Source organism: Cellulosimicrobium cellulans (assembly GCF_042723955.1).
Lineage (GTDB): Bacteria > Actinomycetota > Actinomycetes > Actinomycetales > Cellulomonadaceae > Cellulosimicrobium > Cellulosimicrobium cellulans_H.
In genome coordinates, this window is sequence record NZ_JBHXIC010000013.1 from 1 (window position 1) to 54,442 (window position 54,442).

General features: G+C 74.2%; 42 protein-coding genes. 20 read left to right on the forward strand and 22 right to left on the reverse strand.

Annotated features, from left to right (window positions below; translation table 11 throughout):
* Positions 1 to 31: 31 nt before the first annotated feature.
* The gene (locus ACFWH7_RS05570) at positions 32 to 1,366 is read right to left on the reverse strand and encodes an ABC transporter substrate-binding protein (RefSeq protein WP_378215475.1); all 1,335 of its coding nucleotides are present in this window, start codon (positions 1,364 to 1,366) and stop codon (positions 32 to 34) included.
* A 262-nt stretch (positions 1,367 to 1,628) separates the two neighbouring features.
* Positions 1,629 to 2,129 (reverse strand): DUF2505 domain-containing protein, encoded by a 501-nt coding sequence (locus ACFWH7_RS05575; RefSeq protein ID WP_378215476.1) that lies wholly within the window; start codon positions 2,127 to 2,129, stop codon positions 1,629 to 1,631.
* A 145-nt stretch (positions 2,130 to 2,274) separates the two neighbouring features.
* Between ACFWH7_RS05575 and ACFWH7_RS05580 the strand changes: the two genes are divergently transcribed.
* Entirely contained in the window at positions 2,275 to 3,756 is a 1,482-nt protein-coding gene (locus tag ACFWH7_RS05580; protein WP_378215523.1) for a sensor histidine kinase, read from the forward strand.
* Between the two features lie 147 nt (positions 3,757 to 3,903).
* Here the strand turns inward: ACFWH7_RS05580 and ACFWH7_RS05585 are convergent, their stop codons facing one another.
* Positions 3,904 to 4,152: a WhiB family transcriptional regulator gene (locus ACFWH7_RS05585; RefSeq protein ID WP_021481972.1), complete on the reverse strand. Its 249-nt coding sequence runs from the start codon at positions 4,150 to 4,152 to the stop codon at positions 3,904 to 3,906.
* A gap of 236 nt (positions 4,153 to 4,388) precedes the next feature.
* Between ACFWH7_RS05585 and ACFWH7_RS05590 the strand changes: the two genes are divergently transcribed.
* Positions 4,389 to 4,862, forward strand: a complete 474-nt coding sequence (locus ACFWH7_RS05590; protein WP_378215477.1) for a hypothetical protein — start codon at positions 4,389 to 4,391, stop codon at positions 4,860 to 4,862.
* A 57-nt stretch (positions 4,863 to 4,919) separates the two neighbouring features.
* On the opposite strand, the gene ACFWH7_RS05595 is transcribed toward ACFWH7_RS05590, so the two are convergent.
* The 5 genes from ACFWH7_RS05595 to ACFWH7_RS05615 all read right to left on the reverse strand — a co-directional run bounded on the left by ACFWH7_RS05595 (position 4,920) and on the right by ACFWH7_RS05615 (position 15,336).
* Positions 4,920 to 9,224 carry an FtsK/SpoIIIE domain-containing protein gene (locus ACFWH7_RS05595; protein WP_378215478.1) on the reverse strand — a complete coding sequence of 1,435 codons (4,305 nt, stop codon included), beginning with the start codon at positions 9,222 to 9,224 and terminating at the stop codon, positions 4,920 to 4,922.
* Between the two features lie 172 nt (positions 9,225 to 9,396).
* Positions 9,397 to 11,955 carry an ABC transporter permease gene (locus tag ACFWH7_RS05600; RefSeq protein ID WP_378215479.1) on the reverse strand — a complete coding sequence of 853 codons (2,559 nt, stop codon included), beginning with the start codon at positions 11,953 to 11,955 and terminating at the stop codon, positions 9,397 to 9,399.
* Positions 11,955 to 12,779 carry an ABC transporter ATP-binding protein gene (locus ACFWH7_RS05605; protein ID WP_378215480.1) on the reverse strand — a complete coding sequence of 275 codons (825 nt, stop codon included), beginning with the start codon at positions 12,777 to 12,779 and terminating at the stop codon, positions 11,955 to 11,957. Before ACFWH7_RS05605 ends, ACFWH7_RS05600 begins: the two co-directional genes overlap by 1 nt.
* Before the next feature lie 248 nt (positions 12,780 to 13,027).
* Positions 13,028 to 13,771, reverse strand: a complete 744-nt coding sequence (locus ACFWH7_RS05610; RefSeq protein ID WP_378215481.1) for a response regulator — start codon at positions 13,769 to 13,771, stop codon at positions 13,028 to 13,030.
* Positions 13,768 to 15,336 carry a sensor histidine kinase gene (locus tag ACFWH7_RS05615; protein ID WP_378215483.1) on the reverse strand — a complete coding sequence of 523 codons (1,569 nt, stop codon included), beginning with the start codon at positions 15,334 to 15,336 and terminating at the stop codon, positions 13,768 to 13,770. Before ACFWH7_RS05615 ends, ACFWH7_RS05610 begins: the two co-directional genes overlap by 4 nt.
* Before the next feature lie 105 nt (positions 15,337 to 15,441).
* On the opposite strand from ACFWH7_RS05615, the gene ACFWH7_RS05620 reads away from it, so the two are divergent.
* Positions 15,442 to 16,125: a response regulator transcription factor gene (locus tag ACFWH7_RS05620; protein WP_031316534.1), complete on the forward strand. Its 684-nt coding sequence runs from the start codon at positions 15,442 to 15,444 to the stop codon at positions 16,123 to 16,125.
* Positions 16,126 to 16,168: 43 nt separating this feature from the next.
* A complete protein-coding gene (locus ACFWH7_RS05625) occupies positions 16,169 to 17,503 on the forward strand; it encodes an ATP-binding protein (protein ID WP_378215484.1) in 1,335 nt (444 codons plus the stop codon).
* A gap of 30 nt (positions 17,504 to 17,533) precedes the next feature.
* Here the strand turns inward: ACFWH7_RS05625 and ACFWH7_RS05630 are convergent, their stop codons facing one another.
* Positions 17,534 to 18,058 carry a GtrA family protein gene (locus tag ACFWH7_RS05630; protein WP_378215485.1) on the reverse strand — a complete coding sequence of 175 codons (525 nt, stop codon included), beginning with the start codon at positions 18,056 to 18,058 and terminating at the stop codon, positions 17,534 to 17,536.
* A gap of 137 nt (positions 18,059 to 18,195) precedes the next feature.
* On the opposite strand from ACFWH7_RS05630, the gene ACFWH7_RS05635 reads away from it, so the two are divergent.
* A complete protein-coding gene (locus ACFWH7_RS05635) occupies positions 18,196 to 19,437 on the forward strand; it encodes a 5-(carboxyamino)imidazole ribonucleotide synthase (protein WP_378215486.1) in 1,242 nt (413 codons plus the stop codon).
* Positions 19,434 to 19,952, forward strand: coding sequence for a 5-(carboxyamino)imidazole ribonucleotide mutase (purE, locus tag ACFWH7_RS05640; RefSeq protein ID WP_378215487.1), 519 nt, complete (start codon positions 19,434 to 19,436; stop codon positions 19,950 to 19,952). The genes ACFWH7_RS05635 and purE overlap by 4 nt, the downstream gene beginning before the upstream one ends.
* Positions 19,953 to 20,041: 89 nt before the next feature.
* Here the strand turns inward: purE and ACFWH7_RS05645 are convergent, their stop codons facing one another.
* Both ACFWH7_RS05645 and ACFWH7_RS05650 read right to left on the reverse strand, forming a co-directional pair.
* A complete protein-coding gene (locus ACFWH7_RS05645; protein WP_378215488.1) occupies positions 20,042 to 21,490 on the reverse strand; it encodes an LCP family protein in 1,449 nt (482 codons plus the stop codon).
* Between the two features lie 4 nt (positions 21,491 to 21,494).
* Complete coding sequence (locus tag ACFWH7_RS05650) at positions 21,495 to 22,778, reverse strand: LCP family protein (RefSeq protein WP_378215489.1); 1,284 nt, start codon at positions 22,776 to 22,778, stop codon at positions 21,495 to 21,497.
* Positions 22,779 to 23,034: 256 nt separating this feature from the next.
* Here ACFWH7_RS05650 and ACFWH7_RS05655 point away from each other — a divergent pair, with 256 nt between their 5' ends.
* Genes ACFWH7_RS05655 through ACFWH7_RS05665 form a run of 3 tightly spaced genes read left to right on the forward strand, consistent with a single transcriptional unit; the run spans position 23,035 to position 26,265 of the window.
* A complete protein-coding gene (locus ACFWH7_RS05655; protein WP_378215490.1) occupies positions 23,035 to 24,444 on the forward strand; it encodes a glycosyltransferase family protein in 1,410 nt (469 codons plus the stop codon).
* A gap of 10 nt (positions 24,445 to 24,454) precedes the next feature.
* The gene (locus ACFWH7_RS05660; protein ID WP_378215492.1) at positions 24,455 to 25,438 is read left to right on the forward strand and encodes a glycosyltransferase; all 984 of its coding nucleotides are present in this window, start codon (positions 24,455 to 24,457) and stop codon (positions 25,436 to 25,438) included.
* Positions 25,435 to 26,265 (forward strand): glycosyltransferase, encoded by an 831-nt coding sequence (locus tag ACFWH7_RS05665; protein ID WP_378215493.1) that lies wholly within the window; start codon positions 25,435 to 25,437, stop codon positions 26,263 to 26,265. Before ACFWH7_RS05660 ends, ACFWH7_RS05665 begins: the two co-directional genes overlap by 4 nt.
* A 16-nt stretch (positions 26,266 to 26,281) precedes the next feature.
* On the opposite strand, the gene ACFWH7_RS05670 is transcribed toward ACFWH7_RS05665, so the two are convergent.
* Entirely contained in the window at positions 26,282 to 26,677 is a 396-nt protein-coding gene (locus ACFWH7_RS05670; RefSeq protein ID WP_378215494.1) for a DUF2304 domain-containing protein, read from the reverse strand.
* Positions 26,678 to 26,693: 16 nt separating this feature from the next.
* The gene (locus ACFWH7_RS05675) at positions 26,694 to 27,425 is read right to left on the reverse strand and encodes a glycosyltransferase family 2 protein (RefSeq protein ID WP_378215495.1); all 732 of its coding nucleotides are present in this window, start codon (positions 27,423 to 27,425) and stop codon (positions 26,694 to 26,696) included.
* A 139-nt stretch (positions 27,426 to 27,564) separates the two neighbouring features.
* On the opposite strand from ACFWH7_RS05675, the gene ACFWH7_RS05680 reads away from it, so the two are divergent.
* Positions 27,565 to 30,471 carry an FG-GAP-like repeat-containing protein gene (locus ACFWH7_RS05680; protein WP_378215496.1) on the forward strand — a complete coding sequence of 969 codons (2,907 nt, stop codon included), beginning with the start codon at positions 27,565 to 27,567 and terminating at the stop codon, positions 30,469 to 30,471.
* Positions 30,472 to 30,477: 6 nt separating this feature from the next.
* Here ACFWH7_RS05680 and ACFWH7_RS05685 read toward each other — a convergent pair whose 3' ends face one another.
* The 7 genes from ACFWH7_RS05685 to ACFWH7_RS05715 form a co-directional block, all read right to left on the reverse strand.
* On the reverse strand, positions 30,478 to 32,478 hold the full coding sequence (locus ACFWH7_RS05685; RefSeq protein ID WP_378215497.1) for a SpoIID/LytB domain-containing protein: 2,001 nt from the start codon (positions 32,476 to 32,478) through the stop codon (positions 30,478 to 30,480).
* Positions 32,479 to 32,575: 97 nt separating this feature from the next.
* Complete coding sequence (locus tag ACFWH7_RS05690; protein WP_378215498.1) at positions 32,576 to 33,730, reverse strand: DegT/DnrJ/EryC1/StrS family aminotransferase; 1,155 nt, start codon at positions 33,728 to 33,730, stop codon at positions 32,576 to 32,578.
* Positions 33,727 to 34,722 carry an SDR family NAD(P)-dependent oxidoreductase gene (locus ACFWH7_RS05695; protein WP_378215499.1) on the reverse strand — a complete coding sequence of 332 codons (996 nt, stop codon included), beginning with the start codon at positions 34,720 to 34,722 and terminating at the stop codon, positions 33,727 to 33,729. The genes ACFWH7_RS05690 and ACFWH7_RS05695 overlap by 4 nt, the downstream gene beginning before the upstream one ends.
* The gene (locus tag ACFWH7_RS05700) at positions 34,719 to 35,777 is read right to left on the reverse strand and encodes a sugar phosphate nucleotidyltransferase (RefSeq protein WP_378215501.1); all 1,059 of its coding nucleotides are present in this window, start codon (positions 35,775 to 35,777) and stop codon (positions 34,719 to 34,721) included. Before ACFWH7_RS05700 ends, ACFWH7_RS05695 begins: the two co-directional genes overlap by 4 nt.
* Complete coding sequence (gene neuC / locus ACFWH7_RS05705; RefSeq protein ID WP_378215502.1) at positions 35,774 to 36,931, reverse strand: UDP-N-acetylglucosamine 2-epimerase; 1,158 nt, start codon at positions 36,929 to 36,931, stop codon at positions 35,774 to 35,776. The genes ACFWH7_RS05700 and neuC overlap by 4 nt, the downstream gene beginning before the upstream one ends.
* Positions 36,928 to 37,950: an N-acetylneuraminate synthase family protein gene (locus ACFWH7_RS05710; RefSeq protein ID WP_378215503.1), complete on the reverse strand. Its 1,023-nt coding sequence runs from the start codon at positions 37,948 to 37,950 to the stop codon at positions 36,928 to 36,930. Before ACFWH7_RS05710 ends, neuC begins: the two co-directional genes overlap by 4 nt.
* A 48-nt stretch (positions 37,951 to 37,998) precedes the next feature.
* Positions 37,999 to 38,598, reverse strand: coding sequence for a NeuD/PglB/VioB family sugar acetyltransferase (locus ACFWH7_RS05715; protein WP_378215504.1), 600 nt, complete (start codon positions 38,596 to 38,598; stop codon positions 37,999 to 38,001).
* Between the two features lie 102 nt (positions 38,599 to 38,700).
* On the opposite strand from ACFWH7_RS05715, the gene ACFWH7_RS05720 reads away from it, so the two are divergent.
* The 7 genes from ACFWH7_RS05720 (at position 38,701) to glf (ending at position 47,420) form a co-directional block, all read left to right on the forward strand.
* Positions 38,701 to 39,660 (forward strand): Gfo/Idh/MocA family protein, encoded by a 960-nt coding sequence (locus ACFWH7_RS05720; protein ID WP_378215524.1) that lies wholly within the window; start codon positions 38,701 to 38,703, stop codon positions 39,658 to 39,660.
* 2 nt (positions 39,661 to 39,662) lie between these two features.
* A complete protein-coding gene (locus tag ACFWH7_RS05725) occupies positions 39,663 to 40,400 on the forward strand; it encodes an acylneuraminate cytidylyltransferase family protein (protein ID WP_378215525.1) in 738 nt (245 codons plus the stop codon).
* On the forward strand, positions 40,397 to 41,209 hold the full coding sequence (locus ACFWH7_RS05730) for an SDR family oxidoreductase (protein WP_378215505.1): 813 nt from the start codon (positions 40,397 to 40,399) through the stop codon (positions 41,207 to 41,209). The genes ACFWH7_RS05725 and ACFWH7_RS05730 overlap by 4 nt, the downstream gene beginning before the upstream one ends.
* Before the next feature lie 49 nt (positions 41,210 to 41,258).
* Positions 41,259 to 42,638 (forward strand): lipopolysaccharide biosynthesis protein, encoded by a 1,380-nt coding sequence (locus tag ACFWH7_RS05735; RefSeq protein ID WP_378215506.1) that lies wholly within the window; start codon positions 41,259 to 41,261, stop codon positions 42,636 to 42,638.
* A gap of 18 nt (positions 42,639 to 42,656) precedes the next feature.
* Positions 42,657 to 44,096, forward strand: a complete 1,440-nt coding sequence (locus ACFWH7_RS05740; RefSeq protein WP_378215507.1) for a hypothetical protein — start codon at positions 42,657 to 42,659, stop codon at positions 44,094 to 44,096.
* A gap of 76 nt (positions 44,097 to 44,172) precedes the next feature.
* Positions 44,173 to 46,161 (forward strand): DUF6541 family protein, encoded by a 1,989-nt coding sequence (locus ACFWH7_RS05745; protein WP_378215508.1) that lies wholly within the window; start codon positions 44,173 to 44,175, stop codon positions 46,159 to 46,161.
* Positions 46,162 to 46,232: 71 nt separating this feature from the next.
* Positions 46,233 to 47,420, forward strand: coding sequence for a UDP-galactopyranose mutase (gene glf / locus ACFWH7_RS05750; protein WP_378215509.1), 1,188 nt, complete (start codon positions 46,233 to 46,235; stop codon positions 47,418 to 47,420).
* 78 nt (positions 47,421 to 47,498) lie between these two features.
* Here glf and ACFWH7_RS05755 read toward each other — a convergent pair whose 3' ends face one another.
* Positions 47,499 to 48,296, reverse strand: coding sequence for a TIGR03089 family protein (locus ACFWH7_RS05755; RefSeq protein WP_378215510.1), 798 nt, complete (start codon positions 48,294 to 48,296; stop codon positions 47,499 to 47,501).
* A 179-nt stretch (positions 48,297 to 48,475) separates the two neighbouring features.
* Between ACFWH7_RS05755 and ACFWH7_RS05760 the strand changes: the two genes are divergently transcribed.
* The 3 genes from ACFWH7_RS05760 to ACFWH7_RS05770 all read left to right on the forward strand — a co-directional run bounded on the left by ACFWH7_RS05760 (position 48,476) and on the right by ACFWH7_RS05770 (position 54,071).
* On the forward strand, positions 48,476 to 48,805 hold the full coding sequence (locus ACFWH7_RS05760; RefSeq protein ID WP_082141085.1) for a WhiB family transcriptional regulator: 330 nt from the start codon (positions 48,476 to 48,478) through the stop codon (positions 48,803 to 48,805).
* 129 nt (positions 48,806 to 48,934) lie between these two features.
* Positions 48,935 to 52,300, forward strand: a complete 3,366-nt coding sequence (locus ACFWH7_RS05765; protein WP_378215511.1) for a glycosyltransferase — start codon at positions 48,935 to 48,937, stop codon at positions 52,298 to 52,300.
* 4 nt (positions 52,301 to 52,304) lie between these two features.
* On the forward strand, positions 52,305 to 54,071 hold the full coding sequence (locus ACFWH7_RS05770) for a DUF5719 family protein (protein ID WP_378215512.1): 1,767 nt from the start codon (positions 52,305 to 52,307) through the stop codon (positions 54,069 to 54,071).
* Between the two features lie 14 nt (positions 54,072 to 54,085).
* On the opposite strand, the gene ACFWH7_RS05775 is transcribed toward ACFWH7_RS05770, so the two are convergent.
* Positions 54,086 to 54,388, reverse strand: coding sequence for a metallopeptidase family protein (locus ACFWH7_RS05775; protein WP_378215526.1), 303 nt, complete (start codon positions 54,386 to 54,388; stop codon positions 54,086 to 54,088).
* Positions 54,389 to 54,442: the final 54 nt, after the last annotated feature.

Sequence of the window (54,442 nt, forward strand, 5' to 3'; positions counted from 1 at the left end):
GGCACCGTGGTGCCGCCCCGGCCCCGTCAGGTCACAGGCCCAGGTCCTGGAAGGACTGGATCGTCTTCTGCCACGAGGCCGCGGCGTCGTCGGTCTTCTCGACGTCCACGCGCTTGATGCCGTCCTGGACGGTCGTGTGGATCGAGAAGTAGTTGGCGCCCTTGAACGGGGCGCTGTCGATCGCGAGCGCACGGTTCACGAAGATCGTGCCGACCGGGGCGTTGTTGAAGAAGTCGTTCGTGAACGACTGCACGGCGTCGGACTCCTGCGCCTCGATCTGCGACGGGAACGTGCCCGCGTTCTCGAAGGCCGTCGTCTGCTGCGCCGGGTCGGTGAGCCAGGCAGCGAGCTCCTTGGCCGCCTCGGCGTTCGGGCCGGAGGCCGGGACCGTGAGGAACGAGCCGCCCCAGTTGAGGCCGCCGCCGGGGAAGACGTCCGCGACGTTCCAGCCGGTGACGCCACCCGAGCGCTCCTCGACCGGGCCGGTCATCCACGCGGGGCAGATCATCGTCGCGAAGCCGTTGTTCTGGAACGCGGCGTCCCAGTCGGGCGACCACTGCTCGAGGCCCGCCGACAGCTCGTTCGTCGTCGACTGCTCGAGGACGGTGTTGTAGATGTCGATGATCGGCTGGTTCGTCGCGAGGTCCTTGGGCGTGCCGTCGGACTCCTCGTAGGCGTTGTCGATCTGGTTGACCATGCCCTGCGAGATCGACATGGCCGAGTCGTACCAGGCCGCGTCGCTCGCGGCGACGAAGGTCTTGCCCGCGGCGAAGTAGTCGTCCCACGTCGCGTCCTCGCCACCGAGGAGCTCCGCCACCTCGGCGGGGTCGGTCGGCAGGCCGGCGGCCTCGAAGAGGTCCTGGCGGTAGCAGATCGCGCTCGGGCCGATGTCGGTCCCGTAGCCGATGAGCTTGCCGTCCGGCGTCGTGGCCTGCTGGACCTTCCAGTCCACCCAGCGGCCGTCGAGCGCCGAGTCGGTGAGGTCGGTGAAGAGGTCGGGGAACTGCATGAGCTCCGGGAGCCAGTCGACCTCGATGGCCTCGATGTCCGCCAGGCCCTCGCCGCCGGCGGCGAGCTTGGTCGTGAGGTTGGTGCGCGCGTCCTCGGACTTGGCGGCCTTGGTCTGCTTGACCGTGACGTTCGGGTGCTCCTCGGTGTACGCGGCGAGGAGCTCGTCCGTGTAGCCGAAGTCGTTGAACGTGGCCACGGTGAGGGTGATCTTCTCGCCGTCGCCGGAGCCCGTCTCGTCGTCGTTCGAGCCGGAGCCGCTCGAGCACGCGGTCAGGGTGATGGTGATGGCCGCGAGGCCTGCGACGGCGGTGATCGCCTTGCGGGGCCGGCGGGTCGTACGGGTGCTGCTCAGCACGGTGACTCCCTTGTCGGTGGGGCGGGGTCGTGGCAGCGCTCCCACCTCCAATGTGGTAGCGCTTCCACACAACGGGGTGATCGTGCTTTCCCGGCCGAACCCCTGTCAAGCCACCGTCGCGACGGCAACGGTGTGGTCGCGCTCCCACTCCGACGTTCCCGCAGGTCAGGACGTTTCCACGGCCAACCGACCGGTAGGGTTTTGTGGAAATCGTTACCGGTTCGAGACCGGCTCTCCGGGGCTGACCGCGTGCCCGACGGCGTCAGCGCGCGAGCCACTCCCGGCCCGCGGACTCCTCCGCTGCGAGCGCTGCACGGACGGCTTCCGCGGCCGCCTGCTCGATCGCGCCCCCGAACAGCGGCACCGAGGCCTTCACCTCGCCGGCGTAACGCTCGACGGTCCCGTCGCCGTCGGGGGCGAGCGTCACCGTCCCGGTGAGCCGTACGGGGGCGCCGGTGATCTCGAGCGACACGGTCCCCGACCGTTCGCCGCCGCGCTCGGGCTCCCACGCCTCGGCCTGACGGATCTCGAGCTGGCCCCCGACGAAGGACCGGACGTGGGCCGGGATCTGGTCGGTGGGCAGGGTGCGGCGGACCGTCACCGTGAACCCCTCGACGGCGCCGCCGGTGACGTCGACCTGCTCGACGCGGGCCCCGGCGCCGCCGGAGCGTGCGGCGCGCCAGCGGACGAACTCCTCGTCGGCGAGCATCGCGCCGACCACGGGGACGGCGGCGGGGTAGCGGAGCTCGACGCTCAGGTGCACGGGACCTCCTCGGGCCACGGGCCGACCTGCCGCCGACCCGTGCGGGTCGGCCGCCGGGCCGGTCGGCGGGTTCGGGCGACCGCGCGCGCGGGCGCTGAGGGGACTCTACCGGTCCGGCCCCCTTACGCTGGGGTCCGTGTCTGCCATGAGTGACCTCATCTCCCGCCACGCCGACCTCAGCCCGGCGGACAACGAGTGGTTGCACCTGCTCGTGGGCGACTGGCAGGTGATCTCCGACCTCGCGTTCGCCGACCTCGTGCTGTGGCTGCCCACGAGCGACGGCAACTTCGTCGCCGTCTCCCAGTGCCGGCCGTCGACGGGCGCGACCGTCCACTACGACGACATCGTCGGATCGTTCGCCCCCGAGGGGCAGCGCCCGCAGCTCGAGCGCGCGCTCACCGAGGTGCGGTCGCAGCGCTCGCGCGAGCCGCGCTGGTTCGGCGCGTACGCCGTGCGCGAGGAGGCGATCCCGGTGCTGCACTCCGGGAAGGCGATCGCCGTCGTCGCGCGGCAGACCAACCTCGGGAGCGGGCGCACGCCCAGCCGCCTCGAGCTCAACTACGTCGAGGCTGCCGACGACCTCATCGCGATGATCTCGCGCGGGGAGTTCCCCTTCCCGAACGCCGCGACCGGGCCGCGGCGCGGCGCGCCGCGCGTCGGTGACGGCCTCATCCGGCTGAACTCCGAGGGCGAGGTCCTCTACGCGAGCCCCAACGCGCTGAGCTGCTTCCACCGCCTCGGCGTCATCGGTCCGCTCGTCGGGCGGTCGCTCGCCGAGGTCACGGCCGACCTCATCGAGCACCAGACCCCGGTCGACGAGTCGCTCCCGCTCGTGGTCATGGGCCGGGCGCCGTGGCGCACGGAGATCGAGGCGCAGCGCGTCGCGCTGTCGCTGCGAGCGCTTCCGCTCACCGAGTCGGGTCAGCGCATCGGCGCCGTCCTGCTGTGCCGCGACGTGTCGGAGCTGCGGCGGCGCGAGCGCGAGCTCATCACCAAGGACGCGACGATCCGCGAGATCCACCACCGCGTGAAGAACAACCTCCAGACCGTCGCCGCGCTCCTGCGCCTCCAGGCCCGACGGATGGACGTGCCCGAGGCGCGCGCGGCCCTCGAGGAGGCCATGCGCCGCGTCGCGACGATCGCGCTCGTGCACGAGAGCCTGTCGCAGACGCTCGACGAGGAGGTCGAGTTCGACGACATGGTCGGCCGCGCGCTGCGCCTCGCCGCCGACGTCGCGTCCGCGGACACGAGCGTGCGCACCGTCCGCACCGGGAGCTTCGGCCTCGTGCCGGCGGAGGACGCGACCCCGCTCGCGCTCATCCTCACGGAGCTCGTCACCAACGCGGTCGAGCACGGCCTCGCGAAGCAGGACACCGGGACCGTCGAGGTCGCGGTGGAGCGCGAGGGCTCCGCGCTGCGCATCGTGGTCGCGGACGACGGCGTCGGCATGCCCGACGGCGACGTCGCCCGGGCGGGCAAGGCCGCGAAGAGCGGCCTGGGGACGCAGATCGTGCGCACGCTCGTCACGAACGAGCTCGGCGGCACCATCGAGTGGTCGCCGCGACCCGGCGGGGGCACCCAGGTCGTGCTCGCGCTCGTCCTGCGCGACGGCAACCGGCAGGGCTGAACCCTCGGGTCCCGGCAGGACCGCCTGGGACGACTGGCCGGGAGGACCGCCCGGTGCGACTGCCTGGTACGACGACGGGCCGCCACCCCGGAGGGTGACGGCCCGTCGTCGACGTGCTGCTCGACGCCCGTGGCGGGCGGAGCGTGGTCAGCCGGCGCGGCGCGCGCGGGCGGTGCGGCGCTTGAGGGCGCGCCGCTCGTCCTCGGAGAGGCCGCCCCAGACGCCCGCGTCCTGCCCGGACTCGATGGCCCACTTGAGGCACGTGTCGACGACGTCGCAGCGACGGCACACGGCCTTCGCCTCCTCGATCTGGAGGAGCGCGGGTCCGGTGTTGCCGATGGGGAAGAAGAGCTCGGGGTCTTCGTCGAGGCAGGCTGCGCGGTGGCGCCAGTCCATGATCGTCGTCTCCTTGGCAGAGGGGAGCCTGGTCGCGAGGTGATGACTCGTCGCGGTGATGCCCGGCAGGGGGCTACCTGGACCAGGGCTCGAGGCGGGGGTGATTGATGCTTGAACCAGGTTCACACCTCGTGAAGCGCAGCACAAGGGGTTACGAGAAAGTTTCCGTCGCATGAATCGTGAGGTCTTCGTCACACGGGTGTGAAGCCGCAGGTCGGCGCGTACGCTGGGTGATCGTGCCTCCCCGCAAGCCCTCCGGACAGCCGCCCGAGCAGCCCCCGACGACGCCCGTCCCGACGCCTGATCCGGCGCCCGACGGCGCGTCGCGACCCCCGGCGCTGACCGCGCTCCTCGTCGGGGTCGGGATCGAGGTCGCGGTCCTCGTCGTCGGCGCGGTCCTCCTCCTCGTCGAGCTCGTGCGCGGCGGGTCGCAGTCGTTCGGGGTCAGCGTGTTCCTCGTCGTCTTCGCGCTGGGCGTCGCCGCGGTGCTCGCCGCGAGCCTGCGCGGCCTGCTGCGCGGGCAGCGCTGGGCGCGGTCGCCGGTCGCGACGTGGCAGATCCTCCAGGCCGTCGTGGCGATCAGCTCGCTCCAGGTGGGCGTCACGCCGTGGGTCGTCGCCGCGCTCGTGCTCGCCGTGGTGGTCTTCGTCCTCCTCATGCTGCGTCCGGTCGTCGAGGCCACGACCCGTGACTCCCGGGCCGCGGCCTGACGCTCGGGCAGCGGCCTAACTCCCGGGCCGCGGCCTGGCACCCGGGCGCCTGATGCGTCACGCCTGACGCCCTGGCTGCGCGTGCCCGGACGCCCCTGAGCGTCGACCGCCCGCCGAAGGAAGCGCGAGCTGCACCGGGGTGAGCCGGGCGCCCTGGACGAGCGCCCCGCGGCCGGGCCGCGGCCGCCCCGGCTCGGCGAGCCACTCGAGGCCACGACCGAACACCTCGGTGCTGCCGCGCTCGCCCGGCGCGAGGACGATGCCGGCGCGCACGCCGCGCAGGTCTGCGAGCGGGCCGCGCAGCGCCGACGCGGCGCCGCCGGTCGTCGCGGACGCGAGGAGCACGAGGCCGTCCCGGCACGCTGCCGCGAGCCGTTCGCCCTCGACCACGCAGAGCTGGACGAGGACGTCCAGGTCGTCGACCACGACCACGCCAGGCAGTCCCCGTGGACCGTTCTCGCGCGTGCCGGCGGCGAGGGCGTCGAGGAGCGTGCCGACGTCGGCCGGCGCGTACCGCCGGACCACTCGCGTCCCGGGCCCGGCGGCTCCGGCGAGCGCGTCGTCGCGGGCGATGACCGCACGCAGGGTGCCCGCGCGCGCGACGTGCCGCGCGAGGAGGGTCAGCGCGCTCGTGCGACCCGAGCCGGGCGGGCCGACCACGAGCGCTCCGCCCGACACGTCCAGCGCGACCGTGACGGCCGTGTCGCCGCCCCGACCCACCGGGACGTGGAGCGCGGCCGACGCGAGCCGCGAACCTGCCGGTTCGGGGCCCGGACCGGCCGACGCGAGGCCCGGACCGGCCGACGTGAGGCGCGGGTCCGGGGTGGCGAGGTCGGCGGGGACGACCCGCGCGGGCAGCGCCTGGAGCCGGAACGCGCCGGGCCGGGCGTCTCGGTCCGGTGCGCCCGACCCGGCGGCGGCCGGGGGCGCCTGCCTCCCAGGAGCGCGCTCCGGCGGTCGCTGCGCGGGGAGGGCGACCTGGCACAGGAACGGCTCGCCGGGACCGAGCCACACGGCCCGCCCTGCCGGGCCTCCCCGTCCGGCGAGCGCGGAGGGCACGCCCAGCGCCACGTCGTCGTGACGGTCGCGCGACACCATGACCGCGCGCACTCCGACCAGCGACGACAGCCCCGCCACCGTCGGGCTGGCGCACCCCACGGCGACCGCGGCGGGGCCGGCGAGCACGTCAGCGAGCGCGTCGGCGCCGGCACCGCCCGCCACGCCCGCGAGGGCCGACCGGACGGCGCCGACGTCGTCCACGAGCAGGAGGACCCGGTCGGCGGCGTCGGTCCCCGCGGGGCGCCCCTGGCCGTCGTCGTGACCGGCGAGCAGCCGCAGGAGGCGGACGAGGCGACGCGGGTCGTCGCGGTCGACGACCGTCCCCGCCCCGGGACGGGACGCGAGGTCGGCGAGACCCGACCCGACGGCGTGGACCACCCACCCGCGCGCGAGCGCGGCCCGTCCCACGGTCAGCAGCGCCGTCGTCCGGCCCGAGCGGGCGCGGCCCAGCACGGCGAGGTGCCCGTCCCGGGGGTCCCACCGGACGACCGTCCGGCGTTGCAGGTCGGGGACGTCGCCGAGCGCGACGGGCAGCGTCGCGACCTCGGCGAGCACCCCGCCACCCCCGGCGCCGACCCCGGAGCCGGCCCGACCGTCGCCGGGGTAGGCGGCGTCGCCCGGGAGGCCGTCTGTCCCCGGGTCGCCGTCGTACGCCGCCGCTCCGGTCGCGCGCGCGAGGTCCGCGAGGTCGTCCTGCCCGACCCGGTCGGGCAGGGCGGGTAGCCACGGCGGCGGCGCCGGGCGCAGTCCGGCGCGCTCCGCGACGTCGCGAGCGGCGGCCACGATCCGGTGCAGCCGGTCGTCAGCGGGCCGGCCCGTTCCCTCTCCGGGCGCGTGTCCGTCGTCGCGCGCGGGTGAGTCTTCGCGGGGGAGCCCTCGTGCGACGCCCCACGGGGGAGCGCCGCGCGCGCCCGAAGCCGAGCCGTGCGCCGGCGCCCCGGCCCGGGCGCACTGCACGGCGAGCGGAGGTTCGGCGCCCCGGCGCAGGACGAGCCGCCCCGGCGCGGAGGCCGGGACGAGCGCCGCGAGCGGTGACTCGACGACGTCGCGCGAGTCGGCGGCGTCGACCACCCGCAGGGCGAGGCGCAGGGTGATGTTGGCCCGCACGTCGGCGCTCACCGCCCCGGCGGGCCGCTGCGTCGCCAGCACGAGGTGCACGCCGAGGGAGCGTCCCTGGGCGGCGACGCGCAGCAGGCCGGGCAGCAGGTCCGGCAGGTCGTCGACGAGCGCACGGAACTCGTCCACCACGACGACGAGCCGCGGCAGGCGTCCTCGGGGGAGCTCGTCGACGCTGGTCGCGCCCACCGCGGCGAGCACGCGCTCGCGCCGGCGCAGCTCGGACCGCAGCCCGGCGAGCGCGCGGCCGGCGAGACCCGGGTCGAGGTCGGTCACCGTGCCCACGACGTGGGGCAGGAGCCCGCACGCCCCGAAGCTCGCGCCGCCCTTGAAGTCGATGAGCGCGATCGACAGCTCCGCGGGCGAGCGCCCGAGCGCGAGCCCCGTGACGAGGGTCTGGAGGAGCTCCGACTTGCCCGCCCCCGTGGTCCCGGCGACGAGCACGTGCGGGCCGTCGCGGACGAGGTCCACGGTCACCGGTGCGCCCCCGGCCCCGACGCCCAGCGCGGCCCGCAGGCCGGTCCCGTCGCGCTGCGCCGCGTCCTGCCAGCGGGCGTCGACCCACGCCGTGAGGTCGTCCGGCTCGCCCGGCAGTCCGAGGAGGTCGCCGAGCGCGACGTCCGCCGGCAGCGAGGTCGAGGTCGGGTCGCCGGGGTCGTGCCCGGCCGGGCCGGTGCCGTCCAGCCGGCCGAGGTGGTCCGCCGCGGCGAGCCGACGGGCGAGCGCGACGGCCCACTCCTCGCTCGCCCCGACGTGCTCGCGCACGGTGCGTGCGTCGTCCGGGCCGGTGACCACGACGGTCGGGCCTGCCACGTCCACGACCGTCCGGCACCACGCCGGGACGCGGGCCACGTCGTCGAGCACGAGGAGCAGGTCGGTCCCCGCGGCCCCGAGCCGCTCCCACGCCCGGGCGAGCTCGCCCGCGGGCGGGGCCCCGTCGACGACGAGGACGGCGGCCGGGCCGGTCGGCGGTCGTGCGGCGTCCAGCGAGCCGACGACGCTCGCCCGAGGGAGCCAGCGGCACCAGGCCCAGTCGGCCGCGGCGTGCGGCGGGTGCCGGAACGTCGGGACGGCACCCGTCGACAGGAGCTCCCCGAGCACGGCCCGCGCGGCGGCGAGCGCGAGGGCACGGGGGCCGACGACGGCGACGCAGCCGTCGGGGAGCCGCACGGGCGCGACCACGGCGGCGCCCCGGTCGGCGCCCGGGCCCCGCGGAGGCCCACCGGGCGGCGTGGCGACCGGCGCGAGCCGGGCGAGCGTCGCCCAGGTGAGCGCGTCTGCGGGCCGAGGGCGGAGCGGGTCGACGGGCGCCGTCGCCCGCGCGTCGTCGTCACCGGGCGATCGCCTCGCGTCGGACCCCGGGCCCGGACCTCGACCGCCCCGGCGGGCCACGCGGCGTCGGCGGGCCTCGACGAGCGCGGGGACGAGGAGCGCTAGCGGCCCGGCGAGGGCGAGCAGCGCGTACAGCGGCTGGCGGAACGTCACGGCGAGGGCGAGCGACGCGACCGCGGGCACGGCCGCGGTCGCGAGGTGGGCGGCGCTCGGCCGACCGGGCGACGCGTCGACGGAGGCCGGGTCGACGGGGCCGGTGCGGGGTCCGTGCACGAGGACGGGGCGCGGTCGCAGGGCGTAGACGCCGTGGGGGGTCGCGAGGGCGTCGCCCGTGCGCCACCGGACCGTGCGCCACGAGGCGACCCGGCGGCCGGCCCGGGCCGGTCGTGCGACGAGGACCGCGGCGTCGTCGGGCACGCGCCGGGTGCCGCGCGGTGCGCGGACGCGGACCCGCGTGCCGCGGCGCGTGCTGCGGCGGCGGACGTCGAGCGCGTCGACCCGCGTACGTCCCGCGCCCTCCGGGATGGCGACGAGCCGCCCCGCGTCCCCGCCGGCGAGGACGGCGACGTGGAGCGGCGCGGCGAGCATGGCGTCCGGGCGGGCCGCCCCGGCGACCGGCCTCCCGCCTGCGGGCACGACGGCGACCGTCGCCCCGGGGAGCAGGGGGCGGGTCCCGCAGCGCTGGTCGTCGTCGACCGGGACGCCGTCCACGAGCAGGGCGGCGGTGCGCAGCTCCGGGCGGCACACGAGCTCGGCGAGACCGGCGCGCAGGTCGCCCAGGCGCGCCCCGGGCGGGAGCAGGACGTCCGTGGCCGGGTGCACCGTGACGCGCAGCCACGCCTCGTCCCGGGTCACGGCGCGCTCGGACGCGGGCGGCGCGGGGGCGGTGACGGGGGAGTCGGGGCGGGCTGCACGTGGCGATGGTGCCGGACAGGGCGACCTCCCCGCCCGGGAACGCGCGCGCCCCTGTGGACGGAGGTCCGTCCACAGGGGCGCGCGTCGACCGTCAGGCCCGACGAGCCGCGGCTCAGTCCACGGCGAGCGCCGCGACGGGCGACGTGCGGGCGGCCGTCCGGCCGGGCACGACGGACGCGACGAGCCCCGCCACGAGCGCGACGACCAGCACGAGCGCGACGTCCCGCCACGGCACCGCGAGCGACACGTCGCCCATGATGCTGAGCGCCGTCGCCGCACCGGCCCACCCGTACAGGACGCCCAGCACGATGCCGAGGACCGCTCCCACGCCCGCGATGAGCATGCCCTCGATCGCGAGCATCCACCGCAGCTGCGCACGGCTGAGCCCGATCGCCCGGAGCGTCGCGGACTCCCGGCGCCGCTCGATGACGGAGAGCGAGAGGGTGTTCGCCACGCCGATGAGGGCGATGACGACCGCGACGGCGAGGAGCCCCACGATGACCCCGAGGACCGTGTCGATCATGCTCTCCATGACCGCCCGCTCGACCGCCGCACCCGCGACCTCGACCGGGGCGTCCACCTCGACGATCGAGTCTTGGATCGCCGGGACGACCTGCGAAGCGTCGGCGGTGGGGTCGAGCCCGACCCACAGGCGCGACGCGACCGCGCCCGGGTCGACCGTCCGTGCGTCGTCCGTGGTGAGCAGCCACGACCCCCCGACCGCCCCCACGCGCGCCACCACGTCGAGCGTCGCGCCCTCCGGGCCGGTGAGCTCGAGGTCGTCGCCGTCCGCGATGCCCCACGTCTCGGCGCTCTGCTCGGGGACCATGAGCGTGCCCTCGGCGAACGGCGCGAGCGGCTCGGGCGAGCGGACCACGCTGCGCGCCTGCTCCGGGTCGACGCCGTGCACGGTCTGCTCCGAGCCGTCGGGCAGCGTCACGGTCGCCGCCACGAGCTCGACGACTCGCGAGACGCCGTCGGTCCCGGAGACGGCTCGCACGACGTCGTTCGGCACGGCGTCGCCCGTCGAGCCGTACGTGTCCGTCGCGACGAGGACGTCGACCGGGTACTGGTCGTCGAGCGCCGCGTCGAGGGACGTGCGGGCGCTGGCGGCCCCGGTCGACATCATCGCGACGAGCGTGACGCCGATGAGCAGCGCGGTGCTCGTCGCCGTGGTGCGGCGCGGGTTGCGCAGGGTGTTCGCCGTGGCGAGCCGCGCCGTCGACCCGGTGCCGGCGAGCAGCCGGCCCACGAACGACACGACGCCCGGCAGCCAGTACACGGCGCCGACGAGGACGCCGACGAACGACAGGGCGCCGCCCGCGACCCCGGCGAGGAGGCCGATCTCGGGGCTGCCGGTGCTGCCGAGCCAGATCCCGCCGCCGAGGACGGCGAGGCCCCCGAGGGTGAGCAGGGTCGCGATCACGAGGCGCACGCGGCCCCCGCCGCGCGTCAGGCTCGGCGCGTCGGCGGGGCGCAGCGCCTCGAGCGGCGCGACGCGCGTGGCGGCCCGCGCCGGGGCGAACGACGCGACGACCGTCACGAGGGTTCCCACGAGCAGAGGCACGAGCACGACCGCGGGCGTCACCGTGATGGTCGACGGGATCGGCACGCCCAGGTCGGCACCGCGAGCCACGAGGAGCGCGACCTGGGTGAGCAGGCAGCCGAGCAGGATGCCGCCCACGGAGGCCAGGACGCCCAGGATCGTCGCCTCGGACAGGACCGACCGGGCGAGCTGCGAGCGGTTCGCGCCGACGGCGCGCAGGAGGGCCAGGGTGCGCGTGCGCTGCGCGACGAGCACCTGGAACGTGTTCGCGATGACGAGCGCCGCGACGAGCAGCGCGACGGCGGCGAAGCCGAGGATGACGTACGTGAAGACGTCCTGGCCACCCGTCATCTTCTGGGCCTGGGCCTGGGCGTGCTCGTCGGGGGTGACGGCCTCGGCCTCGTCCGGCGACGCGGCGACGAGGGCCGCGCGGGCGGTCTCGAGGTCGGTGCCCGGGGCGAGCCCCACCATCGCGGCGGAGTAGGTGCGCTCCGGCTCGTCGGGCATCGCCTGCGCGGCCTGCCACGCGGCCACGTCCTCGGCCGTCACGACGACGGCCCCGCCCATCTGGGCGTACGCGCCGTACGGGTCGTCGGTCGTCCCGACGACGGTCAGGTCGTCGCGGACCTCCTCGAACGTGCCGCCCTCGGGCGCGGACCCGTCCCACACGTTGCGCGAGCCCGTGACCGTGTCGCCGATCCCGACGCCGAGGCGCTCGGCGACGGCGGTGGGGAGGGAGACCTGGCCGGGCGCGGTCGGCAGGGAGCCCTCCACGACCTCGAGCGCCTCGAAGCGCGGGTCGGACGGCGCCGGGACGCCGAGCTGGAACACGCGCTTCGCGCCGTGCGACAGGTCGAGGTAGATGAACTGCACCGCGTCGACCGCGTCGACGCCCTGCACGGAGCGCAGCGCGTCGACGTCGGACGCCGTGAGGTCGCTCGGCGCGGACACGACGAGGTCCGCGTCCGCGAACTGTGCGGCGATGGAGTCGTTCGTGGTCTGGGTCATGACGTTGCCCGCGATGAGCGTCGCCGTGACGAAGGCCGTCCCGATGACGATCGCGACGCCGGCCGCGACGAGGCGGCCGATGCTGCGGCGCATCTGCGCCAGGGTGAGGCGGAACATCAGGCGCGCACCGCCTGCGACGTCGTCGGGGCGGAGCCGTCGGCGCCGGGCGCCTCGAGCGTGCGCAGCGCGTCGAGCCCCGCGAGCACCGACTCGGGCGTCGGATCGGTGATGTCGCCCGCGATGCGACCGTCGGCGATGAGCACGACGCGGTCCGCGTAGGCGGCGGCCGTCGGGTCGTGCGTGACCATGATGATCGTGCGTCCGAGCTCGCGGACCGACCGGCGCAGGAAGCTCAGCACCTCCGCACCCGAGCGCGAGTCGAGGTTGCCCGTCGGCTCGTCGGCGAAGACGACCTCCGGGCCGGCGATGAGGGCGCGCGCGATGGCGACGCGCTGCTGCTGCCCGCCGGACAGCTCGCTCGGCCGGTGGCTGAGGCGCGCCTCGAGGCCGAGCGTGCGCACCAGGGTGTCGAACCATGCGCGGTCGACCTTGCCGTTCGCGAGCTCGACGGGCAGCGTGATGTTCTGCTCCGCGGTGAACATGGGCAGGAGGTTGAACGACTGGAACACGAAGCCCACCCGGTCGCGGCGCAGCTGCGTGAGCGCGTTGTCGTTCAGGCCCGTGACCTCGGTGTCGCCGATGAAGGCGTGGCCGCTCGTCGCGGTGTCGAGCCCTGCGAGCAGGTGCATGAGCGTCGACTTGCCCGAGCCCGACGGTCCCATGATCGCCGTGAAGTGGCCGCGCTCGAAGTCCACGTCCACGCCGTCGAGCGCGTGCACCGCCGCCTCGCCCGTGCCGTAGGTCTTGCGCAGCGAGCGGGCCCGGACCGCGGGCGGGCCGGCGGGGGCGGGGTCGGTGGGGCGGTACACGGTCGTGTCCACGTCATCTCCTGAGTACGTCGTCGAGGGTCGTCGTCGGTCCGTCGCGCGCTCGCGCCGACCAGGTCGGAGGCGTGCGCGGGGATCGTGGACGACGCTACGGACCGGGCCCGCCCCGCCGCGTCCGGCGAGGGTCGGGTCCTGCGCGGGAGGCGGGTCATCCCGTGGTCGTAGAGGCCCGGTGCCGAGGGCTGACACGACGACGCCCCACGGGTCCGGGGACCGGTGGGGCGTCGTCGGGACGGGCGGGGTCAGGCGCCCGGGCGGACCAGGCCCGTCTCGTAGGCCGTGACGACGGCCTGGACGCGGTCGCGCGCGCCGAGCTTGGCGAGGATGCGGCCCACGTGCGTCTTGACCGTCGCCTCGGCGACGAACAGGTCGCCCGCGATCTCGGTGTTGGACCGGCCGCGCGCCATGAGGACGAGGACCTCGCGCTCGCGCTCGGTGAGGCCCTCGACGGCGGCGTGCGCAGGGGAGTCCTCGACCTGCTCGGCGGGCAGCGCGGTCACCAGGTGCTCGAGCAGGCGTCGCGTGGACGACGGTGCGATGACGGCGTCGCCGCGGTGCACCGTGCGGATCGCCGCGAGCATCTCCTCGGGCGGCGCGTCCTTGAGGAGGAACCCGCTCGCGCCGGAGCGGATGGCCTCGAGCACGTACTCGTCGAGGTCGAACGTGGTCAGGACGATGACCTTGGGCGCGTGCGCGCCGTCGGCCGCGGCGGCGGTGAGCCGGGCGGTCGTCTGGAGCCCGTCGAGGTGGGGCATGCGGACGTCCATGAGCACGACGTCGACCGGGTGGTCCGCGAGGAGGCGCAGCGCCTGGAGCCCGTCCCCCGCCTCCACCGCGACGGTGAGGTCCGGCTGCGAGTCGATGACCATGCGGAAGCCCGCGCGCACGAGCTGCTGGTCGTCGACGAGCGCGATGCGCACCGGCTCGAGGGGCTCGAGCGGGTCTGCGGCGTACGCCCCGTCGGGGACGGGGAAGGCGTCGGTCATGGTGTCCTGTCGGTCGGTCGGTCGAGGGCCGGGTGCGAGGAGTCGGGCCCGACCGGCGGTGGCGGTGGCAGCGGGGTCGTCGCGGCGGACGGGCGGCCCGGAGCCATCCTGCCCGACGGCGCGGGCGGCCGTGCGGGGCCGGGCTGTCCCGAGGCCCGGGGGAGCGCGCCGGGCCCGGGCGGGGCGCCCGGCAGGGCGGGCACGGGGATGCGCAGGTGCACGCGGAAGCCGCCTCCGGGACGCGGACCCACCTGTACGGACCCGCCGAAGAGCGCGGCACGCTCGCGCATGCCGAGCACGCCGTAGCCGCCGGGCCGGGCGTCCTGGCGCGCCGCGGCGGACGTCGACGCGCCCCGCCCGTCGTCCTCGACCTCGAGGTCCAGGGTGGCGACGCCCCACCGCACGACGACGGTGACCTCCGGGTCGGGACCGGCGTGCTTGAGCACGTTGGTCAGCGCCTCCTGGCACACGCGGTAGACCGTGAGCCCGGCCCCGGGCGGCAGCGGACGCGCCTGGCCGACGCGGACGAACGACACGCGCATCCCGCTGTCGCGGACCTGCGCGACGAGCGTCTCGAGGTCCGCCGTGTCCGGCTGGGGCGCTCGCTCGAGCGCCGCCGTCGCGGCGCTCGCGGGCGCCGGGTGCCCGGGTGCGGCGGGCCCGTAGGGCGAGCCGTCGGGCGGTGTCCCGGCCGCGCCGCGTCCCGACGGCAGCGCGAGCGTCCCGGACGGCCCGACGGCGGCGCCCGGGGGCACGACGACGCGCGGCGGCTCCGACCGGAGGACGCCGAGGAGCCGGCGCATGTCCGCCAGCGCCGTGCGGCCGGTCTCGGACACGGTCGCGAGCGCGCGCGTCGCGGCCTCGGGGTCGTGGGCGGCGGCGTACCGGCCGCCGTCGGCCTGGGCGATGACGACGGAGAGCGAGTGGGCGACGATGTCGTGCATCTCGCGCGCGATACGGGCCCGCTCGGCGGCGGTCGCGATCTGCGCCTGCTGGTCGCGCTCGATCTCGAGCCGTTCCGCGCGGTCGACGAGCGCGGCGATCGTCTCGCGCCGGGAGCGGCGCACGAGGCCGAACGCCCACACCGCGAGGAAGGTCATGCCGCCGAACGCAGACGTGAAGAAGACCATCGTCGCGAGGTCGGTGAGACGACCGGACAGCAGGCCGAGCGCGATCCCGAGGACGACCGCCCCGACGAGGGAGGACACGATGGCCGTCCGGTGCGCCCAGCGGGGACCGTAGACCGTGACGGAGTAGAGCGCGACGAGCACCGCGAAGTCGGCGGGGAAGATGAGGAGGTAGCCCGCGAGCAGGTGGACGAGCGCGACGGAGTACACCGTGATCGCGGACGCCAGCGGGCGCGAACGGCGCCAGGGGAGCGGAGCGAGCAGGAGCGTGGCCCAGAACGCGGCCCAGCCGCCGCTCGTGCCGACGCCGCTCGCCCCGGACGCGGAGAACGCCGCCGACGCGGGCACGAACACGACCGCGAGGACGAGCGTGACGGTGAGGTCCACACCGAACCGGTGCTCGTCGGACCACTGCCCGAGGCGCTCGTACCATCCCATGCGTTCCAGCCTAGGCAGAGGGCGGCGACGGGGCGTCCGACCAGGGTCGCAGAGTTCACGAGACACGATGGGACCGAAGTCGTACTGATGCCCTAGCATGAGCGAATGACCCACGTACTGCTAGCGGAGGACGACCCGGCGATTGCCGAACCTTTGGCGCGCGCACTGACACGTGAGGGTTACAACGTCGTCGTCCAAGGAACTGGTCAAGGGGCGATCGACTCCGCGAGCGGTGCGGACATCGTGGTGCTCGATCTGGGCCTTCCGGACATGGACGGCCTCGACGTCGCGCGCGAGATCCGTCACAAGGGCCTCACCACCCCGGTGCTCGTGCTCACCGCCCGGGCCGACGAGGTGGACCTCGTCGTGGGCCTGGACGCCGGTGCCGACGACTACGTCACGAAGCCGTTCCGCCTCGCCGAGCTGCTCGCCCGCGTGCGGGCGCTCCTGCGCCGCTCGCACGGCGAGCAGGTGGACGAGGAGGAGCTCGCCGCGCAGGACGTGCGCATCGACGTCTCCGCGCACCGCGCGTTCCAGGGCGAGCGCGAGCTGCACCTGACCACCAAGGAGTTCGAGCTGCTGCGCGTGCTCGTCGCGAGCGCGGGCTCGGTCGTCGTGCGCGACGCCCTCATGCGCGACGTGTGGGGCTCCGAGCCGGTCGGCTCGACCAAGACGCTCGACATGCACGTGTCGTGGCTGCGCCGCAAGCTCGGTGACGACGCGAACGCGCCGCGCTACATCTCGACCGTCCGCGGTCTCGGCTTCCGTTTCGAGACCGGCGAGAGCTGACCGACCCCGGCCACGGGACCAGGACACGGGAGCGAGGAGCAGCGTGCGGCGTCGGATGCTGCAGGCGACGGTGGCGGCCGTGGCCGTCGCCGTCATCCTCCTCGGGTTCCCGCTGGCCTTCTACGGCGCGCGGTTCGTGCTCCAGGGGGAGGTCGACGACGTCACGTCGCGCGTCGAGCGCCTCGCCCGGTCGATCGACGCCCGGCTCGCCGCCGGCGACGAGATCCCGGACTACGTCATCGAGGACGCGGTCCAACCCCGCGCGAGCGACCCGGCGGCCCAGGTCTACGTCACGCTGCCCGACGGCACCGTGCTCACCGCCGGCCCGGAGGTCACCGGACGCGGGATCGAGCAACCCCTGCACTCCGAGTCGGGCGCGCTCGTCACGCTCACCGTCTCGTACTGGGACGCCTATCTCCGGGCCGCGCAGGTCGTGCTCCTCGTCGTGGCCGCCGCCATCGTCGCGTTCGCGGCGGGCATCGGCATGGCGGTGTGGCAGGCCAACCGCATCGCCGCACCGCTCGTCTACCTCGCGGCCTCCGCCGAGCAGCTCGGCTCGGGACAGGTGCGCCCGCGGCTCGAGCCGTCGGGCGTCGAGGAGATCGACCTCGTCGCCGCCGAGCTCGCCCGCAGCTCCGACCGGCTCGCGGGGCGCCTCGCCGCGGAGCGCCAGTTCGCCGCCGACGCCTCCCACCAGCTCCGCACGCCGCTCACCGCGCTCAGCATGCGCCTCGAGGAGATCTCGATGGCCTCGGACGACCCGGCCGTGCAGGAGGAGGCCCGGATCTCGCTCGAGCAGGTCGAGCGCCTGGTCGGCGTCGTCGACGACCTCCTGGCGTCCTCGCGTCGCGCCCAGGGCGGCACGACGGAGGCCGTGAACCTGCTCGACGTCGTGCACCAGCAGGAGGAGGAGTGGGTCCCGACGTTCGCCAAGGCGGGGCGCGAGCTCGTCGTCGACGTCCCCGCGGAGTACCAGGTGCTCGCGACGCCGGGGGCGCTCGCGCAGGTCCTGGCGACGCTCATCGAGAACTCGCTCAAGCACGGCGGCGGGACGACGACGGTCCGCGCGCGCCCGTCCGGCACGAGCGGCGCGATCGTCACGGAAGTCTCGGACGAGGGCGCCGGCGTCCCCGACGACCTGGCGCCACGCATCTTCGAGCGCGAGGTGACCTCCGGTGCCGGGACGGGGCTGGGGCTCGCGCTCGCGCGCGACCTCGCGGCGTCCGACGGCGGCCGTCTCGAGCTCGCGCAGCGCCGTCCTGCCGTGTTCGCGCTCTTCCTCGCGGGTGTGCCACGGCGCCTGGACCCCCGCGTGGTCCTGCCGACGGGGGTCGCGGTCTCCGCGCACGGTCGGCGTCGGCGCCGCCGCCGCGGCTGACGTCCCGCTGCGCGGGCTGCGACGCGCCCGTCAGCGTGCCGCGACGTCCTGGGGTTCGGCGGGGGCGTCCTCCGCACGGTCGCCCGTGAACACGAGTCGTCGGTAGGCGACGTAGCGGAACGCCGTGCCGAGCGCGAGCCCGACGACGTTCGCCGAGACGTTCTTGGCGAGCGGGGACGTGAGGCCGAGCGCGTACGTAGAGATCGCGAGGCAGCCCACCGCGATGAGCATCCCGCCGACGTTGACGACGACGAAGGCCGCGAGCTCGCGACCGCGCGCCTGGGTGCGGCGTGCGGAGAAGGTCCAGTACCGGTTGCCGACCCACGCGACGAGCGTCGCGACCGCGACCGACACGATCTTGGCGGTGAGCGGCTTGTGCCCGAGGAGCTCGCCCGGTCCGAAGCTGAGCAGGTTGAACAGGCCCAGGTCGACCACGTAGGCGACCGCGCCGACGGACCCGAACTTCGCGAGCTCCCGCAGCCGGGCGAGGACGCGCTCGCGGCGCGGCAGGGCCGCCGCGTCCGCCTCCGCTCGGCGGTCCAGGTCGCTCGTCACCCCACGAGGCTACCGGGCGCTCCTGAGCGTCGCCCGCGTGCCGCCGTCCGCCACGGGGTGGGCCGGCCGACGGCCGAGGCGTCCGGCACGCGGTCCCCGCGTGGACCCGTGACGCCCAGGCACTAGGGTGGGTGCACGTGGCAGCCCCAGTGATCGCCGTGGTCGGCGGAGGACAGCTCGCACGCATGATGGCCCCCGCGGCCGGAGAGCTCGGCGTGCACCTGCGTGTGCTCGTGGAGGCCCCGGACTCGTCCGCGGCCCAGGTCGTGGTCGACGCGCCCGTGGGCGTCGCGTCCGACGAGGCCGCGATCCGGTCCCTCATCGCCCCCGCCGGTGCGACCCCGGCAGACGTGCTGACCTTCGAGCACGAGCACGTCCCGAACGCGCTGCTCACCGACCTCCTCGAGCACGGCACGCCCGTGCGCCCCGGACCGGACGCGCTCGTGCACGCCCAGGACAAGATCGTCATGCGCCGGCGGCTCACCGAGCTCGGCGTGCCGTGCCCGCGCTGGGCCGCCCTCCCCACCGCGCCCGACGCCGCCCGCACGGCTCTCGCGGACTTCCTCGCCGAGGTCGGGGGCGAGGCCGTGGTGAAGACGGCGCGCGGCGGGTACGACGGCAAGGGTGTGCGCGTCGTGTCGGTCGCCGAGGGCGGCGCCGAGCAGGTCGCAGAGTGGATCGAGGCGGCCGCCACGGACGGCCCCGAGCTGCTCGTCGAGGAGAAGGTGCCCTTCACGCGCGAGCTGGCCGTCCTCGTGGCGCGCCGCCCTTCCGGGGGGATCGACGGTCGGGGCGAGGTCCGGACCTGGCCCGTGGTCGAGTCGATCCAGCGCGACGGCGTGTGCGCCGAGGTGATCGCGCCCGCGCCCGGGCTCACCGACGCCGAGGCGGAGCGCGCACGCGACGCGGCGGTCCGGATCGCCGAGGGTCTCGGCGTCACGGGCGTGCTCGCGGTCGAGATGTTCGAGGTCGCGGGCGAGGACGGGCCGCGCGTGCTCGTCAACGAGCTCGCGATGCGCCCGCACAACTCCGGCCACTGGACCATCGACGGCGCGGTGACGAGCCAGTTCGAGCAGCACCTGCGCGCCGTCCTGGACCTGCCGCTCGGCGACACAGCCCCGACGGCACGCTGGACCGTGATGGCGAACGTGCTCGGCTCGACGCTCGCCGAGCTCACCGACGCCCTGCCCGCCGTCCTCGCCGCCTTCCCCGACGCGAAGGTCAACCTGTACGGCAAGGGCGTGCGCCCCGGGCGCAAGCTCGGGCACGTGAACGTGAGCGGCGACGACCTGGACGCGGTCCGGCGACGGGCCCTGGCCGCGGCCGCGATCCTGCGGGGCGAGGACTCCGAGGGCACCCCGAACGAGGAGCGAGCATGAGCGAGAACCCTGTCGTCGGCATCGTCATGGGGTCGGACTCCGACTGGCCCGTCATGGAGGCCGCGGCCGACGCGCTCGCCGAGTTCGGCGTGCCCGTCGAGGTCGACGTCGTCTCGGCGCACCGCATGCCCGTCGAGATGATCGACTACGGCCGCACCGCCGCCGAGCGCGGCCTGCGCGTGATCGTCGCGGGCGCCGGGGGAGCGGCGCACCTGCCGGGCATGCTCGCCGCCGTGACGCCGCTGCCGGTGATCGGCGTCCCCGTGCCCCTGCGTCACCTCGACGGCATGGACTCGCTCCTGTCGATCGTCCAGATGCCCGCGGGCGTCCCCGTCGCGACGGTCTCCGTCGGTGGGGCGCGCAACGCGGGGCTGCTCGCCGCGCGCATCCTCGCGGCCGGCACGGACGACGACGCCGCGCGCCTGCGGGACCAGATGGTCGCCTTCCAGGCGGACCTGGGCGACCAGGCGCGCGCCAAGGGCGCCCGCCTGCGCGCGTCGCGGTCGGAGGCCTAGACCCGCCCGTCCCGCGAGATCGGCCCGTACGTCCCGGATCGACCCCTGAAGGTCGATGTGACGACCCGCGGGCCGATCTCGCCGGAGGACTACTGCGGGAGCCCGCCGACCTGACCCGGGGGCAGGTTGCCGTCGCGGACGTCGACCCAGAACTGGCCCACGGTCTCGGGGTCCAGCTGCACGGTCGACCCGACGTTCCCGCCCGGGCGGAAGTCGGGGTTCGAGATCGGCGGCGTGCCGGTGATGCCGTCGGGGCCGTTGGCCTTGCGGAACGCGAGGGCGAGCTTGCCCAGGTCGATGATGCCGGTGCTCTGGTCGACCGTGAGCGACCCGAGGCCGGAGTCCAGGAGCGAGACCTGGTCGCCGGGGCGGAACAGGATGCTCGGGTTCGCCGCCTTCGAGCTGATCGCGCCGATCACCTGGCGCTGGCGCTCGGCGCGGCCGATGTCGCCCTTGGGGTCCGAGTAGCGCATCCGCGAGAACGCGAGCGCGGTGTGGCCGTCGGCGACGTGGCACCCGGCCGTCCAGACGAGCTCGCTCTTCGGGTCGTCGACGTCGTAGTCGAGGCACAGCTCGACGCCGCCGACCGCGTCGACGATGCCCTCGACCCCGCCGAACCCGACCTCGACGTAGTGGTCGACCGTGAGCCCGGTGAGCTGTTCGACGGTCTGCACGAGCAGCGGCGGGCCGCCCCACGAGTACGCCGAGTTGAGCTTGCTCGCGCCGTTGCCGGGGATCTCCGCGTACGTGTCGCGCGGCAGGCTGATGAGCGCGACCGGACCGCTGGACGGAGCGTGCAGGACCATGATCGTGTCCGTGCGCGCGCCCTCGGTGCCGTCCTCGCTGATGCCCTCGCCCCGCGCGTCCGAGCCGGCGAGGAGGTAGGTGTTCCCCGGCGTGCCGGGAGCGCCGGAGAGAGCCTCGACGTGCTGGATCTTGCCGTTGGCCCAGATGAGCAGGCCCACCGGCCAGGCGAGGAGCGCGACGATCACGACGCACGCGACGAGCCCGACGACGCGCCCCTTGCGGACACGGAAGCCGCTCCCACCGGTCCGCGGTGCACCCGTGCCCGACGGCGGTCGGCCGCTCCCGCCCCCGGACCGGCCGCTGCTCGGCCGGGGAGCGGCGCCCGGACGGCTCCGCGTCGTCGCCGGCACGGCCTGAGCACCCCCGTGGGGCGACGACGAGACGCGCGGGGGCGTCGCCGTCGCCTGGCGGGGCTGGCGGGACGGGGCGACCGACGGCGGGAGCGCCGACGCCTCGGCGCTCGCCCGCGGGCGGGTGGCGCGCGCGGGAGGTGCTGGCGGGGGAGTGCCCTTGCGCGCGGGGGTCACGGGGATCTCGCGGGACGACTGCCGCTTGATGCGCGGCTCGAGGCGCACCGCGTCGTCGGGCACGGCGGGGCGGGGTCGCGCCTGGGCGCGTCCGCTGTTGCCCACCGCGATCGCGTCGTCGACGGACGACGGCCGGGGGGCGCGGCCGCCCTGGGGCGTGAAGCTGGGGGGGAGCGACCGGGGGTCGCGCGACGGGTCGGTCATGGCGTCACCCGCACTGCGCGGTCTCGTCGGCGGCGGAGAACGCCTCCTTGCCGGCTTCCTTCGTCTGCACCGGGGCGGGCTCCGAGGACGCGTCGTCCGGCGGCGCGTCCGCGCCGGCCCGGGACGGTGGCTCGGTAGCCTCCACGGCGTCGCCGGTCCCGTCTGCGGTCCCGTCGGCGGCGGGTGCGGGCGCGACGATCGGCTCGTCGGCGCGCACCTTCGCCCAGAGCTCGTCGGCCTCTGACGTCCAGACGACCTTCGCGTCGGGGTCCTGCGGGTCCGGCGCGTTCGGAACGGTCATGAAGGTGATGTTGCCACTGGTCGCGCCCTTGAGGCTGAAGGCGAGCCCGGCGAGGCTCGGGATCGACGAGAGGTTGTCGCTCATGGTGAGCGACTTGGTGCCCGCGTCGACGAATCCGTAGACCTGGCCGAGGTCCGAGAGCAGGTTCTTCGAGAGCACCTGGTTCACCGTCGCGGCGAGGAGCTGCTGCTGACGGCCGATGCGGCTGAGGTCCGACCCGTCGCCCACGCCGTAGCGGGCCCGCGCGAACCCGAGCGCCTGGGCCCCGTCGAGCGTCTGCATCCCCGCCTCGAGCCTGAGGTCCGCCTTGGGTGAGTCGATCGCCTCGGGGATGCAGAGAGGGACGCCGCCGATCGCCGTGACCATGTTCTGGAAGCCGGCGAAGTCGACGACGACGAACCCGTCGACGTAGACGTCGGTCAGGCTCTCGACGGTCGTGATGGTGCACGCGGCTGCCGAGTCGACGTCGCCGCCGACGGTCGCTCCGTTGGCGAACGCGGCGTTGAAGCGGGTGTTCGCGGGTGCGGTCGTCCTGCCGCTCGTCGTGTTGCACGCCGGGACGTCGACGCGCGAGTCGCGCGGGATCGAGACCATCTCGACGCGCGAGCGGTCCGCGGAGACGTGCACGAGGATCGTCGTGTCCGAGCGCATGCCCTCGACGCCCTCGACCTCGTGCCCGTTCTCGCCGCCCCGCTCGTCCGAGCCCATCACGAGGATGTTGAGCGGCTTGCCCGCGTTGGGGTCCGTGGGGTCGGGCTGCTCGGGGCGGTCGGTGAGCAGACCGTCGATGTTCGAGCTCGTGATGTTGCCCTGGATGTTCGACAGTGCCGACGCGCCGCCCACCGCGCCGAACGCGAGCACCGCGGTCGCCACGAGGCCGACCGTCCGGGCGGCGCCGTGCGTGCGGAGCGCCCGCGCGTGCGACGGCCCGCGCGGCTGCCGGTCGGCAGCCGCGGCGCTGGCCTGGGCACGGGAACGAGACGTCACGGGCATCGAGCATAAGCGGCGCGTGCGAGGCCACGGCGCGGGGGGCGGGCCGACCGCGTGGAGGTGTTGTGTGAGAGGCCGCCCGGACCGGTGACCGGCGGGCACGGCGCGCGCGCCGTGTCGACTATCCTTCGCTTCGCGGGGGCAAGGAAGCCCCTCGTTCGTCCGCCCGACGCTGGAGATACCGGTGCGCAGTGCTCGTCAGTTCCTGACTACCGTCCGGTCGCTCGCGCACCGGCTCGTCCACGTCGACGAGGTGACCCAGAGGGTGGAGTCGTCCCTCACGACGTTGAGCCGCACGACGGACGCCTTGCGTGTCGAGCACGCAGCGCTGCAGCGCCGGCTGGACTCGATGGAGCGGGCGACTCAGGAACGTGACCGGCAGGGCGCACGTGCGGTCTCCGCGCTGAACGACACGGTCAACCTCGTCGCCCGCCGGGGCACACTCACGCACGAGGTGACGCGCGCCCTGTTCCTCGTGCACCACGTCGAGGCGTGGGACAGCCTCGACGACCTGGTCCGGCTGATGGAGATGTCGGACGACTTCGACCCGGTGGTGGTCACGATTCCGCGGCACTTCGGGGGCCAGGGGGAGCTGCGGGACGAGGAGCTGGTGCACGAGGGTCTCGCCGCGCGCGGGATCCCGCACCTGCGCGCGACGGCGGACCGCGTCGACGACGTGCTGCGGCTCGTCAAGATCCTCGAGCCGGACGTCGTCGTGCGCCAGTCGCAGTGGGACCAGGACGTCGACCCGTCCCTGTCGACCGCGCTGCTCGACTTCGCTCGCCTGTGCGTCGTGCCGTACGAGACCATGAACCTCGTCGTCAACGTTCCCGGCGCCCGTACCCCCGCGGTCAACACCGCCGTGGACGCGGACCTGCACCGAGCGGCGTGGCTGGTGTTCTGCACGAACGCGCAGACGCTCGCGGCGGCCGAACGGGACGGTGCGCGGGGGGCACGGCACTTCCGGGTCACCGGGCATCCCAAGCTGGACGTGCTGCGGGCCGCAGAACCCTCGTGGCCCGTCATCGCACGAGAGTCGCGGCGTCCTCGCGTCGTCTGGTCGTCGCACCACTCGATCGGCGCGGGCTGGACGCGGTTCGGGCTCTTCCCCGAGCTGGCCGAGGAGATGCTCGAGTGGGCGCGCGAGGGCGAGGTGGAGATCGTCTGGATGCCCCACCCCGCCCTCGTCCCGTACATGGCGCGCGAGGGCTCGCGCTACACGACGTCGCAGTACGAGGACTGGCTCATCCGTTGGTCCGCGCTCGGGAACACCGCGGTCGTGCAGGGCGGCGGGTACGCGCCCTTGCTCGCCGCAGCAGACGTCATGGTGACGGACGGGTTGAGCATGCTCGCGGAGTTCCAGGTCCTGCGCAAGCCGGTCGTCTTCGTCGAGCGTGCCGGGCACCGGCCCTTCACCGACCTGGGCGTGCGGATCGTCGCGGGTACGCACGTCGTGGGAGACACGGCGGGCGCCCGCTCGGTGGTGGAGCGCGTGCTGCGCGACGGTGACGAGCTGGCGGCCGTCCAGGAGCGCAACGTCGCAGACCTGTTCGGGCCGCCCGGCGCCGCCGGTCGGATCCTCGACGCGATGCGGACCGAGATCGTCGCCGAGCGACGCGGGCCGGTGCTGCCGGAAGCGGCCCGTGCACCGCGGCTCGGGTAGCCTGCTCGCCGTGCCAGCAGATCCGAGAACCGCGTCCGAAGCCCCCCGCGTCGTCGCGGTCGTCGTGGCGTACAACCGTCGTGACCTGCTGGTCGAGGCGCTCGACGCCCTGGCCGCGCAGACCCGGCCGGTCGACCAGGTGGTCGTCGTCGACAACCGCAGCGACGACGACTCCGCCGTCGTCGCTGCGGAGCACCCGGTCGGCGCCGACGTCGTCGAGCTGAGTCGGAACACGGGGGGCGCCGGCGGCTTCGCCGTCGGCCTCGCGCACGCCGTCGACACGCTCGACGCGGACCTCGTCTGGCTCATGGACGACGACACGATCCCCACCCCGGACGCGCTGCGCGCGCTCCTCGAGGCGAGGGACGATTACCCCGGTCCCGTCGCCCTGCTGGGCAGCCGGGTGGTCTGGCACGACGGGCGCGACCACCCGATGAACACCCCCCGGGTCCGGCCCGGGGCGTCCGGTGCCGAGATCGCCGCCGCGCGGGCAGCGCGAGCCGTCCCGGTGCGCTCCTCCTCGTTCGTGTCGATGCTCGTCGACGCGCGTGCCGTACGGCACCACGGCCTGCCGGTCGCGGACTACTTCATCTGGAACGACGACTTCGAGTACTCGGCCCGGCTGCTGCGGCGCGGGACCGGACTGTCCGTGCCGGCCTCGGTCGTCGAGCACCGGACCAAGGCGTTCGGCTCGACCGACGCGGACCCCGGCGAGCGCTTCTACTACGAGGTGCGGAACAAGATCTGGATGATCACCCGGTCGTCGTCGCTCGACCCCGTCGAGCGGGTGCTGTACAGCGGGGCGAGCGCACGCCGCTGGGCCCGCACGTTCCTCCGGAGCGAGCGCCGTGACGTGCTGCTGCGCGCCGGCGCGCGCGGGCTGCGCGACGGTGTCCTGCGCGGCCCCCGCCCGTCGGCGAAGGTCCTCGACGGCGCCGGCCCCGAGGCCGACTCCGTCGCCGTGGTCGACGCCGGCGCGGCGGGGGCACGGTGACCGCCTTCTCGGTTCTCCTGCCGGTCTACCACCGGGACGACGTGGCGTTCCTGCGCCGGTCGTTCGCGTCGGTCACGGCAGAGCAGGAGCTCGCCCCGGCCGAGGTCGTCGTCGTCGAGGACGGGCCGCTGGGCGACGCGCTCGACCGTGAGCTCGACACGATCGAGAGGGAGTCGCCGGTCCCGGTGCGGCGTGTCCGGCTCCCGCGGAACCGCGGGCTCGCCGTCGCGCTCGAGGAGGGCCTGGCCCGGTGCGCGCACGAGATCGTCGCGCGTCAGGACGCGGACGACGTCAGCCGCCCCGAGCGGTTCGCGGTCCAGGTGCCGCTCGTCGACGGGGGTCTCGACATCGTCGGGTCGGCCATCGAGGAGTTCGACACCGACGAGCCGGCACCCGGGAGCGGTGCCGGACTCGTGCGCGTACCGCCGCTGAGCGCCGAGGAGATCGACCGTGCCGCGCGGTTCCGCTCGCCGTTCAACCATCCGTCGGTGGTGTACCGCCGGTCGGCCGTCGCCGCCGTCGGCGGGTACGAGGACCTGCCGCTCATGGAGGACTACTGGTTGTTCGCGCGGATGCTCGCGAACGGGGCCCGGGCCCGCAACGTCCCCGAGCCGCTGGTGCTGTACCGCGTCGGCGCCGGCGCGTACGCACGGCGGGGCGGGTCGCAGCTCCTGCGGTCCGAGCTGGAGCTCCAGCGTCGACTGCACGGCATCGGGTTCACCACGACGCTCCAGGAGATCCGCAACTCCGTCCTGCGCGGCGGCTACCGCCTCGTGCCGGAGGTGCTGCGCCGCGGCGCGTACCGCGCCGACGCCCGCCGTCGCTGACGGGCGTCGGCTCAGGTCACGGCTGCTCGGCGCGCGCTTCCGCCACGGTCGTCTCCTCGAGCCGGTCGACCGACTCGTCGACGGCCGCGAGCCGTGCCTCGGCAAGGCTCAGCTCGCGGGTGAGGAGCGTGATCTTACGGCTGAGCTGGTTCGAGCGCCGGTGGCTCGTGGCGATGTAGCTGACGAACGCGATGACGAGCGCATACAGCAGGAGGTCGGTGCCACGACCCACGCCGACCGCGTTCGCCAGGACCGACAACGCGTCGGGGAAGATGATCGCGAGCACGGCGGCGACCACGAACCCCGCGAGCAGGAGCCGTCGGATGGCCTGGTGCCGGGCGTTCGCCGTCGACCGGGTGAGCATGACGGTCACGACGACGACCGCCAGGATGAGGATGACCTGGATCAGCACTGTTCTGGCTCCCCGCTCACTTGAAGATGAGGTCGACGAGGATGTTGACCGAGTTCCACACGGACTGGCCCTTCCCTCGCGAGTAGTCCGTGTACAGGACGTGGACCGGGGCCTCGCGCCACGGCAGACCGCTCTTGGCGAGCTGGTCGACGATCTCGCTCGCGTGCGCCATGCGGTCCTGCGTCATGTCGACCGCCAGCGCGGCGTCGCGACGCAGCACACGGAGCCCGTTGTGCGCGTCCGAGAGCTTGAGGCCGGTCGTCGCGTTGGTGAACCATACGGCCGCGCGCAGCACCATCCGCTTGATGAGGCCTGGCTTGGTCCGCTCGTCGAGGAAGCGCGACCCGAAGACGATCGCGACGTCCTCCGAGCGTGCGAGCTCGACCATCGCGACGGCGTCCGAGACCTGGTGCTGGCCGTCCGCGTCGAAGGTCACGAGATAGGTCGCGCCGGGTTGCTCGCGCGCGTACTCGATTCCGGTCTGCAGGGCCGCGCCCTGACCGAGGTTGACCGCGTGACGGAGCACGACTGCCCCCGCCGCGCGAGCCTGCTCGATCGAGTCGTCCGAGCTGCCGTCGTCGACACAGACGATGTGGGGGAACGTCGGCAACGCGCCGCGGACGACGTCGCCGATCACGGACCCCTCGTTGTACAGGGGGATGACGAGCCAGGCGTCGTCGATCGGAGCCGGAGCCGCGGTCTCCGGGGCGTGGGCAGGCGCGTGCCCACGCGTCTGTGGCGGATGCATGGCCCCCATTGTGACAGTTGCGCCGCGCTGTGGGTGACACGCGCGGACGTGCGCAAGTCGCGCGGATCGGACGAAGCCGTGCACATACTGGCAGCCGTGGGCGAGCATCGGGGCCTCGCTCGGTCGGAGGTGGCACGGGGTGTTCGAGGTACGCAGGGCGAAGTCGTTCGTCGCAGGGGTGTCGGCCGGTGTCATGGCGGTCGTAGGATCGGTGGTCCTGCCTGTGCTCGGGACCGAGGCGGACGCCGCGGCGTCCCCGGTCGTGAGCAGTGCGCCGGTGCAGGGGACCACCGGGGCGCTCATCGTCGGCGCCACTGAGGACAGCGAAGGACAGCCGGTCCTGGAGGAGGTCCCGCTCGATCCGGATCCGTCGCTCTCGGGACAGGAGGAGGGAGCGGACGGGCCCGACGAGGCGACCCCGTTCGGGAGGACGACGGACGAGCAGGGCCGTCTGGGCACGAGCGGTGCGGGGGACGTCGTCCTCAGCGCCGAGACCGCCGCCGCCGGCGTGGTTGTCGTCGGTGTGACGTGGGATCCTGGCACGGCGCCTGCCGACCTCGCCGTCGAGATCCGCACCCGGACCGGGTCAGACTGGTCGCCGTGGTCCGCGCTCGAGCAGGACCTGGCGGGCGCAGCGGAGAGCGACGGCGAACCCGTGCCCGACGCTCGGGACGGGACCGAGCCGTTTCTCGCCGGCGAGGTCGACGCGGTCGAGGTCGCGCTCCGCCACGAGCCCGGGGACGGGCCTATCGACCCTCGCCTCGCGGTCGTCGGGACCGCCACGACGTCCACGGACGCTGCGGACCAGGGCCAGGTCGCCCCCGAAGACAGGGGCTCCGCGCCGGGCACCGAGCCGTCTGAACGGACGACGAGCGACCTGGACCTGGACCTGGACCTGGGTGAGGTGAGCACCGTCGCCTTCACATCACCCGTCGCGTCGACGGCAGCCGCCGTCGTGCCGCAGGCTCCGCTCGCCGCCGCAGCGACGCCCCGGCCAACCGTCTACTCGCGCGCACAGTGGGGTGCGAACGAGGCCATCTCGACGTGGACGCCACAGCTGGGGCGGGTCGTCGGCGCGACGGTGCACCACACGGCGGGGACCAACAGCTACACAGCGGCACAGGTGCCGGCGCTGATCCGGGGCATCTACGTCTACCACGCGCAGTCTCGCGGCTGGGGAGACATCGGCTACAACTTCCTCGTCGACAAGTACGGTCGCGTGTGGGAGGGGCGCAAGGGCGGTATCGACCGCGCGATCATCGCTGCGCACGCGTCCGGAGTGAACTCGGTGGCCTTCGGGGTGTCGTTCCTGGGCAACTACGACACCGCGACCGTCCCGAGCGGGGCCCTCAGTGCCGCCGCTCGTGTCATCGCGTGGAAGTTCTCGTTGCACGGGGTGACCGCCGGAGTCACCACGACGATCAACGGGCAGCGCCTCCAGACGGTCTTCGGACATCGCGACGTCGGGCAGACGACGTGCCCCGGGCAGTACCTGTACTCGAGACTTCCCGAGCTCAGGAACCTTGTCCGAGGGCTCCAGGGCGATGCCGCCGCGCGGGTCTACCAGCGCGACCTCAACAGGGACGGGTTCCCCGACCTGGTCTCGCGGACGTCGACCTCCCTCGCTCTCGCCACGGCTACGAGCGCCGGGTGGCGAGCGCCGACACAGATCGGCGGCGGCTGGGCCGGGTCTCGCACCATCGGCCCCGGGGACTGGAACGGTGACGGCACACCAGACTTGCTCCGCATCGACTCCGGCGGCTCGATGTGGCTATATCCGGGTCGTCCGGACGGCACCTTCCAGGCTCCCCGTGTCATCTCCCGCGGGTGGTCCGGTCTCGACGGTGTGACGGGCGGTCACGACTGGGACGGGGACGGTCGTGCGGACCTGCTGGCCCGGCGCAAGGCCGACGGTGCGCTGATGCTCTACCCGTCGAACGGCAACGGTGGGTTCGGACCGGTGCGGAAGATCGGCGGTGGGTGGGGCGGCATGACAGCTCTCTCCACCATCGGCAAGCTCGGCGACGGGCGTCCCGCCCTCGTCGCACGCCGGGCGGACGGGACCCTTCTCGTGTATCGCGGGGACGGCCGTGGTTCGTTCACCGGGTCGGCGCGCGTCGTCGGCGGGGGATGGCAGGGTATGACCTCGATCGTCGGTGTCGGTGACATGAACGACGACGGGCGGGTAGATCTCGCAGCACGCGACGGCGCGGGCCGGCTCTGGCTCTATGTGGGCGACGGCGGCGGGGGGTATCGAGGGCGGTCCCAGCTCGGGACGGGGTGGACCGGGTTCTCCACGATCGTGTCCACGTCTCGCTCCGGGAGGGGGCAGGACCTCTACGCGGTGCGCCGCGACGGGGTCCTGTTCCGGTACCGCTACGACGGCCGGGGAGACTTCTCGCGGTTGTCTGCGTCCGGCGTCCCGGCAGCGCCGGCCGTGGAAGCGATCGCTCCGGGAGACTGGGACGGCGACGGTCGCCCGGACCTCATCACGCGGCGCGCTGACGGCGAGATGTACCTCCATGCGGGCACCGGATCCGGCTCCTTCGCCGCTGGTCGCCGTATCAGTGGTGGATGGCAGGTGATGGAGCAGGTCATCGGGGTCGGCAACTGGACCGGCACCGGCGTCGCCAGCCTGATGGCGCTCGACCGTCACACGGGTCGGATCTACCTCTATCCGGGAGACGGGCGCGGCGGGTTCGCCCCGCGGACGATCGTCGCCACCGGTGCTGGCTCGGTCGACCACCTCGTCGCCGCAGGCCTGTGGCGCGGCGGACGTGCCCCGGACCTGCTGACCCGCGACACCTCGGGCGCGCTCCAGCTGCGCGCCGGGAACGGCGCCGCTCTGCTGGGATCCCCGGTGCGTCTGGGCGGCGGCTGGCAGGCGTACTCCCGCGTCGTGGGCGTCGGCGACGTCGACGGCGATGCGCGCCCGGACCTCGTCGGGGTTCGACCGGACGGTTCGGTGATGCTCTACTCCGGGAACGGCCGTTCCGGCTTCTTCGGGTGGCGCGCGTACGGCACGGTCGGGGGTGTGGTGACGTGACCGCGCTCAGCGCACGAGGTCGTACGTCTGCCAGTTGCTGCTGATGGGGACTCCTGGGTTGACGTTGCCTCCGCCCGTCCACGTGTAGAGGTGCAGCACGCCGTCGGTGCGTGCGGCGAGGATGTCCTGCGAGCCGTCACCGCTCCAGTCGCCGCTGACGGTCAGGTAGGCCATGTCCTGCCAGTTTCTGCCGAGAAGCCGTGCCTCACGGACGCCGCCGCTCCCGTTGCCCGCATAGAGGAGAAGCCTCCCGTCCGCGTGCCGGGCGAGCAGGTCCGCGATGCCGTCGCCGTCCAGGTCGCCCGCGCCGAGCAGGGCGGTCATGGCCTGCCAGTTGTTGCTGACCCCGCCCCGGATGGTGAACGTCCCGTCGCCCCGACCTGCGTAGAGGAGGAGGCGGCCCGCGGGATCGATCGCCACGAGGTCCGCCATGCCGTCCCTGGTCAGGTCGCCGGGGACGGCGATGTGCCGCATCGCACCCCAGCCTCCCCCGACCCGGGTCCGCGTCCCGACACCACCGGAGCCGTTGGTCCGGTAGACGTAGAGGTAGCCGCTGCCGTCCACCGCCACGATGTCTGGGTTGCCGTCGCCGGTCAGATCCGCGCCACGCTCGACGAACTGCATGGCCTGCCAACCGCCACCGATGTCCCGGGGACCGCTGGCGAAGCCGCCCGCGCCGTCGGACTCGTAGACCATCAGCCGTCCGTCCGGGCGGCGGGCGAGCAGATCCGACCGGCCGTCGGCGGTGAAGTCGGAGTCGAGCCGGGCGCTTCCGGTCACCTTCCACCAGGCGCTTCGCAGCCCGAACGCCGTCCGGAACTGCGCGCCCGTGACCGTCGCGCTCCCGGAGGTCCCGGACACGGTCACGGACTCGACGCGCCCGCTCCACTCGCCCACACCTGACCGCCGCGTCACGGTGAGCGCACGGGGCGTCCCCACGGCGGGATAGGCCGCATGGATCGCGGCGGTGGTGAGGGACACCCGCCATGCGTGCACCGGGTTGCCGACGGCGTCCCACGGGTCGCGTTTCGCGACGAGGTACGGCTGGCTTCCCGGCGCCGTCCACCCGCCGTTCGACGAACTGAACTGCGTGAATGCCGGTGCCCCGCCGTACGTGCGGATCTGATTGGCCGTGGCCGTGATCGCCGCGTTCGTGCTCGCCTGCTCGTTCGTCGACTGGAGGGCCCCGGACGACGAGTACGACCGGTACCCCTCGTACACCTGGCAGGCCGTGGTGTCGCACGTGTCCCACGCACGCGTGGAGCTCCGGGCGCGGTCCTGCGCGGCATAGGTGCGTGCGGCGACGGACTGTGCACGCAGCGCGTCCGCCGGCCAGCTCGCGGGAGACTCCGCAGGGACGACCGAGCGGAGGTAGCTCTCCATCGAGACGACGTTCACGGTCCGGAGATTTGGCGACGCACCGTCGTCGATGGCGCGGAGACTGCCGCGGTACTCCCGCTGCGTCCCGTCGGGACGGATGAGGCGGATCGTGCCAGCCGTCGCCGACACGGTGACCGGAGCGCGCATCGCAGAGCCCGCAGCGCGCCACGTGCCCGACACGAGACCGTAGGCGGCCATCCCGGCCGACGTACGGACGATCCGCCACTGGCTCACTGACGCCCCGGAGATGGCGAGTGCGCGCGTCGCGCCGTTGCCGTCCGTGGCCGTCATCCCGCTGCTGGCGACGAATCGGACGTCGTCGTCCGTATCGGCCATGAGGAGCACTCGGAGCCCGGTGTTGGCGATCGTCGCCCGACCGGTTCCCGGGTAGTAGAAGTCAAGGATCGTCTGGTACCCGACCCCCTGGGACGCGGCCGCGCGCGCTCCGTACTGGGACATGCCGATCCCGTGACCGTAGCCGCGGCCCGCGAGCGTGATGTTGCCCGTTCCAGGGATCGTGGCACGCTCGACCACCGTCGTGACGGCCGTCGCGGGCGCCACGAAACCGACAGGAACCAGGAGCGCGACGACCGTCGCGACCCCGGCAAGACGTCCAGACCAACGCACCTGCGCACCTTCCCTCCACTTCGAGGCTAAGCCTGAGAGGGGTGCTGCGCACGAGCGGACAGGAGTCGAAAGGCGACCCCCGTCCGCTCGCGTGCGTTCAGGAGCGGGCGGCGAGGAACTCGATCGTCGTCTCGATCACGCGGTCCTGCTCGCTCTCCGTAAGGTCGAAGGAGCATGGCAGGGAGAGCCCGCGCTCGAACAGGTCGACAGCGACCTCACCGCCGAGGCGCTCGGCCCCGGACCACGGTGGCTGGACGTGCAGGGGGCGCCACAGCGGCCGCGCCCCGATGCCTGCCTTCTCGAGGTGTGCGAGGAGCTCGTCGCGGAGCGCCTCGCCGCCGTCGGCGGGCACGAGCACCGAGTAGAGCCAGTAGGTGGCGTCGAGACCAGGGACGCGCGGAGGCGTCGTCAGCCCGCTGCCGGCGAGCGCGGCGTCGTACCGGCCGGCGACCTCCTGGCGACGCCCGACGAGCTGGGCCAGGCGTTCGAGCTGCGCGACGCCGAGCGCGGACGCGATGTTGGTCAGGCGGTAGTTGAACCCGATCTCGTCGTGGAGGTACCCCACGGCGGGAACCTTCGCCTGGGTCGACAGGTGACGGGCACGGGCGGCCAGCCGCGCGTCGTCGGTCACGAGCATGCCGCCACCGCCCGTGGTCACGATCTTGTTCCCGTTGAACGAGAACGCGCCCACCGCACCGACGGTGCCGGTGTGCCGGCCGGCGAGCGGCCCGTCCGACCAGCGTGCGCCGCGCGACTCGGCGGCGTCCTCGACGAGAGCGACGCCGTGCTCGGCGCAGAACTCGACCAGGCGGTCGATACGGGCGGGCTGGCCGAGGATGTGGACGACTTCGATCGCCGCGGGCAGCGGGCGACCGCTCCGGAGCCGCCCCTCGAGGTCCTCCAGGAGGAGGTCCTCGTCCATGTTCCACGTCACGCGTTCGCTGTCCACGAGGAGGGGGCGTGCGCCGACGTAGGCGACCGGGTTGGCCGAGCCCACGAAGGTGAAGTCTGCTACCGCTACCTCGGCGTCCCGGGGGACGTCGAGGGCGGCGAACGCGAGGTGCAGCGCGGCGGTGCCGGACGCGCACGCCACGGCGTGCTCGGCCCCGACGGCGTCCGCGAAGCGGTGCTCGAACTCGGTGACGAACGGGCCGACCGAGGACACGAACCCGGAACGGACGGCCGCGGTGACGCGCTCGATCTCGTGCTCGGTGATGCTCGGGACGGCGAGCGGGATGGTCGCGGCGCTCATCGGTGGTAGATCGCCGCCTTCGCGACGTCGACGCGACCTCTGAGCCACTCCGCCGTGCGGCGAAGGCCCTCCTCGAGCGACGTCTGCGGGGTCCAGCCCAGGAGCTCGGCGGCCTGCGAAGGATCCGACAGGAGCACCTCGACCTCGGAGCCGTCGGGGCGCATACGCTGCTCCTCGGACACCACCTTCGCCTGCGAGCCCGTCACGGTGGTGCAGAGGTCGAACGTCTCCTCGATGGAGACGGTACGCCCTGTCCCGAGCTGGACGACGGTACCAGGATCGAGCGCCGTGCCGGCGGCACGGACGAAGCCGTCCACGGTGTCGGCGACGTAGGTGAAGTCGCGTCGGGGCGACAGGGCCCCGAGGTGGACCTCCTCCACGCCCGCGAGGAGCTGGTTGAGGATCGTGGGGATCACGGCGCGCGTCGACTGCCGCGGGCCGAACGTGTTGAACGGCCGGAGCACGGTCACCGGCGTCTCGAACGAGAGCGCGTACGACTCGCAGAGCTTGTCGGCGGCGATCTTCGTGGCGCTGTAGGGCGACTGGCCGCGCAGGGGGTGCGACACCGTGATCGGCACGGTGTCGGGCGTGCCGTACACCTCCGACGTCGAGGTGTGCACGAGCCGCGGCGTGCCCTCGGCGCGCACGGCCTCCAGCACGTTGAGCGTGCCGGTGACGTTCGTGTCGACGTACGAGCGGGGCGCGACGTACGAGTACGGGATGGCGATGAGCGCGGCGAGGTGCAGCACGACGTCGGCACCTCGGACGAGGGCGCGCACGTGCTCGGCGTCGCGGATGTCACCGAGCTGGACATCGACGTCGGGGCGGACCTGAGACTCGTCCAGCCATCCCGCGGAACCGTTCGAGTTGTACAGGCACATCGCGCGGACGTCGGCGCCGTCCGCGGCGAGGCGCTCGACGAGGTGGCTCCCGATGAAGCCGTCGGCGCCCGTCACGAGGACGGTCTTCCCGGACAGAGATTCCCAGCTCACTGCATACCCCTAGCTCTCGCGAGGTCGCGAGGTGTTCCGACATCGATCCAGTCTGATTCCATGGCCCACGCACCCACGCCGTGCCCCGCACGGAGACACGCCTCGACCAGGTCGGGCATCGTGCTCGGGCGGCCCCATGGGACGAGGTCGAGCACCTCCGGGGAGAGCGCGTAGATCCCGGCGTTGACCTCCACGTCGAGGACCGGCTTCTCCACGAGGCCCGTGACCAGGTGGTCGTCGCCGCGCTCGACGACGCCGAAGGGCACCTGGTGCTCGTAGCGCCGCGTCGCGACGGTCACCGCGTGCCCCCGGGCGCCGTGCGTGTCGAGCAGGTCGCCCACCTCGAACTGCGCCATGAGGTCGGCGTTGGTCACGACGAGCGGGGCGTCCGGCAGCTCGCCGTGAGGCAGCAGGCCGAGCGACCCGGCGGTCCCCAGCGGCATCTCCGGGTCCTCGTGCACGTACTCGATCCGTGCGCCGACCCCGGACCCGTCGCCGAGCCGGTCGACGATCTTGTCCGCGAGGTAGTTCACGGTCACGTAGATCTGCGAGACGCCGCCGCTCACGAGATTGAGGATGATCCACTCGATGATGGGTCGACCGGCGATGGGGACGAGCGGCTTGGGCGTGTGCTGCGTGAGCTCGCCGAGCCGCACGCCACGGCCTCCGGCCATCACCACGGCGACGTTCGGCCGTGCCTCCCGGCCGGCGATGTCCGCCAGCGTGTGCAGGCCGACCACGTGCCCTGCCGCGTCCAGGACCGGGAGCTGTTCCAGCCGCGTGGCGCGCATGATGTCGAGCGCGTGCGCACGGCTGGTCCCCTCCGGGACCGTGGTCGGGGTCTGGGAGGCGAGCCCGAGCGCCGGGGTCGCGAGCGTCGCTCCCGCGAGGATCCCGCGCCGGACGTCGCCGTCCGTGAGCACGCCCGCGAGGGAGCCGTCGGTGTTCACCAGGACGGCAATCTCGTGGCCTGACTTGTCCATGAGCGACATCGCGTCGCCCAGCGTCGCCGAGGCGTCGGTGACGAACTCACCGACCTGCGCCGGTCGCGTCACTGATCTCTCCTTCCGTCCGAGCACACGGCAGAGTACACGTCCCGAAAACGCTTGCTTCCGGCCGCCGGGGGGACCCCGTGGATCGCGTCCACGATCCGCCGGGCCGCGTCCCCGTCGCCGTACGGGTTGTCCGTGCGGCTCGGCCGAGCGTCCGCCAGGACCTGACGAACACCGTCGCGCACGGTCTCACGGCCGTCCGCGACGTGCCGCACGGAGCGCGCCCGGAGCCGGCCGGACTGGCGTTCCCCGACGTCCACGGCCGGGACCCCGGCGCTCGCCGCCTCGATGACACCGGACGACGAGTTGCCGACCACGACGTCGCACGCGGCGAGCACGCTCGGGTACGCGGGCCCGAGGGACGGGACGACCACGCAGCCGGGCAGGCCCTGGGCGCTCTCCACGAGTGCGTCGCGCAGCTGGCGGCCGCCCGGGTCGGGCCCAGGGTGCGTGACGACGACCGTCCCGACGACGTCGGCCGTCCCGCGCAGCGCGGCGACGCCGTTCTCGACGACCTCGGCGACCGGCTCGGTGGTGACCGGGTGGTAGGTGAACAAGGCGAGGGGCCGGGTGACCGGCCGGCCCGCGAGCCGCGCGAGCTCGTCGTCCGACGCCGGGGCGACGCGGACGAGCCGGTCCAGGCCCGGCGCGCCGGTGACGTGGATCGACCCCGGGTCCTCGCCCATCTGCTCGAGCCGCGCCCGGCTCTCCTCCGAGGCGACGCAGTGGACGTCCGCGAGCTTGGAGACGGCGTGCCGGACCCGCTCGTCGATGGCGCCCTCGGTGACCTCGCCGCCGTGCAGGTGGACGACGGGGACCCGGGCGAGCACGGCGGGCATGACGACCCAGGGAAGCTCCCACCGGTCGCCGAGCACGACCAGGCACGACGCGCCGTCGAGCGCGCCGGGCATCCCCCGCGAGATCTCGCTGCCGCACGTCGTGGCATCCGCGGGGCTGTCGCCCCCGAGCCGCGGCCCGACCGCGCGCACCTCGAGGCCCGGGAGCCCCTCGGCGTCGAGCGCGGCGAGCGCGCCGTCCTCGTCGAACCCGACGGCGGTCAGGACGACGACGCGGTCGTCACCCTGCGCCAGCGCGCGCAGGACCGGGGCCAGCGGGCTGAGGTCGGCCCGGCCTCCGACGAAGACGCAGACCGTCATCCAGCGTGACCCGCGCTCGAGATCGACTCGGCGTGGAGGGCGGTGCCTGCGCGGACGGCACGCGTCACGACCGCGCCCCGCACGTCCACGGCGACCGACACGCCGCTCTCGGGCCGCAGCGCGAGGATGTCGTCCTCGCCGAGGACGTCGCCGACGGCGAGGTCACGGGCAGCGTGCCAGCCGCGTCGCACCAGCGGCGCGTTCTCCTCCTCGCTCGGCATCCGTCGCTTGCGACCGTCGCCGAGCATGGCGATCGAGTCGCTGATCGCCGTGACGTACGCGGCGAGCTCGGCGGGCTCGAGGCTCGCGGCGTGGTCGGGTCCGGGCGCCGTGCGGTCGAGGGTGAAGTGCTTCTCGAAGAGCGTCGCGCCGAGCGCCGCGGCTGCGACCGCGGCGGTGAGGCCGGGAGTGTGGTCCGACCAGCCGACCGGCACGTCGAACTGCTCCGCCATGGCCGGGATGGCGCGGAGGTTGCAGTCCTCGGCGGGGGCCGGGTAGGCCGAGACGCAGTGGAAGAGCGCGAGGCCCGGGGCCGCGGCGGCCGCGGCGAGCGCGGCGGCGACCTCGTCGACGCTGCCCATCCCCGTGGAGACGAGGAGCGGCACGCCGAACGCCGCGAGCCGCGCGATGAACGGGGTGTTCGTGAGCTCCCCGGACGGGACCTTGAGCGCGGGGACGCCGAGGCCGAGAAGCAGGTCGGCGCTCGCGAGGTCGAACGGCGTGGAGAGGAAGACGAGCCCCTTCTCCTGTGCGTGGTCCGACAGCTCGGCCCAGGCGGCACGGGGGAGCGAGAGCGCCTCGAGCATCTCCGCCTGGGTGGTCGAGCCGGTGGCTGCCTCCTGGTAGGGGGCGGCCGAGGCGTCCACCGCGACGAGCGCGCTGGGCTCGAAGGTCTGGAACTTCACCGACGACGCGCCGGCGGCAGCCGCCACGTCGATCAGCTCGTGGGCCTTGCCGACGTCTCCGTCGTGGTTGACGCCGACCTCCGCGATGACGAAAGGGGCGTCGCCGCCCAGCACGTGGTTTCCGATCCTGACGTGTTCCAAGGCAGCCTCTCGAGGGGGGAGTCAGCGGTCGAGCGCTCGTGCCGGGACGCCGCGGACGAGCCGTCCGGGTGCCACGTCTCTCACGACGACGGCACCCGCGGCGATCACCGCATCGGCACCGACCTGCACGCCAGGCAGCACGGTCGCGCCGGCGCCCACAAGCGTACATGCACCGATGCTCACAGAGCCGAGGAGCGTCGCACCCGGCGCGACGTGTGCGAAGTCACCGACCGCGCAGTCGTGCTCGACGGTCGCGCGGGTGTTGACGATGACGCCGCGGCCGACGCTCGCCCCCGGTCCGACGTGCGCGTGCTCGAGGACCTGGGTGCCGGCGGCCACCGGTGACCCGGCGGTCGCCGTCCGGGCGACGAGCGTGCCGAGCCGAAGCCCGAGCCCCTCGACCTCGGCCGTGACGCGGGACCGGACGGCGCTGTCTCCGATGCACACGAGGAGCTCGGCGTCCGCGGTCTCGACCTCGTCGAGCGTGTCGACCACCGGCACCGTCCAGCCAGGAGCGCCACCAGGGGCGACGACCGCCCGCACGTCTCGTCCGAGGCGACTCGCGACGTCCGCGACGCTGCGCGCGTGCCCGCCGCCACCGAGGAGGATCAGGGCAGTCACGATGTCGCCTGTCGGTACGTGGCGTGCATGCCGCCATACTAGAGCCGCGGTCCGCACGGATCGTCGGCGGCGCGGGAGAGGACGGTCGTGATCGGCAGGGCTGTGGTCCGGGGCACGGGCTCCATCGGTGCCCGGCACCTTCGCGTCTTGAGAGCTCTCGGAGTCCAGGACCTCGTGGCGGTCCCGGTCCGGCTCGGGCGCGTGAGCTCGCCGGAGCTCGGCGACGCGCGCGTCGCCGCCGCGCTCCCGCAGGACGCGGACGTCGTCGTGGTGGCGACGGACACCGCGCGCCACGTCGACGACGCGATCGAGGCGCTCGACGCCGGCGCGGGCGTCGTCCTCGTCGAGAAGCCGCTCTGTGCCGACGCCGTGGACGCCGCGCCGCTGCTCGCCCATCCGCGGCGGGACCGTGTTCGCGTCAGCGCCCCCCTGCGCTTCCACGAGGGCCTGCGCGAGGCCCGCGCGGCGGTGGCGGCGCTGCCCGGGGGTCCGGTCGCGGCCCGGGTCGTCGCACAGAGCTGGTTGCCGGACTGGCGACCCGAGCGGGACTACCGCGACTCGTACTCGGCACGTCCGGGGGAGGGCGGCGTCCTGCGCGACCTCGTCCACGAGATCGACTACACGCTGTGGACCTTCGGCCACCCGGTCGCTCTCGAGGGGCACTCGTCAGCCGTCCCGTCGCCGGTGCTCGGCCTCCCGGTCGACGAGTCGGCGGACCTCGCGTGGCGCACCGCGGACGGCGCCGACGTCTCGATCCGCATCGACTACGTCACACGCCCGGCGCGCCGCTCGATGCTCGTGACGTCGCCGCACGGGTCGGTGCTCTGGGACGTCCTCGGCGCCCGCGTCGAGACCGTCGGCGCCGACGGGTCCGTCGCGTCGACCGAGTACCCTCAGGACCACGATCGCGACGTGATCCTCTCCCGTCAGACCCAGGCCCTGCTCGCGCTCGGTGCGGGGCAGGACGACGACCTGCTCGATCTGGAGACCGCGCTGCTCGCGGTGCGGATCGGGGAGCGGGTCCGGGAAGCGACAAGCCAACGACGTACGGAGTTCGCGTGAGCATGAGAGTCCTTGCCGTCATCCCTGCGAGGGGAGGGTCCAAGGGCCTTCCGGGCAAGAACGTCCGGCCGCTCGCGGGCGTCCCGCTGATCGGGCACACCGTGCGGTGCGCGCGAGAGCTGCGGTCGGTGGCCCGGGCGATCGTCACCACCGACGACCCGGGGATCGCCGGCGTCGCGAAGGAGTACGGGGCCGACGTCCCGTTCCTGCGCCCGGACGAGCTGGCGCGCGACGACACCCCGATGGCGCCCGTGATCCGGCACGCGCTCGAGGCCGTCGAGGCGGAGGAGGGCGAACCCTACGACGCCGTCCTCCTCCTCGACCCCACGAGCCCGGGGCGCGACCCCGCCAAGATCGAGCAGGCCGTGGGGATGCTCGGCGCGCGCCCGGAGATCGACGGCGTCGTGAGCGTCTCGGCCCCTCGCTTCGACCCCCTGTGGGTGGGAGTCGAGACGGGCGCGGACGGGGTGCTGCACCGGTACTTTCCCGAGGCCGCGGGGATCACCCGGCGGCAGGACACACGCCGGACCTACCTGCGCATCAACGGCTCCTTCTACCTGTGGCGGGCGGACTACGTCCGGGCGCTCTCCTCGAGCTGGCTCGACGAGGGGACCTTCGCCGCGTTCGAGATCCCCGAGAACGAGGCGTTCTCGATCGACGACGAGGAGGAGTTCCGGCTCGTCGAGGCTCTGGCGTCGGCCGGCGTGCTGCGGCTCCCGGAGGCGGGTGACGCGGCATGAGCGGGTACCGCCCGACGAGCGAGCTCTTCTCGCTGCGCGACCGGGTGGCCCTGGTGACCGGCGGCGCCGGCCCGCTCGGCTCGGTCCTCGCGCGCACGCTCGCCGACTCCGGCGCGCACGTCTGCCTGGTCGACCGTGACGAGGCCGCGTGCGCCCGCGCGCTCGAAGCGCTCCGGGACGTCGCCGACGGGGACCACTCCGCTCTCGTCGTCGACCTCATGGCCGACGACGCGGCCGACACGGTCCTCACCGCCGTCGAGGGCACCTACGGGCACCTCGACGTGCTCGTGAACAACGCGGCGTTCACCGGCACCAGCGGCGTGCCAGGGTACGCCGTCCCGTTCGCCGAGCAGACCTCCGAGGCGTTCCTGGCCGCGACACGGCTCAACCTCCTCGTGCCGTTCGCTCTCACCCAGCGAGCGGCCGAGCTCCTCGCCGCCTCCGGCCGGGGATCGGTCGTCAACATCTCCTCGATCTACGGCCTGGTCGGGCCGAACATGCGTCTCTACGACGGCACCACCATGGGCAACCCCGCCGCGTACGGCGCGACGAAAGGTGGCGTTGGCCAGCTGACGCGGTACCTGTCGACCGTGCTCGCGCCGCGGGTCCGCGTGAACGCCGTCGCCCCGGGCGGGATCGCCCGGGGCCAGGACGAGCGGTTCGTCGAGCGGTACTCCGGGCTGACGCCCCTGGCTCGGATGGCGACCGAGGACGACATGCGCGGGGCGGTCGCGTGGCTCGCGAGCGACGCGGCCTCGTACGTGACCGGTCAGACCGTCGCGGTCGACGGCGGCTGGACAGCCTGGTAGCAGCACCCGTCCTCGCCCGTCGCCCTCACGGACACCCAGGTGAAATCGAATGACTCGTAACGGCCTGCTCTACCTGATCGGTGCTGCGGTCCAGGGCCTCGCCGTGCTCGCCGTGACCCCCTTCGCCACGCGTCTGCTGGGCGAGGCGGAGTACGGAAAGGTCGCCCTGGCGATCGTCCTCACGCAGACCGTGGCGACGGTCCTCGCCGCCGGCTTTCCCCAGCTCATCCTCCGGGACCACCAGCGGGGTGAGGACGGGGTCCGCGACGCGCGCGTGTTCGTCGGGATCATGATCGTCGGGGCGATGGGGGCCGCCACCCTCGGGGCCGTCGCGGCACTGCTCCTCCTGCTGGCCGGGTCGAGCGCGGCCGCGCTCACGGTGCTCGTCGTGACCGTGGGCTCCGCGGGCCTCACCTGCGTCATCGCCTGCCAGTCCGTCTTCCGCGCCACCGAGCGGCCGCTCGCGTTCGCCACGATGGCGATCGCCTCCACCCTCGGCGCGCAGCTCGTCGGCATCGGCCTGTCGTCGTTCAGCCGCACGGCCGAGGCCTATCTCCTCGGCTTCATGGCGGCGTTGCTCGGGCTCGCCGTGGTCGCCGTCGTGGTCACCCGACCCGTCTGGCCGTGGCACGACCTGCCGCGCACCCGGACGGCCACGCGCACGGCGCTCACCATGCTCCCGCACGGCGTGGCGATGCTCGTCCTGCTCAGCGGGGACACCATCATCGCCGGCGTGTTCCGAGGGCCGACGGCGGTGGCGACGTATCAGCCGGCCCTGCTCCTCGGGAACGTCGCGTTCGTCGCGGCGACAGCGATCTACAACGCATGGGGACCCGCGGTCTACCGCCGGGACCCGCGGACCCGGTGGCAGTGGACGGGTCGATCGGCGGTCCTCTTCGGGCTGCTCCTCGCCGGGGTCGGCGCGTTCGTGACCGTCGTCGCGCCGTGGGCGGTGGCGATCCTGACGGGTCCGGAGTTCGACCGCACCACCATCGTCACGCTGGTCAGCATCCTGGCGTGGACCGCGGTGCCGTACGTCCTCTACCTGGCGTGCAGCCTCGCGCTCATCGAGCACGGGCGGACCGGACGCCTCGCGGGGGTGGCGTCCGTGATCGCCGTGGTGTTCGTGCTCGGCGGCGGGCTCGCCGTCGCCGGGAGCGGCCTGGAGGCGCTCGCGGTGGCCAAGCTGGTCGCGTACAGTCTGCTCTTCGTAGCGACCTGGCGGGCCGCGTCGTCGGACGTGCCCCTCCGTTTCGTGGGCTGGCCCGCCTGGGTGGCCGGCGGAGTTCCGATCATCGTCGTCTCCGCCGCGCTCGCGGCTCCCGGTACGGTCGTCATCGTCGTCGCACTCATCAGCCTGCCCCTGCTGGCCGTGGCCGCCTGGGTGCAGCGTGCCCGCTCGTCCGCGAGCGCGGCGAGCAACGAGTAGATGGAGGCTTCAGCACACATGAGACCGATCCTGCACATGGGCCTCGGGTGGGACGACTTCCACCTGCGTGCGCTCGTCGACGCGGGCTTCGCCACGAAGGACCTCGTGCTGGTCGCGCGGACCCGCGCCAACACCGGTTGGGCCCAGCGCAACGCCCCGGACGCCGAGGTCGTATACCTCCCGTACGAGGAGGCGCTGAAGACGAACCCGGTCGTCGGGACGACGGTCCGGCCGGCGCTGGCCCGCGCCGCCGAGGGCGCCGGCCTCGACCCGTGGGACGTCGTGCTCAGCGAACGTGCGCTCCGTCGTCGCCCGGCCGACGTCGGCATCTCGTTCGCGAACCTCGCGGCGGAGACGCTCGAGGGCGTCGTCGACGGACCGACGATCGCGATCGCCGAGTTCACCGTGACCAGCGAGATCGTCCTCTCCGGGCTCGTCGCGGCGGCCGGGGGCCTCCAGTTCTGGCCTCGCACGCTGCGGCACCCGAGCGACCGTTTCGCACTCCTCTCGACCCCGCGCGGCATCACCCCCGTCCCGCGCAAGCACCCGGTCGACATCGCGCAGGAGGAGTCCGACTCGCTGCTCGCCGACGTGGTCGAGGGGCGAAAGCGGCCCAACTACTTCGTCGCGAACTCGCAGGCCGAAGGAGCCTCCGAGATCTTCCGGCTGGCGAAGGACCGTGTCAACGAGTTCCGCCTCGAGCACGGGAAGAACCTCCAGCTCCCGCAGGTGCGGGACTACGTCCACCTCCCCTGGCTCAACGTGGTGCGCGGGCGCATGAACCTGCGTCACTACCGCACGCGCGAGTGGGATGCCGCGCCGACCGGTCGCTACGTCCTCTTCCCGTTCCACGTCCAGCCGGAGTCTTCGGTGGACGTCATCGCGCCCGAGTGGCGGGACCAGGTCCACGCAGCCGTCCGCCTCGCCGACGCGCTCGAGCCGCACGGCATCCAGCTCGTCGTGAAGGAGCACCAGAACTTCATCTGGCGGCGAGACCCGTCCTTCTGGGAGCAGCTGGACGCGCACAGGAACATCGCGGCCGTCGACCCGACGTCGAACACCACCGAGCTCGCCGTGGGGGCGGAGTTCACCTTCACGCCGACCGGCACCGCGGGGCTCGAGGGCGCGGTCCGGGGCCAGCGCGTGGTGATGGGCGCTGCCATGCCGTGGACGGTCCTGCCCAACGTGGCTCTCGTCCGAGACGGTGATGCGATGGCGGAGTTCGTCGCCGGTCGCGGCTGGGAGACGCTCGCGCCCGATCGTGCAGCCCTGCGGACGTGGTGGCACGACGTTCACTTGGCGAACAGCTACCCTGGCGTGGCGCTCGACCCGCCTCGCTTCCCCGCCGTGATGAGCCCGGAGAATCTCCGCGGTTTCGGCGAGGCGTACGCGGAGGCGGCGAGCGTCGTCGAGGACAGGAGCTCGCGACCTGCCGGCTCGGCGGACGCGACGGCCTGACCGGAACGACCCCGGTCCACCGGGCCGGGTGGCGGGCGGCGCGCGGCGCCGTGACCGAGGAACGACTGGAGGCATTGTGCTCGAGTGGCTGTCGACCGCTCATCTCGGCGTGGTCGCCGTGCTGCTGCTCTGGGTCCCAGGGCTGGCGGTCGGGTACCTCGGGGGACTCCGCGGCCTCGTTGCATGGGGGAGCGCGCCGCTGCTCTCCTCGCTCGTCGTCGGAATCTCCGCGATCGGCGGCGGGCTGCTCGGCGTGCGGTGGTCGCTGCTCGTGGTCGCAGCCGGCACGGTCGTGTTCGCAGGCGTCGCCTGGCTGGCGAGGCTCGTCTCCGGAGGATGGCGATCGCCGTTCGTCGCGCGAGGGCTGCGTGCACGTAAGCAGGTCTTCGTCACCGTGACCGTCGCGGTGCTCGTCGCCGCCGCGTTGCAGGCGCGGCGCCTGATGGGCGCCTTCGGCGGACCCGACCAGTTTCCGCAGACCTACGACACTCCGTACCACCTGAACTCGCTGCGACTCATGCTCGAGACCGGGGACGCGTCCTCGCTCAAGATGACGCTGACGACCCCGGAGCTCGCGTCGTCCTTCTACCCGGGCCTGTGGCACGGGTTCGTCACTCTCGTGCTGGAGTTGACAGGCAGCACCGACGTCGTCGCGGGAGCCAACTGGACCACCCTCGTCATCGCGTGCCTCGTGTGGCCCGCCTCGGCCCTCGTGCTGGCCCGCGTGCTGTTCGGGCCACGGCCGGTCCTGCTCGGCCTCACCGCGGTCATGGCGTTCTCCATGACGCAGTTCCCCAACCAGTTCACGGCCTTCGGGATCCTCTACCCGAACCTGCTCGCGTACGCGCTCCTGCCCACGGTGATCGCGCTCGCGTGGCTGACCCTCTGGCACGGTCGCGGACGTCGTCGGGTCGCCCCGCTCGCGCTGACGGGCGCGGGTCTCGTGGTGATGATCCTGGCCCATCCGAACGCCCTGTTCACGGTGGGCTACGTCGTGCTGCCCCTGCTCGTCCACTTCGTCGCGCACGTGAGCCGGCGCGCATGGGTGGGAGGTCGCCGCGCGACAGCGATCGCCGCCCCGGTCGTGCTCGCCGTCGGCTGCGCCGCCGCCTACTGGGTGGTCGGGCTCGTCCCCATGGTCGCCGAGTTCCGGACCCAGGTCTCGTGGCCGGCGCGGCTGTCCAGGACGGACGCGATCAACGACGCCGTCGGCCTGGCCGCGATGCACCCGGACGGGCAGGCGAACCTGTTCGTCGCTGGCCTGCTCCTCGTCGGTGCCGTCGTGGCGCTCGTCGTCAGCCGGTGGCGCTGGCTTCCGTTCTCCTACGCGCTCCTGGCGATGCTCTTCATCGTTGCGGCGAGCTCGGGAGAGTCGACCCGCGAGCTGCTGACGGGCTACTGGTACGGGGACGTCCAGCGCCTCGCCGCGCTCCTCCCGCTCCTGGGCGTCCCTCTCGCTACCATCGGCCTGACGGCCGTGGTCGACGGGCTCGCGCGACTCGCCCGTGACTATCGCTCGGACCCGCGCTGGTTGCGGGCGACGTCGTTCCCGGTGCTCGCCGTCGTCGCGGCTCTCCTCGTGCTCGTCGTCCTGCCTCGGACGGACCCGTACACCGGGTCGATCCGTTACGTCCGCGACGCCTACTCGACACCGGAGGCCGGTCGGGACAACGCGTTCGTGGACGAGGACGAGGTCGCGATGATGGACGAGATCGAGCAGATCGTCCCAGAAGGTGTCGTGATCGCGGGCAACCCGTGGAACGGTGCGAGCATGACCTGGGCGCTCGCGGATCGCGAGTCGCTGTTCCCCCACAGCAAGAGTCTTACGACAGAGGACCAGGACCTGATCGCCCAGAGGCTCGGGGACGCCGGGACCGACCAGGCGGTGTGCGAGGCGCTCGAGCGGACAGGGGTGGAGTACGTCCTGACCTCGGACAGCATGCTGTGGGGCCGCCACCCCGAGGGGTTCGAGGGGCTCGACGCTCGCGAGGTGCGCAGGGTCGGGGAGGTCGTCGCGCGGGAGGGCGACGTCCGTCTGTGGCGGATCACCGCCTGCGACGGGTGACGGCGGCGTCGGTCGACGGGCGACGCACCGGATAGGCTGGCCCGGCTGTCGTGCCGAGACTAGGAGTGTGCGTGGACGCGGATCTTGTCGTCGTGGGGTCGGGCTTCTTCGGCCTGACCGTCGCTGAGCGGATCGCCGAGGAGTACGGCCGGAAGGTCCTTGTGATCGACCGTCGGCCGCACATCGGCGGCAACGCGTTCAGCGAGGCCGAGAAGACGACGGGGATCGAGGTGCACCGCTACGGGGCGCACCTCTTCCACACGTCGAACGAGCGCGTGTGGGAGTACGTCAACCGGTTCACGGCGTTCACGAGCTACGTCCACCGGGTGTACACGACGCACCGGGGCGAGGTCTTCCCGATGCCGATCAACCTCGGGACGATCAACCAGTTCTTCCGGTCGGCGCACGGCCCCGACGCCGCGCGCGAGCTCGTCAAGGAGCTCTCCGCCGAGCTGGGGGGCAAGAAGCCGGAGAACCTCGACGAGCAGGGCGTCTCCCTCATCGGGCGTCCGCTGTACGAGGCGTTCATCCGCGAGTACACCGCGAAGCAGTGGCAGACCGACCCGCGTGAGCTGCCGGCGTCGATCATCTCCCGCCTGCCCGTGCGCTACACGTACGACAACCGGTACTTCAACGACGCGCACGAGGGCCTGCCGGTCGACGGGTACACCGCGTGGCTCGAGCGGATGGCGGACCACCCGAACATCGAGGTCCGCCTCGGGGTCGACTTCTTCGACGAGTCGCAGCCGGTGAGCAAGGGCAACGTCGTGGGGAACGTCCCCGTCGTCTACACGGGACCGGTCGACCGCTACTTCGACTACGCCGAGGGCGACCTGTCGTGGCGCACCCTCGACTTCGAGGAGGAGGTGCTCCCGGTCGGCGACTTCCAGGGGACCTCCGTGATGAACTATGCCGACGCGGACGTGCCGTACACGCGCATCCACGAGTTCCGGCACTTCCACCCCGAGCGCGACTACCCGACGGACAAGACCGTCGTCATGCGGGAGTTCTCGCGGTTCGCCGAGCGCGCCGACGAGCCGTACTACCCGGTGAACACGGCGGCGGACCGTGAGCGCCTGCTCAAGTACCGCGACCTCGCCGCGGCGGAGCAGGACGTGCTCTTCGGAGGGCGTCTGGGCACGTACAAGTACCTCGACATGCACATGGCGATCGGTGCGGCCCTCTCGATGGTCGACAACAAGCTCGCCCCGCACTTCGGTCGGGGCACCTCGATCGAGAGCGGCGGCGTCGACGCCTGACCTCCCACGTCGCCCGCGCGGTCGTCGCGCGACGCCCGCGTCTGGTGGCGCGCACCCGGAGGGTGCGCGCCACCGGCGTCAGGAGACCGTGATCCGCTCGGTGGCGACCAGCCGCGCCAGCACGGCCTCGTCCTCGGCCAGCGCCCGAGCGCGGCTGGGGGAGAGCTGCACGACGGACCCGTCGTCGGCCAGGACGGCGAGCACCGTGCGGAGCGCCTCCTCGAGGGTGGTGCCGCCCCGTGCCAGGACGCGGGCGCCCGGGGTCGCGCCCTCCGGGGACGGAGAGCCCGGGACGAGGTCGGCGTGCGAGACGACGGTTCCGGTGGCGCTCTCGAGCGCGGCCGCCGCGCGGTCCGGCTCCGGAGCCCAGCCGACCTGGTCCCCGTACGTCATCACGGCGGAGGCGGCGTCGACGGCGCCGGCCGGGAGGTCGCCGTCGAAGCGCCGTGCCAGCGCGGGCAGCGCGACGGCCACGAGCTCGGCGCGGGTGCCGGCCCAGAGGCCCGGGCGTGTCGTCACGACGACGTCCGGTCGCGTGGCGCCCGTACCCGTCGTACCGTCGTCTCCAGCGGGCGCGAGCACGACCGTGGCCCCGACGCGCCATGCGGCGAGCGCCCAGACGACCGTGCGCCAATGCACGGGAAGGTCGAGAACCACGCGTGCGCCGGGGCCGGCATCGAATTCTTCGACGAGAAGGTTGGTCGTCTTGTTGACCCAGTTCTCGAGCACGGCGCCGGAGAGCTCGACGCGTTCGCCGTCGTCGCCGTACCACGTGAGCCGCGGCCGGCCCGGGTCCCGGGTGACGAGACGTAGCAGGTCAGAGACGTGCGCGGGGCGCTCGGCGCGGGGGCCGGCGGGATGGGGAGCGGTCACCATGGACACCACCCTAGAGTGCTGGTATCGGCTCCCGACATGTCGGAATTTCACCCCTCGCCTCCTCCTCGCTATCACATTTCGGCTTGACGCCTGAGGACGACACGCGTGTAATTTCTTCAATGCAGTTTCCGGCGGGGTTCTCGCCACGAGGCCCGGCGAACGGCATGAAGGGGCGCACGATGTGGAACATGCTGGACGGGACGGGAGGGGTCTTCCCCTCCGACGCTGAACGAGAGGTGGAGCGCGTGGCACCGGTGCTGCCGCTCTTCGGTGAGCCGGTCGACGACTCGCTCATGGGGTGGCAGGAGCGGGCGCTGTGCGCCCAGACGGACCCCGAGGCCTTCTTCCCGGAGAAGGGCGGGTCCACGCGCGAGGCCAAGAAGGTCTGCACGGGCTGCGAGGTCCGCGCGGAGTGCCTGGAGTACGCGCTGGAGAACGACGAGCGGTTCGGCATCTGGGGCGGTCTCTCGGAGCGCGAGCGCCGCAAGCTCAAGCGCCGCGTCGTCTGACGACGAGCGCACCGCGGGCGGTCCTCGTCCGGGTGCCGAGCCGCACAGTGACGGGGTCACGACACCCCGCCACACCGGGGCGCGCAAATGCCGCGCCCGGAGCCGTGTCCGTCGCATGATCGACGGGACATGACTTCCTCCGACCTCACCACCTCCGCGCGCAGTGCACGCCCCGGCGCCCTCACGCCGGGGGCGGCGGCGCGTGCCGCCGCTGTGCCGGGCGTCGTCGCGGCACCCGAGATCGTCGCCGCCGTCACCGGGGCGCTTCCCGTCGTCACGACCGTCACGGCCGTGGTCGTCACGCGCGGCAGCACGCCGTTCCTCGCGCACACGATGGCCGCGCTGCGCGCCCAGACGACGAGCCCGCACGCGGTCGTCGTCGTCGACGCCACGACCGGCGACGCGACGCGCGAGCACCAGGGCCTCCAGCTGGGGGACGCGCGGTTCGTCGCGGCCCCGCGGGCCCGCTCGTTCGGGGACGCGGTCGACGCCGCGCTCGCGCACGTCGAGCCGGGCACGTGGCTCTGGCTGCTCCACGACGACTCGGCGCCCGCGCCGGACGCGCTCGCCGAGCTCCTGCGCGCGGTCGAGCACTCGACCGCGGTCGCGGTGGCCGGGCCCAAGCAGGAGCGGTGGACGGTGGGCACCGGGACCGGTCCCGCCGCGCCGTTCGAGCCGGGAACGGCGAGCCGCCTCGTGGAGGTCGGCGTCACGACGACCCCGCTGGGGCGACGCATGACGGGGATCGACGACGACGAGATCGACCAGGGCCAGCACGACGCGCGCGACGACGTGCTCGCCGTCGGGCTCGCCGGCGCGCTCGTGCGTCGCACGGTGTGGCAGGAGCTCGGCGGGACCGACCCCGAGTACGGGGCGTTCGGCGACGGCCTCGACCTGTGCCGCCGGGCGCGGCTCGCCGGGCACCGCGTGATCGTCGTGCCGTCGGCGGTGGTGCGGCACGCGCAGGCGTCGCTCCTCGGGCTGCGGGACCGCCGGCGCGGCGCGACCACGCTCCCCGCACCCGACCCCGACTCCTCCTCCGCCACGCGACGGCGCTCGCAGCTCCATGCGCGGCTCGTCGGGGTCGCGGCGCCGTGGCTGCCGTTCGTCGCGCTGGCGATGGTGCTGGGTGCGCCGTTCCACGCCGCGTACCGGCTGCTCGTCAAGCAGCCGGGCCACGCACGGGACGAGCTGCTCGCCCCGCTGTGGGCGCTCGTCCGGGTCGGGCCCGTGTGGCGCGCGCGGCGCGCCGCCCGCCGCACCCGACGGCTCCCGCGTCGCGCGCTGCGTCCGTTGCGCGGCACGTGGCGCGAGGTCCTCGCCGAGCGCCGTGACCGTCGCCTGGCCCGGGCGGAGCAGCGGCGCACCGCGTGGGCACCCACCGACATCGAGCGGCGCGAGCTGCGCGCCCTCGCCCTGCGGCGGCGGGCGGGGCTCGCCGCGACCGTCGTGGTTCTCGGGGCGTACACGGCCGTCGTGTTCGGCCCGCTCGCCGGGGCGCTGCTCGCCGGCGGACGCCTCGTCGGCGGCTCGCTGCTCCCCGCGACAGGCACGCTCGGCGACGTCTGGCGCGCCGCCACGACCGGATGGGTCACGACCGGCCTCGGTGCACCGGCACCGGCCGACCCCTACGTCACGGCGCTCGTCCCCGCCTCCCTGCTCGCGGGGGGCGCGACGCAGACGGCGGTGAACCTGCTGGTGCCGGCGTGCTTCGTCGCGGCCGGGCTGGGCGCCTGGTTCGTCGCGGGGGCTCTCGTCCGCTCGGTCCCGGCGCGTGCGTGGGCCACGCTCGTGTGGGTGGCCGCACCGGCGCTGCTCGCCGCTGTCGGCGCGGGCCGGGTCGGCGCGGTGCTCGTGCACGCCACCCTCCCCTGGCTCGCGCTCGCGGTCGTCCGTGCCCTCGGGCTCCAGCGCGTCGACGCGGTCGCGCCGGCCGCGCCCGACGCCGCGCGTCCGGCCCGTCGGCGCGAGCCGGGGTCGCTCGCCGCGGCCGCGACCGCCGGCCTGCTCTTCGCCGTCGTCGTCGCCGGCTCGCCCGTGCTCCTCCCGGTCGGCGTCCTCGTGCTCGTGGTGGTCGCGGTGGGGGTGCCCGCGCACCGCCGGTACCTCGCGCTCGTGCCCGTCCCCGCCGTGGTGCTCTTCGCGCCGTTCCTCGTGCACGTGGCGAGGACCGCGAGCGACGGCGGGTGGCGCCTCCTGCTCGCCGACCCCGGCGCGCCCGTCGCCGCCACGGCCGCGCCGCCGTGGCAGCAGCTCCTCGGCCTGCCGGTGCCGCCGGACGCATGGTTCGGCCTCGACGGCTCGGGCGCCGTCGACCTGCTCGCGCGGTGGGCGCCGTTCGCGGCCGGGGCGGTGGTGGTCGCGCTCGCGGTCGTGGCCGTGCTCCGCGGCCGTCGCCTCGCCGTCGGCGCGTGGTTCGTCGCGGCGATCGGCCTCGCGACAGCGATCCTCGCCGGCTCGACCGTCGTCGCGGCCGGGACGACGCCGGACGCTCCGGTGACGGGCTGGCCCGGGGCGGGCACCTCGCTCGCGCTGCTCGCGCTCCTCGGCGCCGCGCTCGTCGGGGTGCCGCGGCTGCCCGACGGCGGCGCCCCGCCCTGGCGGTCGGGTGCGGTCGTCGCGCTCGGGCTCGTCGTGACGCTGCTCCCGCTGGGCACCGCGGCCTCGTGGACGGCGGGCGTGCTCGACCGGGACGACGCGCGGGTCGGCGCGGTCCGCGCGACGACCCAGCCCGTCGTCCCGCCGGTCGGCCGACAGATGCAGACCTCCCCGCGCCAGGCCCGGGTGCTCAGCCTCGAGCCCGGGCCGGGCGGGGTGGCCGAGTACGCGGCCCTGCGCTCGGACGGGCCGCAGGCCGTCGACTCCTCGGTCGTCGTGGAGGCGTGGCGGGCCGCGGACCCCGGCGCCACGGAGGGAGAGCTGCCCCGGCTCGTCGCCGACCTCGTCTCCGGGACGTCCGCAGACGTGGCCGACGGCCTCGGGCGCGTCGGCGTGGGCGCGGTGCTCCTGCCGGCGTCGGCCGAGCAGGACCAGGCGCGCGCGGAGCTCGTGGCGCGCCTCGACACGGTGCCCGGGCTCGAGCGCATGACGGAGGGCCAGGCGGGACTGCTGTGGCGCGTGGCGCCCGAGGGGGTCGACCCCTCCTGGGCGCGGGTCGAGTCGGCCGCGGGGACGCAGCCGATCGACGCCGACCGTCAGGCGCTGCGACCGGTCGACACGGCCGTGCCGGCGGGGTCCGAGGACCGTGTCGTCGTGCTCGCGGAGGACGCCTCGTCCGGGTGGCGGGCGACGCTTGACGGCCGCCCTCTGGAGGCCGTCGACCCGTCGACCACCGGTGGGCTCCAGGCGTTCGCCCTCGGCGCCGCCGACGGGCGCCTCGAGGTGTTCCACGCGGCGGATCACCGGTCGGGCTGGATGACGGTGGCAGGGGTGACCCTGCTCGTGTACGTGCTGCTCGCGGTGCCGGTACGGCGTCGGCGGGCGGGGACGAGGTAGCGCTGTGACGACGCAGGACGAGAACGGTCAGGGCCGGGCGGCCCCCGACCAGGCGGGCGGCGGGACGTCCCGCGGCAGCCGGCGCGGGGTCGTGCGACGCGTCACGACGACGGGCGCCGGCCTCGTCGGGATGCTCGCGGTGGGCGCCGTGGCGGCGTTCGGGAGCACGGGCGCGACCCTCTTTCCCGCCGCACCTTCCCCCGTCGACGCGGTCGAGCAGGTCGCCGTCGAGCCGGGCCCGGAGGTCACGGTCTGCCCTGGTCCCGCGCGGCTCACCGACCCGGAGACGGTCGGCGACGCGCAGTTCGGCCCGGCGCCGGTGGGCACCGAGAGCAGTCTGCGCGCCGTCGTGGAGGGCGACGGGTCGGCCGAGCTCGGCGCGTTCGACGGCACGGCCGCGCGCGCCGACCCCCGGACCCTCGAGCGCGCCCCCGACGCGGACGCGACGGTGAGCACCGTCGAGGACCCGGCCACGGGCACGGTCCTGACCGTCCGCCCGGGCGAGGGTGCGGGGCCGCGGGTCGCGGCGTCGGTCGGGTCCGTGACGAGCGCGGGCGACCTGCGCGGCCTCGCTGCCGCGAGCTGCTCGCGGCCCGGCATCAGCCAGTGGCTCGTCGGCGGGAGCACCCAGATCGGCAGCAGCACCCAGCTCGTGCTCCAGAACCCGGGCCTCACCCCGGCGGTCGTGCAGGTCGACGTCTGGGGCCAGGGCGGCGCGGCCGTGCTCTCGGGGGGCGGGCAGCAGCTCGTGGGCCCGGGCGAGGAGGTCGTGACGCTCGTCGAGGCCGCCGCCCCCGAGCAGCGGCGCCTCGTCGTGCACGTCTCGGCGACGGGCGGGCTCGTGTCCGCATACCTCCAGCACTCCACGCTCGACGGGCTGGTCCCGCTCGGTGTCGACTACGTCGTGCCGGGCGCGGAGCCGGCGCAGGACCTGGCACTCGCCGGCGTCGCCAGCGTCGGCGAGGCCGTCGACGACCCGCACGCCCCCCAGCTGCGCCTCCTCGCCCCGGGCGACGCGGCCGGGACGGCGCGCGTGACCGTCTTCGGCGCGGACGGCCCCGTGCCGCTGCGCGGCGTGGAGGACGTCGCCCTCACGCCCGGGGTCGTCACGGACGTCTCGCTCGGCGGTCTCCCCGCAGGGTCGTACGCCGTGGCCGTGCACGCGGACGTCCCCGTCGTCGCGGGCGCGTCGGTCGACCGGCGGGGCGAGCCCGACCCCGACCTGCTGCGCGAGGAGCGTCAGTACGACCGGGCGTGGATCGCGGCCCGCGCGCTGGCGCCCGCCACGAGCGCCCCCGCGGGCGGGGACGCCCCGGTCGACGAGGACGGCGCGCGCGCCGGTCAGGTCGCACTCGTCCCCGGGACGTCGTCGGCGCTGACCCTCGCGGCGGTCCCGACGACGGACGCGGCCGAGGACGGCGACGACGCGGCCGGACGCCTCGAGCTCCGCGTCCGCGCCTACGACGAGGCCGGTGCCGAGGCCGGGACGACGACCGTGACGCTCGCTGCCGGCACGGCGCAGACCCTCGACCCGTCCACGCTGCGGGCCGAGGGCTCGGAGGCGGTGGTCGCGGCCGTGACGGTCGACGTCGTCGGTGCGCGCGAGGATCTGGACCCGGTCTGGTCGGTCACGGCGAGCGCGGGTCCGCCGAGCGGTGCCGACGACGACGAGACACCGAGCCTGCTCTCCGTCCTGCTGCCGGTCGTCGACGCGCCTGCGCCCGGCGAGGTCGCGGTCCGCGCGTCGGACACCGCGGGGCTGGGGTACTAGGGACCGGCGCCGGCTCAGCGGTCGCCGGTGTACCGGGGGTCGATCTCCTCCGGGGTCCGCGCGAGCAGGTGCGCGACCTGCTCGACGAGCACGTCACGGACGAGGTCCTCCAGGTCCTCGGCGTCGAACGCGCGCGCCTCGACCGGGCGCCGGTAGACGACGATGCGGGCGGGCTGTCCCGACTCCGCGGGGAAGCACCGGCCGAGCGGCACGCCGCCGTCCTCCCAGGGTGCCGGGTCGGAGGGCGGGACGTCCTCGACCGCGAACTCCGTCCCGCGCAGCTGCTTGGCCCACGAGCGCTCGACCCGCTCCACCACGTCGGCCAACGACGCGGAGTAACTCTACCCCCCCCAGCCGCACCCCGGGTCCGT

Coding starts and splice junctions, on each gene's coding strand:
- ACFWH7_RS05585 (WP_021481972.1), bottom strand. CDS start 4,152: ATGGACTGGCGCCACCGCGCAGCCTGCCTCGACGAAGACCCCGAGCTC.
- purE (WP_378215487.1), top strand. CDS start 19,434: ATGAGCGAGAACCCTGTCGTCGGCATCGTCATGGGGTCGGACTCCGAC.
- ACFWH7_RS05765 (WP_378215511.1), top strand. CDS start 48,935: ATGACTTCCTCCGACCTCACCACCTCCGCGCGCAGTGCACGCCCCGGC.
- ACFWH7_RS05760 (WP_082141085.1), top strand. CDS start 48,476: ATGTGGAACATGCTGGACGGGACGGGAGGGGTCTTCCCCTCCGACGCT.
- ACFWH7_RS05735 (WP_378215506.1), top strand. CDS start 41,259: ATGACTCGTAACGGCCTGCTCTACCTGATCGGTGCTGCGGTCCAGGGC.
- ACFWH7_RS05580 (WP_378215523.1), top strand. CDS start 2,275: ATGAGTGACCTCATCTCCCGCCACGCCGACCTCAGCCCGGCGGACAAC.
- ACFWH7_RS05615 (WP_378215483.1), bottom strand. CDS start 15,336: ATGGGATGGTACGAGCGCCTCGGGCAGTGGTCCGACGAGCACCGGTTC.
- ACFWH7_RS05740 (WP_378215507.1), top strand. CDS start 42,657: ATGAGACCGATCCTGCACATGGGCCTCGGGTGGGACGACTTCCACCTG.
- ACFWH7_RS05600 (WP_378215479.1), bottom strand. CDS start 11,955: ATGTTCCGCCTCACCCTGGCGCAGATGCGCCGCAGCATCGGCCGCCTC.
- ACFWH7_RS05730 (WP_378215505.1), top strand. CDS start 40,397: ATGAGCGGGTACCGCCCGACGAGCGAGCTCTTCTCGCTGCGCGACCGG.
- ACFWH7_RS05610 (WP_378215481.1), bottom strand. CDS start 13,771: ATGACCGACGCCTTCCCCGTCCCCGACGGGGCGTACGCCGCAGACCCG.
- ACFWH7_RS05690 (WP_378215498.1), bottom strand. CDS start 33,730: ATGAGCGCCGCGACCATCCCGCTCGCCGTCCCGAGCATCACCGAGCAC.
- neuC (WP_378215502.1), bottom strand. CDS start 36,931: ATGACGGTCTGCGTCTTCGTCGGAGGCCGGGCCGACCTCAGCCCGCTG.
- ACFWH7_RS05725 (WP_378215525.1), top strand. CDS start 39,663: ATGAGAGTCCTTGCCGTCATCCCTGCGAGGGGAGGGTCCAAGGGCCTT.
- ACFWH7_RS05675 (WP_378215495.1), bottom strand. CDS start 27,425: ATGCATCCGCCACAGACGCGTGGGCACGCGCCTGCCCACGCCCCGGAG.
- ACFWH7_RS05645 (WP_378215488.1), bottom strand. CDS start 21,490: ATGACCGACCCGTCGCGCGACCCCCGGTCGCTCCCCCCCAGCTTCACG.
- ACFWH7_RS05620 (WP_031316534.1), top strand. CDS start 15,442: ATGACCCACGTACTGCTAGCGGAGGACGACCCGGCGATTGCCGAACCT.
- ACFWH7_RS05755 (WP_378215510.1), bottom strand. CDS start 48,296: ATGGTGACCGCTCCCCATCCCGCCGGCCCCCGCGCCGAGCGCCCCGCG.